At 42.4% G+C, this 45,576-nt stretch carries 45 protein-coding genes and 5 pseudogenes; 19 read left to right on the top strand and 31 right to left on the bottom strand.

Annotation, left to right across the window (positions count from 1 at the left end):
* Positions 1-99 precede the first annotated feature (99 nt).
* Entirely contained in the window at positions 100-477 is a 378-nt protein-coding gene (hypR, locus tag ACY3LV_RS20085) for a transcriptional regulator HypR (protein ID WP_333562329.1), read from the bottom strand.
* A 203-nt stretch (positions 478-680) separates the two neighbouring features.
* Between hypR and ACY3LV_RS20080 the strand changes: the two genes are divergently transcribed.
* Entirely contained in the window at positions 681-1,610 is a 930-nt protein-coding gene (locus tag ACY3LV_RS20080; RefSeq protein ID WP_202327759.1) for a manganese-dependent inorganic pyrophosphatase, read from the top strand.
* A gap of 33 nt (positions 1,611-1,643) precedes the next feature.
* On the opposite strand, the gene ACY3LV_RS20075 is transcribed toward ACY3LV_RS20080, so the two are convergent.
* Entirely contained in the window at positions 1,644-2,090 is a 447-nt protein-coding gene (locus tag ACY3LV_RS20075; RefSeq protein ID WP_464864395.1) for a DUF6376 family protein, read from the bottom strand.
* A 435-nt stretch (positions 2,091-2,525) separates the two neighbouring features.
* Between ACY3LV_RS20075 and ACY3LV_RS20070 the strand changes: the two genes are divergently transcribed.
* Positions 2,526-3,836: an MFS transporter gene (locus tag ACY3LV_RS20070; RefSeq protein ID WP_464864394.1), complete on the top strand. Its 1,311-nt coding sequence runs from the start codon at positions 2,526-2,528 to the stop codon at positions 3,834-3,836.
* A 205-nt stretch (positions 3,837-4,041) separates the two neighbouring features.
* Positions 4,042-4,780: pseudogene (locus tag ACY3LV_RS20065) on the top strand (MerR family transcriptional regulator).
* Between the two features lie 36 nt (positions 4,781-4,816).
* Here ACY3LV_RS20065 and ACY3LV_RS20060 read toward each other — a convergent pair.
* From ACY3LV_RS20060 to ACY3LV_RS20045, 4 genes and pseudogenes are all read right to left on the bottom strand, one after another.
* Positions 4,817-5,620, bottom strand: a complete 804-nt coding sequence (locus tag ACY3LV_RS20060) for a hypothetical protein (RefSeq protein ID WP_464864393.1) — start codon at positions 5,618-5,620, stop codon at positions 4,817-4,819.
* 73 nt (positions 5,621-5,693) lie between these two features.
* Positions 5,694-5,774, bottom strand: a pseudogene (locus ACY3LV_RS20055) (DUF4440 domain-containing protein); the annotation flags it as partial.
* Positions 5,775-5,776: 2 nt separating this feature from the next.
* A pseudogene (locus tag ACY3LV_RS20050) lies at positions 5,777-5,899 on the bottom strand (GNAT family N-acetyltransferase); the annotation flags it as partial.
* A 4-nt stretch (positions 5,900-5,903) separates the two neighbouring features.
* Positions 5,904-6,020: pseudogene (locus ACY3LV_RS20045) on the bottom strand (LysR family transcriptional regulator); the annotation flags it as partial.
* Here ACY3LV_RS20045 and ACY3LV_RS20040 point away from each other — a divergent pair.
* Positions 6,006-6,245, top strand: a complete 240-nt coding sequence (locus ACY3LV_RS20040) for a VOC family protein (RefSeq protein ID WP_464864392.1) — start codon at positions 6,006-6,008, stop codon at positions 6,243-6,245. The pseudogene ACY3LV_RS20045 and the gene ACY3LV_RS20040 sit on opposite strands and share 15 nt — an antisense overlap.
* Before the next feature lie 51 nt (positions 6,246-6,296).
* On the opposite strand, the gene ACY3LV_RS20035 is transcribed toward ACY3LV_RS20040, so the two are convergent.
* Positions 6,297-6,959: an MBL fold metallo-hydrolase gene (locus ACY3LV_RS20035; RefSeq protein ID WP_464864391.1), complete on the bottom strand. Its 663-nt coding sequence runs from the start codon at positions 6,957-6,959 to the stop codon at positions 6,297-6,299.
* Between the two features lie 341 nt (positions 6,960-7,300).
* Here ACY3LV_RS20035 and ACY3LV_RS20030 point away from each other — a divergent pair, with 341 nt between their 5' ends.
* The 4 genes from ACY3LV_RS20030 (at position 7,301) to ACY3LV_RS20015 (ending at position 9,028) form a co-directional block, all read left to right on the top strand.
* Positions 7,301-7,720, top strand: a complete 420-nt coding sequence (locus tag ACY3LV_RS20030; protein WP_464864390.1) for a MarR family winged helix-turn-helix transcriptional regulator — start codon at positions 7,301-7,303, stop codon at positions 7,718-7,720.
* A gap of 20 nt (positions 7,721-7,740) precedes the next feature.
* On the top strand, positions 7,741-8,133 hold the full coding sequence (locus ACY3LV_RS20025; RefSeq protein WP_148963165.1) for a rhodanese-like domain-containing protein: 393 nt from the start codon (positions 7,741-7,743) through the stop codon (positions 8,131-8,133).
* Between the two features lie 10 nt (positions 8,134-8,143).
* Positions 8,144-8,578, top strand: coding sequence for an EVE domain-containing protein (locus ACY3LV_RS20020; protein ID WP_464864396.1), 435 nt, complete (start codon positions 8,144-8,146; stop codon positions 8,576-8,578).
* Positions 8,579-8,695: 117 nt separating this feature from the next.
* On the top strand, positions 8,696-9,028 hold the full coding sequence (locus ACY3LV_RS20015) for an MmcQ/YjbR family DNA-binding protein (protein ID WP_148963164.1): 333 nt from the start codon (positions 8,696-8,698) through the stop codon (positions 9,026-9,028).
* A 67-nt stretch (positions 9,029-9,095) separates the two neighbouring features.
* On the opposite strand, the gene ACY3LV_RS20010 is transcribed toward ACY3LV_RS20015, so the two are convergent.
* A complete protein-coding gene (locus ACY3LV_RS20010; RefSeq protein ID WP_087993889.1) occupies positions 9,096-9,521 on the bottom strand; it encodes a MaoC family dehydratase in 426 nt (141 codons plus the stop codon).
* Between the two features lie 285 nt (positions 9,522-9,806).
* Positions 9,807-11,105 (bottom strand): hemolysin family protein, encoded by a 1,299-nt coding sequence (locus ACY3LV_RS20005; protein ID WP_464864389.1) that lies wholly within the window; start codon positions 11,103-11,105, stop codon positions 9,807-9,809.
* 274 nt (positions 11,106-11,379) lie between these two features.
* Between ACY3LV_RS20005 and ACY3LV_RS20000 the strand changes: the two genes are divergently transcribed.
* A complete protein-coding gene (locus ACY3LV_RS20000; RefSeq protein WP_464864388.1) occupies positions 11,380-13,449 on the top strand; it encodes a thioredoxin domain-containing protein in 2,070 nt (689 codons plus the stop codon).
* Here ACY3LV_RS20000 and ACY3LV_RS19995 read toward each other — a convergent pair.
* A complete protein-coding gene (locus ACY3LV_RS19995; RefSeq protein ID WP_464864387.1) occupies positions 13,446-14,345 on the bottom strand; it encodes a lysostaphin resistance A-like protein in 900 nt (299 codons plus the stop codon). The genes ACY3LV_RS20000 and ACY3LV_RS19995 overlap by 4 nt on opposite strands.
* Before the next feature lie 226 nt (positions 14,346-14,571).
* Here ACY3LV_RS19995 and ACY3LV_RS19990 point away from each other — a divergent pair, with 226 nt between their 5' ends.
* The gene (locus ACY3LV_RS19990) at positions 14,572-15,927 is read left to right on the top strand and encodes an MFS transporter (RefSeq protein WP_464864386.1); all 1,356 of its coding nucleotides are present in this window, start codon (positions 14,572-14,574) and stop codon (positions 15,925-15,927) included.
* 34 nt (positions 15,928-15,961) lie between these two features.
* Here the strand turns inward: ACY3LV_RS19990 and ACY3LV_RS19985 are convergent, their stop codons facing one another.
* The 11 genes from ACY3LV_RS19985 to ACY3LV_RS19935 form a co-directional block, all read right to left on the bottom strand.
* Complete coding sequence (locus ACY3LV_RS19985; protein WP_464864385.1) at positions 15,962-16,516, bottom strand: sugar O-acetyltransferase; 555 nt, start codon at positions 16,514-16,516, stop codon at positions 15,962-15,964.
* 15 nt (positions 16,517-16,531) lie between these two features.
* Positions 16,532-16,912 carry a VOC family protein gene (locus ACY3LV_RS19980; protein ID WP_202327745.1) on the bottom strand — a complete coding sequence of 127 codons (381 nt, stop codon included), beginning with the start codon at positions 16,910-16,912 and terminating at the stop codon, positions 16,532-16,534.
* Between the two features lie 55 nt (positions 16,913-16,967).
* A complete protein-coding gene (locus ACY3LV_RS19975; protein ID WP_464864384.1) occupies positions 16,968-17,903 on the bottom strand; it encodes a LacI family DNA-binding transcriptional regulator in 936 nt (311 codons plus the stop codon).
* Between the two features lie 59 nt (positions 17,904-17,962).
* The gene (gene xth, locus ACY3LV_RS19970; RefSeq protein WP_464864383.1) at positions 17,963-18,721 is read right to left on the bottom strand and encodes an exodeoxyribonuclease III; all 759 of its coding nucleotides are present in this window, start codon (positions 18,719-18,721) and stop codon (positions 17,963-17,965) included.
* A 63-nt stretch (positions 18,722-18,784) separates the two neighbouring features.
* Positions 18,785-19,024 carry a 30S ribosomal protein S18 gene (rpsR, locus tag ACY3LV_RS19965; RefSeq protein ID WP_010332656.1) on the bottom strand — a complete coding sequence of 80 codons (240 nt, stop codon included), beginning with the start codon at positions 19,022-19,024 and terminating at the stop codon, positions 18,785-18,787.
* Positions 19,025-19,067: 43 nt separating this feature from the next.
* Positions 19,068-19,589 (bottom strand): single-stranded DNA-binding protein SsbA, encoded by a 522-nt coding sequence (gene ssbA, locus ACY3LV_RS19960; RefSeq protein ID WP_039074877.1) that lies wholly within the window; start codon positions 19,587-19,589, stop codon positions 19,068-19,070.
* A 40-nt stretch (positions 19,590-19,629) separates the two neighbouring features.
* Positions 19,630-19,917 (bottom strand): 30S ribosomal protein S6, encoded by a 288-nt coding sequence (gene rpsF / locus ACY3LV_RS19955; RefSeq protein ID WP_014115888.1) that lies wholly within the window; start codon positions 19,915-19,917, stop codon positions 19,630-19,632.
* 110 nt (positions 19,918-20,027) lie between these two features.
* Positions 20,028-21,128 carry a redox-regulated ATPase YchF gene (ychF, locus tag ACY3LV_RS19950; protein WP_464864382.1) on the bottom strand — a complete coding sequence of 367 codons (1,101 nt, stop codon included), beginning with the start codon at positions 21,126-21,128 and terminating at the stop codon, positions 20,028-20,030.
* Positions 21,129-21,254: 126 nt separating this feature from the next.
* Positions 21,255-23,258, bottom strand: coding sequence for a molybdopterin-dependent oxidoreductase (locus ACY3LV_RS19945; protein WP_464864381.1), 2,004 nt, complete (start codon positions 23,256-23,258; stop codon positions 21,255-21,257).
* A 50-nt stretch (positions 23,259-23,308) separates the two neighbouring features.
* Complete coding sequence (locus tag ACY3LV_RS19940) at positions 23,309-23,515, bottom strand: DUF951 domain-containing protein (RefSeq protein WP_087993753.1); 207 nt, start codon at positions 23,513-23,515, stop codon at positions 23,309-23,311.
* Positions 23,516-23,608: 93 nt separating this feature from the next.
* Entirely contained in the window at positions 23,609-24,628 is a 1,020-nt protein-coding gene (locus tag ACY3LV_RS19935; RefSeq protein ID WP_464864380.1) for a YkvI family membrane protein, read from the bottom strand.
* A gap of 512 nt (positions 24,629-25,140) precedes the next feature.
* Between ACY3LV_RS19935 and yyaC the strand changes: the two genes are divergently transcribed.
* Positions 25,141-25,758 carry a spore protease YyaC gene (yyaC, locus tag ACY3LV_RS19930; RefSeq protein ID WP_148963137.1) on the top strand — a complete coding sequence of 206 codons (618 nt, stop codon included), beginning with the start codon at positions 25,141-25,143 and terminating at the stop codon, positions 25,756-25,758.
* Positions 25,759-25,800: 42 nt separating this feature from the next.
* Here the strand turns inward: yyaC and spo0J are convergent, their stop codons facing one another.
* Both spo0J and soj read right to left on the bottom strand, forming a co-directional pair.
* Positions 25,801-26,649 (bottom strand): stage 0 sporulation protein Spo0J, encoded by an 849-nt coding sequence (gene spo0J / locus ACY3LV_RS19925; protein WP_148963136.1) that lies wholly within the window; start codon positions 26,647-26,649, stop codon positions 25,801-25,803.
* Positions 26,642-27,403, bottom strand: coding sequence for a sporulation initiation inhibitor protein Soj (gene soj / locus ACY3LV_RS19920; RefSeq protein WP_003219244.1), 762 nt, complete (start codon positions 27,401-27,403; stop codon positions 26,642-26,644). The genes spo0J and soj overlap by 8 nt, the downstream gene beginning before the upstream one ends.
* 244 nt (positions 27,404-27,647) lie before the next feature.
* On the opposite strand from soj, the pseudogene ACY3LV_RS19915 reads away from it, so the two are divergent.
* A pseudogene (locus ACY3LV_RS19915) lies at positions 27,648-28,089 on the top strand (PH domain-containing protein).
* A gap of 49 nt (positions 28,090-28,138) precedes the next feature.
* On the opposite strand, the gene noc reads toward ACY3LV_RS19915, so the two are convergent.
* The 8 genes from noc to rpmH form a co-directional block, all read right to left on the bottom strand.
* Positions 28,139-28,990 carry a nucleoid occlusion protein gene (gene noc, locus ACY3LV_RS19910; protein ID WP_148963134.1) on the bottom strand — a complete coding sequence of 284 codons (852 nt, stop codon included), beginning with the start codon at positions 28,988-28,990 and terminating at the stop codon, positions 28,139-28,141.
* 121 nt (positions 28,991-29,111) lie between these two features.
* Entirely contained in the window at positions 29,112-29,831 is a 720-nt protein-coding gene (gene rsmG / locus ACY3LV_RS19905; protein WP_333562346.1) for a 16S rRNA (guanine(527)-N(7))-methyltransferase RsmG, read from the bottom strand.
* A 13-nt stretch (positions 29,832-29,844) separates the two neighbouring features.
* Positions 29,845-31,731, bottom strand: a complete 1,887-nt coding sequence (mnmG, locus tag ACY3LV_RS19900) for a tRNA uridine-5-carboxymethylaminomethyl(34) synthesis enzyme MnmG (RefSeq protein WP_464864379.1) — start codon at positions 31,729-31,731, stop codon at positions 29,845-29,847.
* Between the two features lie 19 nt (positions 31,732-31,750).
* Positions 31,751-33,130, bottom strand: coding sequence for a tRNA uridine-5-carboxymethylaminomethyl(34) synthesis GTPase MnmE (gene mnmE, locus ACY3LV_RS19895; protein ID WP_148963131.1), 1,380 nt, complete (start codon positions 33,128-33,130; stop codon positions 31,751-31,753).
* Positions 33,131-33,440: 310 nt separating this feature from the next.
* Positions 33,441-34,067 carry an RNA-binding cell elongation regulator Jag/EloR gene (gene jag, locus ACY3LV_RS19890; protein ID WP_148963130.1) on the bottom strand — a complete coding sequence of 209 codons (627 nt, stop codon included), beginning with the start codon at positions 34,065-34,067 and terminating at the stop codon, positions 33,441-33,443.
* A complete protein-coding gene (gene spoIIIJ / locus ACY3LV_RS19885; RefSeq protein ID WP_087993744.1) occupies positions 34,064-34,849 on the bottom strand; it encodes a YidC family membrane integrase SpoIIIJ in 786 nt (261 codons plus the stop codon). Before spoIIIJ ends, jag begins: the two co-directional genes overlap by 4 nt.
* Before the next feature lie 143 nt (positions 34,850-34,992).
* On the bottom strand, positions 34,993-35,343 hold the full coding sequence (gene rnpA, locus ACY3LV_RS19880; protein ID WP_003242628.1) for a ribonuclease P protein component: 351 nt from the start codon (positions 35,341-35,343) through the stop codon (positions 34,993-34,995).
* A gap of 152 nt (positions 35,344-35,495) precedes the next feature.
* Positions 35,496-35,630, bottom strand: a complete 135-nt coding sequence (rpmH, locus tag ACY3LV_RS19875; RefSeq protein ID WP_003178075.1) for a 50S ribosomal protein L34 — start codon at positions 35,628-35,630, stop codon at positions 35,496-35,498.
* Positions 35,631-36,251: 621 nt separating this feature from the next.
* On the opposite strand from rpmH, the gene dnaA reads away from it, so the two are divergent.
* The 7 genes from dnaA (at position 36,252) to gyrA (ending at position 45,302) form a co-directional block, all read left to right on the top strand.
* Positions 36,252-37,592, top strand: a complete 1,341-nt coding sequence (dnaA, locus tag ACY3LV_RS19870; RefSeq protein WP_039074864.1) for a chromosomal replication initiator protein DnaA — start codon at positions 36,252-36,254, stop codon at positions 37,590-37,592.
* A gap of 189 nt (positions 37,593-37,781) precedes the next feature.
* Positions 37,782-38,918 carry a DNA polymerase III subunit beta gene (gene dnaN / locus ACY3LV_RS19865; RefSeq protein ID WP_202327738.1) on the top strand — a complete coding sequence of 379 codons (1,137 nt, stop codon included), beginning with the start codon at positions 37,782-37,784 and terminating at the stop codon, positions 38,916-38,918.
* A gap of 130 nt (positions 38,919-39,048) precedes the next feature.
* Complete coding sequence (gene rlbA, locus ACY3LV_RS19860) at positions 39,049-39,264, top strand: ribosome maturation protein RlbA (RefSeq protein WP_003219264.1); 216 nt, start codon at positions 39,049-39,051, stop codon at positions 39,262-39,264.
* Between the two features lie 15 nt (positions 39,265-39,279).
* Positions 39,280-40,392, top strand: coding sequence for a DNA replication/repair protein RecF (gene recF, locus ACY3LV_RS19855; protein WP_148963128.1), 1,113 nt, complete (start codon positions 39,280-39,282; stop codon positions 40,390-40,392).
* A 17-nt stretch (positions 40,393-40,409) separates the two neighbouring features.
* On the top strand, positions 40,410-40,655 hold the full coding sequence (remB, locus tag ACY3LV_RS19850; protein ID WP_003219266.1) for an extracellular matrix regulator RemB: 246 nt from the start codon (positions 40,410-40,412) through the stop codon (positions 40,653-40,655).
* A gap of 54 nt (positions 40,656-40,709) precedes the next feature.
* Complete coding sequence (gyrB, locus tag ACY3LV_RS19845; protein ID WP_148963437.1) at positions 40,710-42,626, top strand: DNA topoisomerase (ATP-hydrolyzing) subunit B; 1,917 nt, start codon at positions 40,710-40,712, stop codon at positions 42,624-42,626.
* Positions 42,627-42,836: 210 nt separating this feature from the next.
* A complete protein-coding gene (gene gyrA / locus ACY3LV_RS19840) occupies positions 42,837-45,302 on the top strand; it encodes a DNA topoisomerase (ATP-hydrolyzing) subunit A (protein WP_464864378.1) in 2,466 nt (821 codons plus the stop codon).
* Positions 45,303-45,576: the final 274 nt, after the last annotated feature.

The following is a 45,576-nucleotide window of genomic DNA, read 5'->3' as shown; positions in this document are numbered from 1 at the left end:
TCTTTTATTTTATTACACGTGAATGGGTATTTTAAGGAAAAAATAAAGACTGTCGAGATTTTCTCGACAGTCTGAGCAGCAAAGGAGTTCCCTTTGCTGCTATTTCTGCTGATCCTTCAGCAAGCCGTTCGAACGATAAGCTTCCAGCACATCTCTGTTGGATTCTCCCCATTCCTTCATTTGCAAAACGATCGGTTCAAGCGTTCTCCCAAATTCCGTCAGAGAATATTCAACCTTGGGCGGCACCTGATGGTAAACCTCACGATGCACGATACCATCCGCTTCCAGCTCCCGCAGCTGGAGGGTGAGCATTCTTTGGGTGATACTCGGGCAGATTCGGCGAAACTCATTAAACCGTTTCTTGCCATCTATCATGTGATAAAAAAGAATTCCTTTCCACTTTCCGCCAATGACATCTAGCGTAAATTCAACTGGACAGCCTTCTTTGTTCGGGTATTTATTCTTTTTTTCACTCATACTTGACCTCCCATAGTACCTTTTTTGATACTACATCACATTTCGAAACTTAGCTACCCAGTATTTTACACGCCTTTTCTCTTCAGCTCAAAGAAAATGCTTCTTATTCACATCAATTTTTAAGGGTTTGTATGATTACACTCGCAACAAGACGTGTTAAACTATATAAAGATTACACTACTTAAAAAGGATAAGGAGCTATCATGGAAAAGATACTTATTTTCGGACACCAAAACCCAGACACAGATACGATTTGTTCTGCGATTGCTTATGCTGATTTGAAAAACAAACTCGGCTTCAATGCTGAGCCAGTCCGTCTTGGACAGGTCAACGGCGAAACACAATACGCGCTTGACTACTTCAAACAAGAAAGCCCTCGTCTTGTAGAAACAGCTGCAAACGAAGTGAACGGCGTTATCCTTGTTGACCACAACGAACGCCAGCAAAGCATCAAGGACATTGAAAACGTTCAGGTTCTCGAAGTCATCGACCACCACCGTATCGCAAACTTCGAAACAGCTGAGCCGCTTTACTATCGTGCTGAGCCTGTAGGCTGTACGGCTACAATCTTAAACAAAATGTACAAAGAAAATAACGTGAAGATCGAGAAAGAAATTGCCGGCCTTATGCTGTCTGCGATCATTTCTGACTCACTGTTATTCAAATCTCCAACTTGCACAGACCAAGACGTAGCGGCAGCAAAAGAACTTGCGGAAATCGCTGGCGTAGATGCTGAAGAATACGGCTTGAACATGCTGAAAGCCGGCGCTGATTTAAGCAAAAAAACAGTGGAAGAGCTGATTTCTCTTGATGCGAAAGAATTTACACTCGGCAGCAAAAAAGTCGAAATCGCACAAGTGAACACAGTCGACATTGAAGATGTGAAAAAACGCCAAGCTGAATTAGAAGCCGCGATTTCTAAGGTTGTGGCTGAGAAGAAGCTTGACCTATTCCTTCTTGTCATCACAGACATCTTAGAAAATGATTCACTTGCCCTTGCGATCGGTAACGAAGCAGCGAACGTGGAAAAAGCGTTCAACGTTACATTAGAAAACAACACAGCCCTCTTAAAAGGCGTTGTTTCCCGTAAAAAACAAGTCGTCCCTGTCTTAACAGACGCAATGGCTGAATAATGAAAAAGCATCCCGCGCAGGGATGCTTTTTTCTTATTCGCCCAGCTTTTCAATCTGCCCCATCACATCAGTGATTTGATTTGCGTTTTGGACAATGTCCGACTGCTCCAATGTTCCCAGCGATACCTTGCCTTCTTCCACTTGTTTTAATACATCTTCAGCGCTTTTCTGCAAGGTTTCGTTATGCTCCTGAATGGTTTGATGAATCTTCGCTGCGGCATCAGGCGGTGTTAATTCATTAAAATCAGCGGCAGCCTGCTGAACCGTTTCAAGCTGTGCTTCAAGTTTTTCTTTCGCCTCCGCGTCATTTACAGCTTGCTCAGCCAATTCAGGTGCCTCCTCTGCAAATGTCTTCACTTTCTCCACATAGCCTGCGGCTTCACTTGTATAATTCAATCCGTCATTCACCTGGTCCAACATGCCACATCCGCCTGCACTCAAAAGCCCCACACCGGCAAGAACAGTCAAAATGATTTTCATCGTTAGCCTCCTCATCGCTTCTTCTTCATTTTTTCCTTTAAGATCGGGATCAATTTCTCTTTTGCTAACGGCAGCCCTTTCCTCACCATTTCACGCTTCAGCCACTTTTTCAGCTTAGACATACCGACGCTCCTCTCCATTTTTGATAAAAATGAAAAAACTCCACCGATTTGGTGAAGTTCCGAAACAAAAAGACCTTCACCAAATCAGATTTGGCAAAGGTCTCGCTAACAATGAGATTGCCAGCAAAGCCGAGGACATCTTGTCCCGTAATGACGACTTTACTGTAAAAGCTACTCCCCTTTGGAGTGTTCATTTTTATTACTTTCATTCTAAAGCACCGGGCATTTTCAGTCAAACTCCTGCTGTCCGTTTACGCAAAAGCACGCTGTGGTATTTAAAATTTGAATGGTATTTTCATCAGGAGATCATGCTATGACAGAGGAGGTTTTCATGATGAGTCAAGAGCGCGTGAAACGGCCTGGGCATACCAGATGGTACATATCTTCGTTACTCAGCGGCATTATTATTCTTAATTATTTTGACCGAGTGGCCATCTCTGTAGCGGCCCCTGCCATACAAGATTCGTTTCACCTTACAGCAACAGAACTCGGTATCGTGTTTTCAATTTACACCTATTCCTATACACTGATGCAGCTGCCTGTCGGGAGTTTGCTGGACCGGTTTGGCGTGGCATGGGTAACAAGGATCGGAATGACAATATGGAGCTTTTTAACGATCCTTCTTGCTTTTTTGCAAGGAAAATTGCTGTTATATTTGTTCCGTTTTCTCATTGGGCTGACGAGCGCCTCTGCGTTCCCTGCCGCTTCCAAGGCAACCGCTCTATGGTTTCCTCCAAGCGAGCGGGGCTTGGCCAACTCACTGTTCGACTCGGCCGCCAAGTTTTCAAACGTAATCGGCGCGCCATTGGTCGCCTTTCTTGTCACCGCGTTTGACTGGCGTGTCGCTTTTTTAACGATTGGGTGCATCAATGTGCTGTTTACGATCTTTTTCTGGCATTATTATGAGCAGCCTGAACGGCACAAACGCATTTCCAAAAGCGAGCTAAACTATATTCAAAAACACAATTCAATGAAAACAGAGCAAATCCCTTACAAAACGGGTCCGCTTTTAAAAAAGCTTTTCTCCAACCGTAAAGTATGGGGCTTGATGATTGGATTTACTGGGTACGGCTATACATTCAACCTGCTGCTCACCTGGCTTCCGACTTTCTTTAAACATACATACGGAATGGATATCATGTCGTCCGGTTTATTTACAGCCGTGCCCTGGCTGATCTCAACCATTTCCGGAATTGTCGTCGGCGGCTGGCTCGTCGATTACTTCATTAAGAAAGGTTATCCTAACACCAAGGTGTACCGAACGGTAATCATTGTCGGAATGAGCTTTGGCTTTTTCTTTTTAGGCTCGATTCTAACGAACAATATCACCGTCGCGATTATCTGTATTTCAATCGGACTCGCCGGTATTTCCGCAACCGCTCCAGTCGGCTGGTCCATTTCAGCAGAACTGGCACCGATCGGTTCCGTGTCCATGCTGAGCTCCATGGTGAATCTGGCAAACAACTTGTTCGGAGGCATTATCGCTGCTTCACTGACCGGATATTTGGTTGATGTGACAGGATCCTTTACGCTCAGCTTTCTGGTAGCCGGTTTTGTACTGCTGCTCGGGCTGGTTTTTTATGTGTTTGTATTAGGGGATGTAAAACGAATTAATCTGGAATAAAGAGTGCTCGTTGAGAGCGCTCTTTTCTTTGATCATAAAAAGGAGCCATCAGTTTGTCGAACGGCTTTAAGGACCCATCACTTGTTTGGACTTCTCTCTCATTCACCGGCCATATTCTATTCTCTCCGGATGAAAATACCTTCATTTTATCCTTGACTCCAACCAAAGGTAAGGCCTCATAGTGAAAGAAGAAAGGAGGAATTGGATTGTGAAATTAACAGTAAAAGAACTATCTCTCATTGCGAACGTGACAATCAAAACGCTTTATCATTACCACAAAATCGGCTTACTGGCTCCAAAAGAAATAAGCGAAGCCGGATATCGGTACTATGGTGCTGACGAACTAAAAAAACTGCAGGAAATCCTTTTTTACAAAGAATTAGATATTCCTTTGTCAGAAATAAAAACATTATTAGATGAAGATGCTGAAAGAACTAGTACATTAGAAAAACAAAAAAAAGCTGTTTGAAAAGAAAATTGAAAAGTATCAGCGCCTCATTCAAACAGTCAACACGTCTTTAGAATACACAAGAAAAGGTGAGAATATGGATCATCAGGTCATGTTTAAAGGATTTGAAAGCGCTGAAGAATGGAAGCAATCTTTAGCAGAACAAAATGGCTATTTAAAAGATCATTACAATTTTGAATTAGATACCACTGCAATCAATGTAAATGAAATGAACAAAATGGCGATAGAGGCAAAACATTTTCTTGATGGAATGGCTGATTTTTTAAGAAGCGGCGTGACGTATCAAGCCCCTGCCGTACAAGAGCATGTCATGAATCATCTTAACTTCCTAAATCAGAACGGGCATCCGATAAGTAAAGAAGATTACGTAAAACAAACGCGATTTTTTATGCAAGATGATTTCCATAGAGGAATGTTGGAAGAGCAGCAAACCGGTTTATCTTATTATTTGACCGTCGTTGCAGAACACCTGTAGCGTGAGTCTTTGTCACTCTATATAGGGAGACAGCCTTCATGAAGATGAGACAGCACCGCCAACAATTGATACATTCTGCCGGTCAACGGCAAAACTCCGCCCGTTCCATTTCAATACAGTTTGAACATATCCTAATGAGTCGGCGTTATACCTTCCCGCTATCCGCTGATACGCCAGCAGTTCGTATACGCCGTCTCTGTTGAAATCAATTGGATACAGGCCGGACAAAGGATTGACCCAGCCTTCTATCGGCATTTTCAATACTCCCTGCTGGGTATAAATCTCATTCAAATATTCCCTGCCCTTGTAAGTAAGGTCGAGGATATATATTTCGTTTTGCTGATGACTGATAACGCTCGCTTTATATTGATTTTGATACCTCACACTGTACTTCAATTCAGCATCCAACACATCCGAATTGAAAATCTGTCTGAACTGCCGGTTTATATAGGCAAACACATATGAATAGATAGCACCGCCGCTTCCACCAGTATCTATCACCACTGCCACATCATCCATCTTGTCGCCTGTCATATCCCCGAGAAAAAGAGACGGATTATATCCCATATTGTTTTGGAGCTGGATTCGCTGTTCCTGATGGGTTCTGCCGTCACGGATCACCAATGCGATATTTCTCCATAAAGGGCTGCCAGGCATTTGGATGCCAGTGAGAAAGACCTCATCAATAACGCCGTCTCCCGTTACATCTCCGCGGGCTGATGTAATGATTGCGCTGGAGGATGCAATGGGTTGCCGAAATACGTATGGATATTGAACAAAACCTCTGTGCCTGCCTGCATAAAACCAATAAGGATTCATTCTGATGTCATACAGATTCAATGAAGTCACCTTCCCTCATCAGCTGAATGAATCATTATATGCGCAAATAGCACATCAAAGACATATCTGGACGCTAAACACCAATTAAATCCGTTCCATATGAATTATCGATGGCACAAAGCCACTCGCCTTGCGCATTCTTCTTAAACACATAGGGGCCTGTGTCTGGCCGTACAGTTTGAATGAGGAAATGTCTTGTTCTTTTACAATACGTTCTAACGCATCGACGATCTCTTTGCCCAGCCCGAAGTTGCGATAGGGTTTCAGAATGCAGATTCGAATCCGCCTCCACATCTTCTTTCACTGTGATATAAGGTAAAACAGCAAACCCAAGCCTAATCGCTTCAATACTCCACAGCTCCATTGTTTGAAAGTTGCGAGTGTCATGCTTCACAAGATAGCCGGTCATGAATTCGAGCCTAAAGCAAAGCACCATCTCTCAGGATCTGTCGATTTATGTTTGATCGCTAATGAACCTATCAATAAAGTACTGGAGCATCTCAAGAAAACAAACGTCAATATCGAGGAAGGCCCAATCAAAAGAACCGATGTACTCGGCCCGATTCTATCTGTTTATATAAGAGACCCCGATCAAAACCTTATTGGGATATCAGAGTATCTTTAAATTCTCTTTCTAAACATACCAAGTAATTGGGTATGTTTTTTCTAACTTTTCTTAGTTCCTATACCTTAACACGTAGCTTTTATACAACTCTTCGTTATAAACAATTTCTTCCCCATGTGAAGAGCAGATGAGCGTTGGTTTGATTTCGTCTATGATTGCGCCGCTATCGATGTTCTCATTCATATCAACACTGAATCTTCTGATAGGCGGGTGTAAATTTTTCTTACTTGTGATAAAAAGATCACCTGATAATAGAACATGATCGACTTCATGATGATACACAACATGCCCCGGGGAATGTCCGGGTGTTAGATAGGATTGCAGCGGCAAGTGGGCAAGCGTTTGTTCCGTCAGCGGCTGGACAATATGGGCTACCCCTGTGTTCTCCACCTCATTTTTGTTCGGATAAGGCGCTTCCCCATTGATATAGATTAGTTCTTTCTGATGGGCATAAATTGGAATATCAAATCTCTCTAACCATTTTGATGCACCTTGAATATGATCGCTGTGGCCATGGGTAAGCAAAACGGCTTTTGGATTGCCGATCGCTAACGCTGCCCTGATCTGAGCTTCTGCCAAACGTTCTATTCCCGTATCAATGATATAAACATCATCACCATCTTTAATAAACCAAATATGAACCGGAATCCGAATAGGCACATCAAGCTCAAATTCACATTGAAAGACATGTTCTGACAATTGTCTCAAATTCATGCCAACCACTCCCTTTGGAAATTTTTTGATATATTTACTGTAATACATCTTAGTTAATTATGTCATGACGCACATTTTTGTAACTTACATTGTGAGGTGACAAATATGGGAAACCGGTTAAATGGATTTGGCGCTTGCAGTGAAGAAGTAAAAATGGTTTGTCCCGTGGAAATGACGCTGCATATTATCGGCGGGAAATGGAGTAGCCCTTTTAAAAATACATACTGTTTGAATAGCACCAATCCCGTCAGGCACACTTGACGAACTTAAACCTTGTTTCTTGAAAAATAATCAGTTATGCTGATTATATGTTAAACTGATTATTGTTGGAGGTGAAAGAATTGGAAAAATGGAATCAATCCTATGGTTTTCTACTCGGAAAAGTTCTCCAGCGAATGGAAAATACATTTGCTGAAGGGCTTAGACCATATGAAATTAACGCAAGACAATATGGAGTTCTTTTATTTATCAAAGGAAACCCTTACTCATCACAAAAAGATATTTCTGAAAACCTGCAAATCGACCGGACTACGATGGTGAGTCATATCGATCATCTCGAGACTTTAGGATTTGTTGAGAGAACAAAAAATCCTAATGACAGAAGATCCTATAGCCTTAAGATTACTGAAAAAGGTAACGATGTATTGGATTCACGTTGGGAGTTTTTAGTTAATACGGAATTAGAGGTATTAGCTCCGTTAAATCAACAAGAAAGACAATTACTTAAAGATTTCCTTGTTAAAATTTGGAGATCACTTTAAAAAACAGGAGGTTTTACAATATGCAAGCTCTCGATTATTTTAATGCACGTCTCGAAGCAACGATAAGCCCTATGGATTTTTTGAAAGCTAAGCAAATGAATCCCGAGAAATACGTCTTAATCGATGTTCGAAACGGTCCAATTCATGTAAGGAATGTAACAATTAAAGATGCTCACATTATTCCTGAACAAGAACTGCAAGCTCGTTTAAACGAAATACCAAAAGAAAGAGAAATCATTGTTTATTGCTGGGATGTCTGGTGCAATACCGCTGCAAAAGTTGCAACATTTTTATTAGAACATGGATATAAAGTGAAAGAGCTGACCGGAGGGATTGCAGCATGGAAAGAAATGAACTTCCCTGTCACAAATACAAATCAAGACAATCACATATCTGATGATTGTGGATGCTGACTCTGTGCCTGTGCAACATAAAAGATACTGGGTGGGAGTTGCTTCCCGAGATCACGTAATGAAAGCAATTCAAGGCGGGTTTGCACAACTTTGTCATGGCAAAGAGGCACCCTTAAAAAAGATGAATAAAGGTGATTGGATCATTTATTATTCTCCAAAGGTCAATATTAAGGAAAGTACGCCATATCAAAAATTTACGGCTTTAGGCAAAGTAGTAGATCATCATATTTTTCAATTTGATATGGCAAATGATTTTCAGCCTTTTCGAAGACATAGACATTTCATTCATTGCACAGAAATACCCATTCGCCCATTAATCCCATACCTTTCTTTCATAAAAGACAAGAAGCGTTGGGGCTACTCATTTCGGTTTGGGCATTTTGAGATCAGTGAAAAGGATTTTAAGCTAATTGCACAAAAAATGGTTGATGGTAAAGGAGATTAGATGACTTTGATCTCCTTTAAGCTTTCTTTATATTCACAATATCACCTAACCATTCATTACATTGTGATATCATGACGATGAATCATTGGTAATTTCTAAAAATAGAGGTGGCGAGTTATGAATCACGAGGAAATGATCAATTACTTCCTGTCATATCCAGATACCTATAAAGACTATCCTTTTGGTGAAGGGCGGACGGTGATGCGTCACAACGGGAATAAAAAATTGTTTGCGCTTATCTTTCATCTTGATGGCCATTTATGCGTTAACCTTAAGTGCGAACCTGAGCGAGCCAATTTCCTGCGTAGTATTTTTAAAGAGGTAAAGCCCGGGTATCATATGAATAAAGACCATTGGAATACAGTGATCTTAGATGGCAACCTCTCACAAGAGGCTCTTGATGATATGGTGCAACATAGTTTCGAATTGACAAAGCCAAAGAAGTCTTAATGTTTATTCACCAATATGATCAGCAGGAACCTATAATAAGTTCCTGTTTGTATCTTATCAAAATCTTTTACCGTTTCATTAATACTGATAACTCACCTTCAAACACTTTTTCCTCTTTTTGATTATAGGTAGATAACAATACAGTAAGTATTCCCGTTTGACTTTTATTTGGTTTTTTATCAATAACCTTAACTATAGTGTTCAGCTTATCATTCGGGTATACGGGTGCTAGGAATTTTATATGATTCATTCCTGTTCCAGCAATAATATCGTCCTCATGACACCCTTCTTCTATCCAGAGCTTAAAAGTGATGGCTAACGTTTGTATTCCAGATGCAATGATTCCGTTAAATCTGCCCATTTTTGCTTTCTCTTCATTTACATGCATGTATTGCGGGTCATATTCTTCTGCAAAATTCATTACATTCTCTTTTGTTAATTCAAATGGTTTAGTTTGAAAAACCTGTCCAATAGAAAATTCATCTAACTTCATAGGGACACCTCCTTGTATCTAATCTTCATATAATAACCTACGCAGTATTTTAACACATTCAGTAATCTTACCGAGAGGAATACCCTCTGCATGTTAATCGACGAGAAGTCCTTGTACCTGTTTCACCACGCCCACAATCGTGCCTACTTAAAAGCGAAATGCTAAAACCAGCCGGTTCTGGTTATCCGGCTTGTCTTTTATTTCATATAAAAAGCCTGGATGAATTGCTAATTCATCACAGGCTGTAAGTGCCTCACTTACAAAAAATTCAGATCAACGTAATCATCATTTCGGTTTTACCTCTAAATAATGAATATGCCGGCCGTCTATTTTGTGCACTTTAAACACATATCCTTCGGCTTCTATTTCAGAGCCAAGTTTGGCATCAATATTTTCAGTCATAAACCAGCCGCCTATTGTATCGACATCCGCACTCGCTAACTCGGTTTCCAAAAGTTGATTTACATCCTCAATGAGCACTTTTGAATCTAAAATATAATGATCATCATTTATTTTTCTAATTTCAGGCACTTCATCTTCATCAAATTCATCTCTGATGTCGCCTACTATTTCTTCAAGAATGTCTTCAACAGTCACCAATCCTGAAGTACCGCCATATTCATCCACTAGAATAGCGATATGAGTTCGCTCTCTTTGCATTTTCACTAATAAGTCATGGATCGGAACCGATTCAATCACATGGATAACAGGGTTGATATGATTTTCTAACTTGAAATGATCCTTTGTTTTCTGATCTGTATCAATATAAACTGACAAGAACGCCTTGGCATTGATAAAACCAATAATCGTATCTTTATCCCCATTTAGAACCGGATACCTTGTATAGCTCTCTGTCTTAATAGTCCTAACAACAGTTTCGTATGATTCATCGATAGAAATCGCTAGTATTTCTCTTCTAGGAATCATGATTTCTTTGGCGATTCTTTCATCAAATTCAAAAATGTTATTGACATACTTTAACTCGTTCTTATTGATTTCACCGCTCCTATAGCTTTCAGACAGTAAAATGCGCAGTTCCTCTTCAGAGTGGGCAAGCTCATGTTCTGACGCAGGTTTTAACCCAAAGAGTCCAACGATAAACCGGGCTGAACCATTTAAAAACCATATAAAAGGATACAAGATGCGGTAAAACCAGATAATTGGCTTTGCTGTTAAAAGAGTGATGGCTTCAGCTTTTTGAATCGCGAGTGTCTTGGGAGCAAGCTCACCAACCACTACATGCAAAAAGGTCGCCATGACAAAAGCAACAATCAAAATTAATACATGTGAGACAGGTTCACTTACATGAAAATAAACAAATAAGGGGTGCAGAATCACTTCAAAAGTCGACTCTCCAACCCAGCCAATTCCTAACGCTGTCACAGTGATTCCCAGCTGACAAGCTGACAAATATTCGTCCAAATGAGTAACAACTTTTTTTGCTGATACAGCACCTTTTTTGCCCTCTAGTATGAGTTGGTCTATTTTCGAAGTTCTAATCTTGACAATCGCAAATTCAGTTGCAACAAAAAATGCAGTTAACACAATTAAAATGGCAAAGATAATAAGATTAAGGGTTGTCAATCGCTTGCCTTACCAAGTAAGGCGAACACCTCCTGTATAAAGATCTCCCTTACATATTCCTTAGTATTGATAATTTAAACATACAATAACCAAACAAAATATTTTATTTCCTTTGCTGTTAAGATATATCACTTTCATCATAATTATAAGTTCAGTTGAACTCAAAATCAATTAAAAATATTTAAAGTAACCTATATGAGAATTTTTTTATCTGGTTGTGATAAGTTAGTATCGAGGTTATTTATCAAATCAAACTAAGAAAGAAGGTGATCCCATGCCCACTAACAACAAACCCAATAGATTAATCAATGAGAAATCACCATACTTACTTCAACACACCCACAACCCCGTCGACTGGTATCCCTGGGGAGAAGAAGCCTTCGAAAAAGCAAAACGCGAAAACAAGCCGGTTCTAGTCAGTATCGGTTATTCGACTTGCCATTGGTGTCACGTCATGGCTCACGAAAGCTTCGAGGACGAGGAAATTGCGCGTCTCCTCAATGAACGGTTTGTGGCGATTAAAGTGGACCGGGAAGAGCGTCCGGATGTGGATTCTGTTTATATGAGAATCTGTCAGCTGATGACCGGGCAGGGCGGCTGGCCGTTGAATGTGTTTATCACGCCTGACCAGAAGCCGTTTTACGCGGGTACATATTTTCCAAAGACGAGCAAATTTAATCGTCCCGGTTTTGTTGATGTGCTTGAGCATCTGTCTGAGACATTTGCGAACGATCGCGAACATGTCGAGGATATTGCCGAGAACGCCGCTAAACATTTGCAGAACAAAACAGCTGCAAAATCAGGCGAAGCCCTTAGTGAGTCAGCGATTCACCGGACATTCCAGCAGCTTGCCAACGGGTTTGATACGATCTACGGGGGTTTCGGGCAGGCGCCGAAATTTCCGATGCCCCATATGCTGATGTATTTGCTTCGTTATCATCACAATACGGGGCAGGAAAATGCTTTATACAACGTGACAAAAACGCTGGACAGCATGGCGAATGGCGGCATTTACGATCATATCGGCTATGGATTTGCCCGCTACTCGACCGATGACGAATGGCTCGTTCCCCATTTTGAAAAAATGCTATATGATAATGCGTTGCTGCTGACGGCTTATACAGAAGCTTATCAAGTTACGCAAAACAGCCGATATCAAGAGATTTGCGAGCAAATCATCACCTTCATTCAGCGGGAAATGACTCATGAAGACGGAAGCTTTTTCTCCGCTTTAGACGCGGACACAGAAGGAGAAGAAGGAAAGTACTACGTGTGGTCAAAGGAAGAGATCCTGAAAACGCTCGGAGACGATCTCGGAACGCTGTATGGCCGAGTGTATGATATCACTGAAAAAGGGAATTTTGAAAGCAAAAATATTCCGAACCTCATTCACACAAAGCGGGAACAAATCAAGGTTGAATCCGGTTTAACTGAGGAAGAGCTCAGCCTCAAACTTGAGGACGCAAGACGACAGCTCTTGAAGACACGCGAAGAAAGAACCTATCCGCATGTCGATGATAAGGTGCTGACCTCTTGGAACGCGCTGATGATCGCGGGCCTTGCCAAAGCGGCAAAGGTATTCCAAGAACCAAAATATCTCAGATTAGCGGAAGACGCCATCACATTTATTGAAAACCAATTAATCATTGACGGGCGTGTGATGGTTCGGTATCGAGACGGCGAAGTGAAAAACAAAGGCTTTATAGACGATTACGCTTTTCTCCTATGGGCTTATCTGGATCTCTATGAAGCCTCGTTTGATCTTTCTTATTTAGAAAAAGCGAAGAAACTGACAGACGATATGATTCGCTTATTTTGGGATGAGGAGCATGGCGGGTTCTTTTTCACCGGACACGATGCAGAAGCTTTAATCGTCCGGGAAAAAGAAGTATACGACGGGGCGGTCCCTTCTGGAAACAGCGTGGCAGCCGTTCAGCTGCTGCGCCTCGGACAAGTTACAGGCGACTTATCATTGATTGAAAAAGCGGAGACGATGTTTTCTGTTTTCAAGCCGGATATCGACGCGTATCCGAGCGGCCATGCTTTCTTTATGCAAAGCGTGTTAAAGCATGTGACGCCTAAAAAAGAAATCGTTATTTTTGGCAGCGCAGACGATCCAGACAGAAAACAATTGATAACCGCGCTTCAAAAAGCCTTTAAGCCGAACGACTCCATTCTGGTGGCAGAACATCCTGATCAATGCAAAGACATAGCACCATTCGCAGCAGACTACCGCATCATAGACGGCAAAACAACCGTGTATATTTGCGAAAACTTCGCCTGCCAGCAGCCGACAACAAATATCGAAGAAGCCATCCAAACATTAATAAGCAGCAGGGATTAAGACCCTTGCTGCTTACTTTGTGATTTCTTATGGTACCATAATGCGATTCCCGCAAAAACAAGATTGACCGCTATCGTAAATAAAGCCTCCCACATCGGGTTCCCCCGCGTAACCGTAAATAACGAAGGAATTCCTCCATACACACTGTTTTTTTCTGTGATAAACATACACAAAAACATATTATTCGCGGCATGGGCGCCAAGTGATATTTCAATACTGCCTGTTTTAATCGTGTAATAGGTCCACACAAAACCAAATGTTAAATACTCAATTCCTGCCCAGACAGCGCCATTGTTCATTTCTGGATTCGCAAAATGCAGTGCGCCAAACAAGCCTCCGACAATCAATGTCAAGATAAGAGGATTTTTCGTCACTCTCCCGAAAGCTTGAAGCAAAAATCCTCTGAAAAACAGTTCCTCAGCTGACGTTTGAAACGGAACCAAAATGAGAGCCGCCGCCACCAGCCAGATAAACCGTGAAGGATCAACATCTTGCATTGAGTAGCTGTCAGGATGAATCGCAAAGTCAATCAATTGTACGGCGATCATCAGCAAGAAATAAGCAATAAAGCCAAAGGAAATTCTCCGCCAATTGATCTTAGCGTTTGGCGTAATGACCGATCGAAACGGCCGTTTCAGAATAAAGCGCACAGCCAGCCATACTCCCGGAATCGCAAATAAATAAATGACATGAGCCAAATAAAGATCTACCAGAGGATCACTCAGCACAGCTTCATCCAAATCAAACGTGATATCGGGATTCACAATAACCGTGAACAGTATAGCGAAAAGGTAAGCAATATTCCCGAATACATATAAACCTACCATCACCAAAAAGGCGAAAAAATATCTCCACAACGTATTGTTTCCTTCTAATGGACGGATAAATGAATTCATTCCTTCTATGTCTCTTCCTTTCAATGAGAATATTCCTATATATTTGCATAAATTGGTCTTCAAATCTACTGTTTTGGAAATCTTTTAAGCAAAATGAAAATAAAGAGTGCGAATTTAGTTCTTTCATCTAGTGATTTGAACTCTGTCGCCAATGAATCAAGATACTTATAATAATTCCAAGAGGGGAATTTTCAGTTTTTTCTTACTAATCAAAAGGGGGTTTTTTATGAATACGATCTTCAAACAGAAGAACACACATCCTTTCTCCAACGCAGCGAATCGTTTAGACCGCCTTCCGATTTCTCGCGTTCACTTCCAAGTATTAACCGCTCTCGGCATTGTTTATTTCTTTGACCTTGCAGATTTATTTACCCTGAGCAATGTAGCGCCGGCACTAATCGAACATTGGGGCATCCCGCTTTCAACCATTGCCAATATAACGGCGGCTTCATTTTTAGGCATGTTTTTAGGCGCATCGCTGGGAGGAAGGCTGTCAGATCGAATCGGCCGCAAAAAAGCCTTACATCTATTTGTGTTTGTTTTCTCAATCGCATCGCTATGCAATGCCGCGGCATGGGATATCCCGTCTTTAATGACATTCCGTTTTCTCACCGGATTTGGTGTCGCAGCCGCCATGGTGATTACCAATAGCTATTTGGCGGAATTTTTTCCTTCCAGTGTCCGCGGGAAACATATTTCTTTCTGCGCCATGATTGGATTGATCGGCGTTCCGATCACCAATATTGTGTCTGCCTTTGTCATTCCGCTCGGCTCATGGGGATGGAGGCTTGTATTTGTATGGGGTGCCGTCGGCCTTATTTATTTTTTCTTTATCCGCCGTCTGGAAGAGTCACCTCGCTGGCACGAAAATCGCGGTGAGTATGCGAAAGCCGATGCGATCCTCAACAGAATTGAGGCGCAGGTTGAACAAGAGAAAGGCCCGCTTCAGGAACCAGCTCAGCCTAAAGCAAACAGTGCCGTTCAGCAGCATGCCGGTTACGCAGGTTTATTGAAAGGAAGAAACCTCAAAATCACCATCGTTTTATCTGCTGTATGGATTTTTGAAACGTTTGGATTTTACGGATTTGCCTCATGGGTTCCAAGCCTCTTAAAAAGCAACGGCATCTCCATGGAAAATACATTGTGGTATAACGTACTGCACTCCGTCGGCGCTCCGCTTGGCGCATTGCTTGGTTCGATGATTTCTGAAACATTTCAGAGAAAATGGATTTTAGCCGCCAGCGCGTTTCTGACAGCCATCGCCGGTCTCTTATATGGCATGACTTTTATTCCGATCATGATTATTGTGTTTGGTTTTATCGTGAATATCACGGAACGGGTTTTCACCTCGAACTTATACGCTTATACGTCAGAACCTTATCCGACTGAATACCGCTCATCTGGCAGCGGTTTAGCCTATGGCCTCGGCCGCTTTTCAAACATTTTCGGCTCATTGCTCGTCGGATTTATCGCCGTTCAGCTCGGCTATGTCAGCGTCTTTTTATTTATCGGCGGCTGCTGGCTCGCATGCTCCTTACTGTTAATCTGCTTCGGCCCTAAAACGAATGCGAAACAGATTTGAAAAAAGTCAGTGCGGACCTGCCGCACTGATCTCATTACAATTCCTTCAACATCCTCGCGGGGTTTCCGCCTACAACAGTATTAGCAGGTACATCCTTAGTCACAACAGACCCCGATGCGATCACCGCGTTATCACCAATCGTCACTCCCGGGTTAATCACCGCCCGGCCTCCGATCCAAACATGATCTCCAATGGTCACAGGCTTACCGAACTCCTGGCCGGACTTTCTTTCAATCGGATCAAGCGGATGACCGGCCGTATAGATATGTACCCCTGGCGCAATCAAACATTGACGTCCGATACGCACCTCACACACATCTAAAATAACACAGTCAAAATTAACAAATGTATGATCCCCAATATGAATGTGATAGCCATAATCACAGCGAAATGACGGTAAAATCGTGACTTGATCACCAAGCGAGCCGAGCAGCTCCTTCAAAAGCTCCGTTCGCACTGCATCATCTTCTGGTGTTTCGTTATATTGTCTACTCAGCTGTCTCGCATGTTTGCGTTCAAGTAGTAGTTGTTGATCTTCCGGATTATATAGTTCTCCGTCTGCCATTTTTTCTTTTTCTGTCCTCAACATTCAAGTCACTCCATGTCAGATTGTAATCTCAATCAAATTTCCTTCATCATCTTCAATCACACTTTCATAGTAGCCGTCTCCTGTTGTCCTCGGGCCGTTTACTACGGCAAAACCATCCTTCTTCAATTGATCGGTCAGTTCATCAACCTTCTTCCGGCTTCCAACGGAAAAAGCAATGTGCGCCCAGCCTGTCATTGTTTGTGAAGGCGGATCAGTCACATTTCCTTTTTTCATGATTTCCAGCCTTGCTCCGGAATCAAATGTCATAAAATAAGACTTAAAATCCTTTTTCTCATTATGATACAAATCATTCGCTTTGCCATTAAAATACGTTTCATAAAAGGATTTCATTCGCTCTAAATCATTGACCCAGATCGCTGTATGTTCAATCCGCATTTCTTCCTCCTCCTTCACCTTCAATGAAGTTATAAAGTATGAAATGCATTTCAGTTCAAGCTTTTTTCTCGAATTGATGCTGAATTTTGATATCAACCGGTTCATCCTGCAAGAATAGAGAGAATGCTGCGATGCCGAGCTGCTCAAGATTCAAATCTAGCGACGGAAAGCCAAGAACTCGGCTGATAGAAGAATTCCCCTCGCCAATGATTTCAACATCCCATTTATTCTTTTGGGCAAATACATGGATTCCAGCTGCCACTTCATCACTATTTGCGTAAATAGCAGTTGGAACCTGCCCGCTCATATAAAAGTGCTGTGCAGCCCGCTCACCGTCATTCATATCGTTGCATCCTGACAGTATATGACGGTCTTCCAGCCTCCCGCAGACAGCTTTATAGGCCGCAGCTTTATCAGCCGTGCTCGGGCTCCTGCCGGCATCTCTGACGCACGTAAAAGCGATATTCTCATGTCCCCGGCTCTTTAGATAGCGGAAGCTCTCTGCATACGCAGCTTTTCTGTCATTGTACGCACATGGGACATCAATCTCTCCGGTATCCTCACATGCAATGATCGGCCCATACTCCTGATAAGCGATAATGCTGTCCCAGTCATTGGCGCGGGATGTCATGATGAGACCATCTATTTTCTTCGTTCTTAACAATTCTAGATATTTGATTTCAAAAGCGGAGTTGTAATTGGTGGGGAGGAGGGTTGTTGCATACTCATGCTGAAAGGCCGCCTTGGTGATCCCGTTTACGATTTTATCAAAGCAGGGATGATCGCTATAAGGCAGAATCACACCAATAATACGGGTTTTCCCGCGAATGAGGTCGATTGCGGTTCGATTTGGTATGTAATCTAATTCCTTTATGACTTGATGAACAAGTTTCCTCTTTTCTTCAGACACATACGGATAATGATTCAATACACGTGAAACAGTCGAAACAGATACATTTGCCAGTCTTGCAATCTCTTTTATGTTTGCCATCTCTTTCTCCTTTTTTCATATAAAAAAGCAGTAAGTGTAAATTCCTTACTGCCATCTCATCATATATTGATCATAAGTTCAACAGGACAATGGTCGGAACCCATGACGTTTGCTGATATGCAGGCATCCCCAATCTGTCCCTTCAGCCTTTCGGAAACAACAAAATAATCCAGACGCCATCCGATATTTCTTTCCCGGGCGCCGGCGCGATACGACCACCAGGAATAAGCGCCTTCAAGATTAGGATAGACATGACGGAATGAGTCAATAAATCCAGCTTCTAAGAAACGAGTGAATGCCCCTCTTTCTTGATCAGAAAATCCAGCGTTATTCCGATTCGCTTTTGGATTTTTCAAATCGATCTCCTGATGAGCTACATTCAAATCGCCGCATAAAATGACCGGTTTTTTCTTATCCAATTCAAGAATATAAGATAATAAAGCCTCTTCCCATTGCATTCGGTAATCGATCCGTTCCAAACCCCTTTTAGAATTGGGCGTGTAAACGGTCATCACAAACATGTTTTCAAATTCCAGCGTAATCACTCTGCCTTCTTGATCATGCTCTTCCTTTCCGATACCGTACATAACCCGCAGCGGCTCTTGTTTTGAAAAAACAGCCGTGCCGGAATATCCTTTTTTCACTGCGTAATTCCAGTACACATGATAGCCTTCAGGCTGAAGATCGACCTGGCCGTCCTGTATCTTTGTTTCCTGAAGACATATAATATCTGCATCCTCTTCTTTCAGATAAGAGAGGAAATCCATCTTTCTCATAACAGCCCGCAGGCCGTTTACATTCCAAGAAATCAGCTTCATGTTTCATCCCCCCCCTATAAAAAAGAGCAAGAACCCGAAGGTCCTTGCTCTTTACGTATCAGCTTACTCACCAGTTACGTATGGAAGTAAAGCCATTTGACGAGCGCGTTTGATCGCTGCAGTCAATTTACGTTGGTATTTAGCGTTTGTTCCAGTTACACGACGTGGTAAAATTTTACCGCGCTCAGAAACAAACTTTCTAAGAAGATCTACATCTTTGTAGTCGATGTGCGTGATGCCGTTAGAAGTGAAATAACACACTTTACGGCGTTTCGCACGACCGCCTCTGCGTCCTCCTGCCATTGTCATTTCCCTCCTTTCTGTTTTAGATTAAGCGATATTCTCATTAGAATGGAAGATCATCATCCGAGATGTCAATCGGTTTGCCGTCGTTGGCAAACGGGTCATCATTAAAGCTGTTTCCCTGATTGCGTCTCTGGTTGTTGTTCTGATTTCCCCCGAATGGATTATCATTTTGGCCTCCGCCAAAGTACTGGCCTCCGCCGCTGTTTCCTTCGTTGTATCCACCTGAACCAGAACCGCCGCCGCTTTTAGGCTCTAGAAACTGAACACTTTCAGCTTGAACTTCGGTCACGAAGACACGCTGTCCTTGCTGGTTTTCATAGTTTCTCGTTTGTAAACGGCCATCTACGCCTGCAAGGCTTCCTTTTTTCAGGAAGTTTGCAACGTTTTCAGCTTGTCTTCTCCAAGTGACACAATTAATGAAATCGGCTTCACGTTCTCCGGACTGGTTCGTAAACGTACGATTCACAGCAAGAGTAAACGTGGCAACAGCCGCACCGTTTGGCGTATAACGAAGCTCTGGGTCTTTTGTCAGTCTTCCGACTAATACAACTCGGTTAAGCATAAGAAAGACCACCTTTTACCATTATATATTTCAAAATTGCTTATTCTTCTTCTTTAACAACAATGTGGCGAATGATATCGTCACTGATCTTAGCTAGACGGTCAAATTCTTGAACTGCCGCAGCGTCAGCTTGAACGTTTAAGATTTGGTAGAAACCGTCGCGGAAATCGTTGATTTCGTAAGCAAGACGACGTTTACCCCAATCCTTTGTTCCAGTGATCTCCGCACCGTTAGAAGTCAGAACGTTGTTGAAACGCTCGATAACTGCTTTTTTAGACTCATCGTCAATGTTTGGGCGGATAATGTACATAACTTCGTACTTTCTCATCTGTTTGCACCTCCTTTTGGACTAAGCGGCCCATAATGGGCAAGGAGCAATAATTCTATTACTCACAATTTTATATTATACCAAAGCTCTTGTCCCTTTACAACTGCATCCTATACATTAAATCGGAAATGAATAACATCCCCGTCTTGGACCACATATTCTTTCCCTTCGAGACGGACTTTTCCTGCTTCTTTGGCTCCTGTCATGCCGCCGCCCGCAAGAAGATCCTCATAAGCAACAGTTTCAGCACGAATGAATCCTCGCTCAAAATCACTATGAATAACTCCTGCACACTCAGGGGCTTTCATGCCTTTTTTGAATGTCCAAGCTCTGACTTCCTGTTCTCCTGCTGTGAAATATGTTGCAAGGCCAAGCAGGGAGTATGACGCCTTAATCAGCTGATCCAGACCTGATTCTTCAATGCCCAACTCTTCAAGGAACATTTGCTTTTCTTCGCCTTCAAGCTCGGCGATTTCGGATTCAATCTTCGCACAAACGACAATGACTTCGGCGTTTTCGCCGGCAGCATATTCACGAATCTTCGCTACATTTTCATTGCCAGACGGGTCAGCCACTTCCTCTTCACTTACGTTCGCCACATATAAGATAGGCTTCGAAGTCAGTAAATGAAGCTGCTTTACAAGCTTTTGCTGCTCTTCAGTAAACTCAACAGAACGAGCAGGCTTTTCATTCTCAAACGCTTCTTTCAGTTTAGACAGAATCTCAAACTCAAATACAGCGTCTTTATCTTTTTGCTTTGCAAGTTTGCTGACGCGTGTAATCCGCTTTTCAACCGTTTCCATATCAGCAAGGATCAGCTCAAGGTTGATTGTTTCAATATCATCAATCGGATCAACTTTTCCGGAAACGTGTGTAATGTTGTCATCAGAAAAAGCACGGACAACGTGGCAAATCGCGTCAACCTGCCGAATATGAGAAAGAAACTTGTTACCGAGTCCTTCTCCTTTAGACGCGCCTTTTACGATCCCTGCAATATCAGTGAATTCAAAAGCAGTCGGCACAGTCTTCTTCGGTTTGACCAGCTCAGTCAGCTTTTGCAGACGATCATCCGGCACTTCTACAATTCCCACATTCGGATCAATCGTACAGAACGGGTAGTTGGCTGATTCGGCACCGGCCTGTGTAATTGCGTTAAATAATGTTGATTTCCCAACGTTCGGCAAACCGACAATTCCAGCTGTTAAAGCCATTCTTTCATCTCCTCTATATAAAACCGTCATTGTATAAACGTATTTTGAACCTAGAGCAATTATAAGGAGGTTCACTGGAAAAGACAAGCTGACAAAAAAGCATTTTCAGCCTGTTAATCCCTTTGATTATGCTTTTTTCAAACCTACTAAACAGTCAAAAAGCGTACTTCCCATTCCATTATCGGAATTTGTATCGTTTGTCAGTGTATTGACTGAGCCTCCAAAAGCCGCCCACATGCCCTCATCTATATTAACCGTCTTCGGATGAGCCTGCTTCATCACCTTCACCTTGCCCTTCAAGCGCCCGCGGTCATTAAAGATACTGACCTCGTCTCCGTCCTGAAGATTCTGCTCCACCGCTATATCTGGAGAAATATCAACTTGAATATGCTGAAGCTTTTCAATAAACGGCACATGCTGAGAGTGATTAGAGCGTTGCGGATGAATAGACAAAAGCGTGTAGGGATACTTTTCGGCTAACTCTTCATTATGGAAAACAGATTCTTCGGGTACGTTTAATTGAAGCAAACCGCTAAATCCTTTTTCCTGAGCTAACGACGAAGTAAATTCAAATTTTCCGCTCGGCGTCAAAAACTGATAATCCTCCCACGGAACCTGCTTGACCGGAAGAGGGAGGTGGCCTTTTTCTTTCAATCGCTTAAGCGTCACATTCTCTGCTTCCAATGAAGAAAGCCCCATCTCTAAAAATTCTTGAGTGCTGTAGTCAAACAGCTCGCCAAATCCAAGGCGTTTTGCAAGCTCTGACCAAATCCACCTGTCCGACTTTGCTTCTCCCTGCGGTTCCACAAGCTTCTTCCCGTACTGAACGTAATGATGATACATGCTGGAGTAGTAGATATCCTCTTCTTCAAAAACAGTGGCAGTCGGCAGCACATAGTCACACAGCTTTGCCGTATCCGTCATGATCGAATCAATCGCCACCGTCATCGGCACGTTTTCAAATGCTTGTCTTACTTTATTGGTATTTGGCACCTGAGTCAGCGGATTTCCGCACGTCACAATGATCATCTCAATAGCTGGATCAGCAGCAGTCAACACCTCTTCAGCCTGCGTCATCATGGAAAACGAACGTGATGCTGTTTTTAATTCCGGCAGGGTCAGCTTCGTTTTTGCAAAGCTCTCACCGATCTGAACGTTCCCGAAATTCGCGCCGCCGCCTTTAATTCCGACATTTCCGCTTGCCGCAACGAGTGCATCAATCCAGCGAATCGTTTCACCGCCGTTTTTATATCGCTGCATGCCGAGCCCCATAAAGGTAGACACCGGGCCATCAGCATACAAACCGGCCAGATCATTCAGCTCCTCCATAGAAGTTTCTGTTTTCACAATAAACTCTTCTAAAGAAACGGTGTTCAAAAGCTCTTTCACATCATCAAAGCCGGCAGAATGATCAGAGATAAACGTCTCGTCCGTTCTTCCTGTCTCAATCAGAACCTTCAAAATGCCTGCCGCAAGCCAGCCGTCCATTCCCGGTTTGACAGAGATATACCGGTCTGCAAGCTTGGCAGTCGGGTTGAAGATCGGGTCAATCACCGTAATCGTGGCACCCTTTTTCTTCACCTGCTGCAAGTGATGGTATAAGTGCATATTTGTTCTGGATACATTTCTCCCCCACACAACAACATGTTTGCTGTTGTAAATATCAAGCGGGCCGTGCCCATACGAACGGCCGAAATCCCAGCTTTGCGCCTCGATACCTGAGCCCCAACATATGCTGCCGATGATTTCAGTCACGCCGCCATATCCATTAAAAAAACGCTGATCTAGCGCTTTTAACAAACCGTTATTCGCATAATCATGGCTGTGCAAAACAGCAGTTGTCTCCGACGTTTCCTTGATCTCCCGGAGTTTATCGGCAATTTCATCAAGCGCCTGCTCCCAAGAAATGCGCACAAACTCGCCATTTTGTTTTTTCATCGGATAGCGAAGCCGATCAGGCGAATTTGTTTTTGTCTCAAGCATTCTGCCGCGGCCGCAGATTTTGCCTTCCGTAATCGGATGATTCGAATCTCCGTCCACTTTTGTTACCTTTCCCTCATCAACAGTCACCAAAAAGCCGCAGCTGTCCCAGCAATTCAGCGGACAAGCTGACTGATGCACTTTGCTCATCGCCGTCTTCTCCTTACCTTCTATATGAAAAAGCATGAGTGCAGGCCTTTTTATGAAGTAGGCTCCTCATGCTTGACTAGTACTTTTTTTAGTTTTCTTTCAAATTCTCTTCTAGGAATCATTACACTGTGAGAGCAACCCTCACACTTAATTCGAATATCCATTCCCATGCGTATAATTTTCCAGCTGTTCACTCCGCATGGATGCGGTTTTTTCATTTCTACGACATCATTCAGGCCAAAGTCTTTATCCGCCAAGACCCTTCACCTCTTTTCATAAACTGCTGTATCTATTGTACAAAAAAATTGATCATAAGAGCAATCAAGATATCCGAAAAGAAATACATCCTTTTATTTCCATTTACTCAAAATAGGATATAACAGCAGACAAACTAACAAGTACAAATTCAGCAACCCGTATATCGGATACAAGAACGCGATCAAATCAGAAAATCCGAAAGAAGTAAAAGGCACCATCAACGCTAACAGAATCAACACAAGCACCCATCTCGGCATATGAACAAACGCCATCAGCCGGCTGGACAGCCCCAGCAAACCAGCTACCGTCGTCGTATAAATCGCCAGACACAGAACCGCCGTCATACATAAAAAAAGGAGATAAGGCGCACCCTCCAAAACGGCAAACAACGGTATTTCAAACTGAGAAAGGGAGCCCGCCAGCTCCACTAACGTTTCATTATAAATAAATGAGATCACACCAAAAATAAGACCGCTTGCCACACTGGCGATTTTCGCTTCTCCGAGTCCTTTCATTTCTTTCCCGACGGAAGATAAAATCGCAACCACTGAAAGGATGTTCAAAGAGGTAAACGTAATGCTCGCAGGCCAGTTATACTGCCGGGTCAAATCAATCGTCCACGTGTGGTGGTGAGTGTTCTGAAAGGAGATCAGCGCATACAGCAGACCCGCAACTAAAACAGGTATTAAAACACCATTTACTGATAATATCCCTTTCACATCCCAGAAAAACAAACACACAGTCACGATACAAATCAGCGCAATTCCCCACCAGAAAGGAAGCTTGTACATTTGCAGGGTCACACCGCCTCCGGCAATCATCACCATAGTCGTCGAAAACAAATAAAAAACAATGAGGACATCATAAATTTTCGCCAGCCATGGTCCCATCAGATGCTCCAGAACCGGCAGAAAATGAGTGGATTGAACCTTAAAACTAATTTTCATCACAATATAAGACGAGAACATGAACATGATTGTAAACAGCACAATAGCAAGTCCGCTTTCCGCCCCAAAAAACTGCCAAATCTCCTGACCGCTCGCATATCCGGCCCCGATCAGGCTCCCTAATATGAGCAGCATCCACTTCATCCCGGCTCTCCACAACCTCATCACCTCATAGCACAGAGTTCAGCTTGTTCCCGCTATTGTTACTATATAAATCACAGAGAGCAAACATGCCATATTTTCATAGACATTGGTCGCAAGGTGAAATTATCATACGAAATACACATAAAAACTATCAGTGCAGACAGTCCGAGATGTTTAAGAAATGACCTCATTCTTCACTTTTTCTAACTATGCCGCCGATTGAAGAACGGATGAAAATCACTTCTGATACCGGAACCTTTGACTTCGCCGGCATTAAAACACAATCAATATAGACATCTATTCTCAATTGTTTTGTAAGCAGACCCTAGCTTGATCATGATCGAAGCATTGGGGCACAACACTTGTAATCAACCTACTAACCACTCATATTGCGCCCTCTATTGATAAAAAATATCCGGCTCCATACACGAAGCATAAAAGACCCTGCTGCTGGATATACTGTAAACAACCTTACATATCTAAACACACACCACAGCTATTTTGCTACCTACTATAACAAGGAAGTGAAACCTATGAATCGAAAAGGCGGGCTTTTTTCCTCTCAGGAACGAGTAAAGCATTATGTTTCACATACGGATGCAGCTGCAGCAAAACAAATCCAAACCATCCTTTCTTCATCCTTACGTAAAGCTGCCGGCAGACCGATTATCGTGGTTTGTATCGGAACAGACCGTTCAACCGGTGATTCATTAGGCCCGCTCGTAGGAATGAAACTCAAACAGATGCAGCTCACTAGATTTCATGTCTATGGCACTTTATCTGACCCCGTTCATGCTGTAAATATGAAGGATAAAATCAATGACATTCAAAAAATACATAAAAACCCGTTTATTATAGCGGTCGATGCATGCTTAGGACGCGTTAAAAGTGTGGGATCGTTTCAAATCGGAGACGGGCCATTAAAGCCGGGAGCTGGTGTGCAAAAAGACCTTCCTGAAGTGGGAGATCTTCATATTAACGGAATTGTGAATGTGAGTGGTTTTATGGAATACTTTGTTTTACAAAATACAAGGCTGCACTTGGTCATGAATATGGCAAGTGTTCTTGCTGAAGGATTGAGTTTAACAGATCGGACAGAGTGGAGGCAGGAACGCCTTAGCCCGCTTCAAAGGATCACTGGGCGAATATAAAACAAAAAACCATCTTCGTTTGAAAGATGGTTTCTGTAATATTTATGAATCTCGTTCAGACAAAAGCTCTAAAATCCGGTCAAGATCTTCATTAGAGAAAAATTCGATTTCGATTTTGCCTTTTTTCTTTTGTCGTTTAATATTAACCGTTGTTCCAAAATAATTTTGGAGGTAGGATTCTCGTTCTTTTAGAACCGCGTCTTTCACAGGTTCTTTTTTCTTTGTTTCACGTGAAACATTCTGATTTAACTGCTGAATCAGCTGTTCAAGCTGGCGAACATTGAGGTGTTCCGCAATCACTTTTTGTACAAGCGGTTCAAGCTTATTTTTGTTTTTCAGGCCAAGAAGCGTGCGTCCATGTCCCATTGAAAGCGTACCTTCGGCAATAAGCTGCTGAATGTTTTCTGGCAGGGTCAGCAATCTTAAATGATTCGCAATATGCGGTCTGCTTTTCCCAAGACGTTTGGCAAGCTGTTCTTGTGTGAGGTCTAAGTGTTTCAGCAAAGAGTCATAGGCCTGAGCCTCTTCAAGCGGCGATAAATCTTCACGCTGAAGGTTTTCCAATAAAGCAATTTCTCTCATTAATGCCTCTGATAATTCACGGACAATCGCCGGAACCGTGTCTAAACCCGCCAGCTTTGCCGCTCGAAAACGCCGTTCGCCCGCAACAATATCATAGCCTTTTAAAGATTTTCTGACGATAAGCGGCTGTAGAATGCCATGCTGCAGCACAGATTCTTTTAGTTCAGCTAATGCCTCGTCATCAAAGTGTTTTCTTGGCTGATAAGGATTAGGGCGTAAATCAGCAACTTTAATTTCTTCAACTGTCTCATCAGACAAATCGACCTGATTAAACAACGCATTAATCCCTTTTCCAAGGCCTTTAGCCATTCGCAGCCACTTCCTTTGCTAAATCTAAATATACTTCTGCGCCTCTTGACCGCGGATCGTATAAAATGATGGGTTTTCCGTGACTCGGTGCCTCACTCAGACGGACATTACGCGGAATAACCGTCTTATATACTTTATCTCTAAAATACTTTTTAACTTCTTCAATCACTTGAATGCCGAGATTTGTCCGGGCATCAAGCATTGTCAGCAATACACCTTCAATCATTAAATCGGTATTCAAATGCTTTTGCACAAGACGTACAGTATTTAATAACTGGCTGAGCCCCTCCAAAGCGTAATATTCGCACTGTACAGGAATCACAACGGAATCTGAGGCAGTAAGCGCGTTAATCGTCAGCAGCCCCAATGACGGCGGACAATCAATAATAATATAATCATAATTCTGCTTTACTGCTTCAAGCGCCCTCTTCAGTCTCACTTCTCTTGAAATCGTCGGAACCAGCTCTATTTCAGCTCCTGCAAGCTGAATCGTCGCAGGAATCACGTCCAAGTTCTCTACTGTCGTTGCTTTAATTATATCTATTACATCTGCATCATCTACTAAAATATCGTACACACACTGCTCTACATCGGCTTTTTCAATCCCTAATCCGCTTGTCGCATTTCCCTGCGGATCAATATCTACCAGCAGAACCCTTTTCCCTATGTAAGCTAAGCATGCCCCAAGGTTGACAGACGTCGTTGTTTTGCCGACTCCGCCTTTTTGGTTCGTAATTGCTATGATTTTTCCCACGATGTCACCTACTTTCACATGAACATGTACTATCTTATTTCTATTCTATCAAAAAAAGATTAAAGCGTTTCATTTTTTTCATCATTTTGTTCCGATTCAGAAGGGAAATAATTGAAAATTTAAAGAACAGCTAATACTTTCTCTTATAAATTCTGCGATTTCTATGTTTTTTTGACTTAAAAAAGGGATTTCTCAAAGAAAAAAAGAAGAAGTTACCGTGCAGAATGTACAGGACGGTGAGAATATGGTTTACAAAACAAAGAGAGATGTACCCGTTACGCTGATGATTGCTTTTCTTATATTACTGATACAAGCAGATGCCATTGTTCCTTTTGTGCTGGGAAATATGAGGGTTTCAGGCTGGATCATTTTTACTCTGCTGACGCTTTTAAATGTGCTCATCATTTGGAGCTTTATTGATCTGAAATATGTATTAAGGGAGCATCATTTGATCATTAAAGCCGGACTGATTAAACATCAAATTCCTTACGAAAAAATCGACAAAGTGGTTGAGAAAAAGAAGCTGTGGTCAGGTTTTCGTCTAATCGGCTCTCGTCATACCATCACGATATATTATCTGGGCGGCTGGGGGCACGCAGTGATTTCTCCGCAAGATACTGAAGAATTTATCCTCATGCTCAAAGAAAAAAAAATCTAATATAACAATATTGACTAAAAGTAATTAATTCCCTTTTACGATAAAAATAAAAGCTCTCCTGCTTTTCAGGAGAGCTTTTATTTTGGTATGCGAATCGTTAATTGAATATATTCTTCAAATTCTTCTTCTTCTGTATTCAATTTTACACCGCTGTCTTCAACCATTGTTAGTGACTGGCGAATCGTGTTCATTGCAATTCTTGTATCTCTACTGAACGCTTTGCGTCTCGGCTTCGGTTTTCTCTGGCCTTGCTCCAGCATTTTCACCACGCGGTCTTCCGTCTGCTTTACATTTAAACTTTTCTCAATAATCTCTGTGAGCAGTGTGACTTGGAGCTCAGGCTGTTTCAGCGGAATCAGCGCTCTGGCATGCCGCTCAGTGATTTTCTTCTCCATAATCGCGTCTTGGACCGGCTGAGGCAGCTTTAATAACCGCAGCTTATTCGCAATTGTTGACTGCCCTTTTCCTAAACGCTGCGCGAGAGCTTCCTGTGTTAAATCATGAAGCTCAAGAAGCCTAGCATAGGCGTGCGCTTCCTCAATAGAAGACAGTTCCTCCCGCTGCAAGTTTTCAATTAACGCTACAGAAGCGGTTTCCGTATCCGAAAAATCCTTAATAATAGCCGGAATCTTTTCCCACTCGAGCGATTGAACCGCTCTCCAGCGTCTTTCACCTGCAATGAGTTCGTATTGGCCTTCTTCTTCTGTATGCCTGACAACAATCGGCTGAATAATGCCGTGTGTATGAATGGTCATTGCTAACTCTTTGATTTTTTCATCTGAGAAAATGGTGCGTGGCTGAAAACGGTTGGGAACGATAGCATTTACCGGTATTTCCAGAATCTCTTCTTTGTTTGTCTCTTGTTCAGCAATCTCCGGTTCCTGTTCCTTCTCACCAAGCCCGAAGAAACGAGAGAATGAATGCTTCATGTACCTACACCACCTTTAAAAACTGCCATTTTTATAATTCTATTTTCTCATGGTTTTTCCTGCTGTACATCCATCAATTTTGATGAAAATATGATGGTATTGTCACATCAGGCTGTCTAAATTACCCTTCAATTGGCGATTTATTAGGAGTTCCCGGTTTTCTTGGATACTTCTTAGGTGTATTTTTTGTCTTTCGTATCACCATAATATTACGATCGCTTTCTTCAATAGGCAGCTTAAAGGAATGGGTATTCTCAAGTTCTCCTCCAAGCGTCGTGATCGCTTTTTTGCCAGCATTCAGTTCTTCTTCAGCTGATGCGGCTTTTAAAGCAACAAATAAACCGTTTTTCTTCACCAGAGGCAGGCAAAGTTCGCTCAAAACAGATAGTCTTGCAACTGCTCGCGCCGTCACAATATCATAGCTTTCCCGTACGTCTTTCCGCTGTCCGAATGTTTCAGCTCTGTCATGGCAGAATGTCGTATTCTCCAATTGCAAAGCTTCAGACAACTTTTCTAAAAACGTAATCCGTTTGTTTAGTGAATCCACGATTGTGACATGGAGGTGCGGAAAGCATATTTTAATCGGCAGACTCGGGAAACCCGCTCCCGCTCCAACATCACATATCGTGTTCATCTTATTGAAGTCGACATAAAAAGCGGCTGTAATGGAATCATAAAAATGCTTAAGATACACTTCTTTTTTCTCTGTAATTGAAGTCAGATTGATTTTTTCGTTCCATTCAACCAGCATATCGTAATACAGCTCAAATTGCTCTAGCTGACGGGGAGAAAGGGAAATCCCTTTTTCCGCCAAACTAGAAGTGAATTCTTCAATATTCATGCCGTCATCCTTTCTATTCGGCTATCTTCGCAATGCGTCCCTGCTCTAAATACACCAATAGAATTGAAATGTCCGCCGGGTTTACACCGGAAATGCGGGAAGCTTGGGCAACAGACAAAGGGCGCACATTTTTCAGTTTTTGACGCGCCTCAGTCGCGATCCCTTTGATTGCGTCATAATCAATTCGATCCGGGATTTTTTTGTTTTCCATCTTCTTCAGTTTTTCCACTTGCTGAAGGGATTTTTCAATATATCCTTCATATTTCACTTGGATTTCTACTTGTTCTGCCACGTCTTGCGGAACCGGCACTTCTGACGGCGCCAGTTTTGTGACTGTTTCATAGTTCATTTCAGGGCGTTTCATCAAGTCTGTGCCGCGAACTCCATCTTTCAATTCGCTTCCGCCTAGAGAGCGGATATATTCTTGATTTTCCGGAGACGGCTTGATAATCACAGAGTGCAGACGTTTTTTCTCCGCTTCGATCGCCGCTTTTTTCTTCTCAAAAGCTGCATAACGCTCATCAGAAATCAATCCAATGCGGTGGCCGATTTCTGTCAGACGCAAATCAGCATTGTCATGGCGAAGAAGCAATCTGTATTCAGCACGTGATGTTAGAAGACGGTATGGTTCATTGGTTCCTTTTGTGATAAGGTCATCAATCAGAACACCAATGTAGGCGTCAGAACGGCTCAGAATCACTTCTTCTTCTCCAAGCGCTTTTCGTCCCGCATTAATTCCCGCCATAATTCCTTGTCCCGCAGCTTCTTCATAACCAGATGTTCCGTTAATTTGGCCTGCTGTGTAAAGGTTTGTGATTTTTTTCGTTTCAAGTGTCGGCCATAGCTGTGTCGGTACGATCGCATCGTACTCAATCGCATAGCCGGCTCTCATCATTTGCACGTTTTCAAGGCCCGGAATCGTTGCAAGCATTTTTTGCTGTACATCTTCCGGAAGACTTGTAGATAAACCTTGGACATAAACTTCTTGCGTATTTCTGCCTTCCGGCTCAAGGAAGATTTGGTGACGCGGTTTATCATTAAAACGGACAACTTTATCTTCAATGGACGGGCAGTATCTAGGACCAGTCCCTTTGATCATACCGGAATACATCGGTGAACGGTGCAGGTTGCCGTCAATAATCTCATGTGTCTCAGGGCTTGTATATGTCAGCCAGCAAGGAAGCTGATCTGTAATATATTCCACTGTTTCATATGAGAAAGCGCGAGGCACATCGTCACCAGGCTGAATTTCCGTTTTGCTGTAATCAATCGTGTCGCTTTTGACGCGAGGCGGCGTACCTGTTTTAAAACGAACAAGGTCAAAGCCCAGTTCCTCCAAATGCTCAGAAAGCTTGATAGAAGGCTGCTGGTTATTCGGACCGCTTGAGTAGGACAGATCTCCAAGAATGATTCGTCCTCTTAAATATGTCCCTGTCGTCATGACAACTGCTTTCGCACGATAATGCGCGCCTGTTTGTGTAATGACACCGCGGCATTCGCCGTCTTCAACGATCAGCCGCTCCACAATTCCTTGCAGCATTGTTAAGTTTGGTTCTTTTTCAAGTGTATTTTTCATTTCGTGCTGATATTGGAATTTGTCTGCTTGCGCACGCAGTGCACGGACCGCAGGACCTTTTCCTGTATTCAGCATTCTCATTTGAATATGCGTTTTATCGATGTTTCTGCCCATTTCTCCGCCGAGCGCGTCAATTTCGCGGACGACAATCCCTTTTGCGGGGCCGCCGACAGACGGATTACATGGCATAAATGCAACCATATCTAGGTTGATGGTCAAGACAAGTGTTTTGGCGCCTTGGCGTGCTGATGCGAGGGCAGCCTCAACACCGGCATGCCCGGCGCCAATCACAATCACATCGTATTGGCCTGCTTCATACCCCATGATTCGGTTCCTCCTTTTATTATTTTCCTAAACAGAACTGTGAAAAGAGCTGATCAATCAAGCTTTCGTGGACAGCATCTCCGATGATTTCGCCCAACAGCTCCCAGCATCTTGTAAGGTCAATTTGCACCATGTCGATCGGGACATCCTGTTCGATGCCGCTAAGCGCATCTTCAATGGCACGTTTTGCTTGCTGTAAAATGGAGATATGGCGTGTATTGCTGACATACGTCAGATCTCCGCTTTCAATGGCACCCGTGTAGAAAAGCGATTGAATCGCTTCTTCTAAATCATTGATGCCTTCCTCTTTTAATAGAGATGTCGTAACAACAGGACGTCCTTTGGCAAGCTCACGGACACGCTCAATGTCAATCTTCGCCTCAAGGTCAGTCTTATTCATAATCACGATAACATCCATGCCCTCAACCGCTTCAAAAAGCTTTACGTCTTCTTCAGAAAGCTCTTCACTATAATTAAGCACAAGTAAAATCAGGTCCGCTTCCTTTAGAACCTGGCGAGAACGTTCAACACCGATTCGTTCAACAATATCCTCTGTTTCACGAATACCTGCAGTATCAACCAGACGAAGCGGAACGCCCCTTACATTAACGTATTCCTCAATCACATCCCGAGTCGTTCCGGGAATATCGGTTACAATGGCTTTCGCCTCATGAACGAGGCTGTTCAGAAGAGATGATTTCCCTACATTCGGCCGTCCGATAATGACAGTAGAGAGACCTTCACGCAAGATTTTTCCCTGCTCAGAAGTCCTCAGCAGCGCCTCAATTTCTTTTTTCACGGCGGTTGCCTTTTCAACTAAAAGCTGATGTGTCATTTCCTCAACATCATCATACTCCGGATAATCGATATTCACCTCAACATGAGCCAGTGTTTCTAAAATCTCACTGCGCAAACGGCGCACCAAAGCAGAAAGACGCCCTTCCATTTGATTCATAGCGACATTCATTGCCCGATCCGTTTTCGCTCTGATTAAGTCCATAACCGCTTCAGCCTGTGAAAGATCGATTCGGCCGTTTAAAAACGCGCGTTTCGTAAATTCACCCGGCTCTGCCAGTCTCGCTCCCTCTCTCAATGCGAGCTGAAGCACTTGGTTTACAGTCACAATTCCCCCGTGACAGTTAATTTCGATGACGTCTTCACGTGTAAAAGTTCTCGGCGCTTTTAACACTGATACCATTACTTCCTCAACGACACGATCCGAAGGTCTGTCTACGATATGACCATAATGAATCGTATGTGATTCAACCGAGCTGAGTGTTTTCCCCTTCGGCCCTTTATACATTTTATCAGCGATTTGAATTGCTTCTGGTCCGCTCAACCGTACAATCGCAATCGCGCCTTCTCCCATCGGAGTGGAAATTGCCGCAATTGTATCCATGCTGTTCACCTCTCTTTACTTATACTTTCATCTATATAAAAAAATTTTATTATGCCAAAACTAAAAGATAACATAGTTTGGTTCGAAGTGGAAGATGTGTTATCCACAGAATTAGGTATTCACCCTCTATTACTTTAACTTATCCACATGTGAATAACAATTAATTTTATTTCCTGAACTTCCTTTTTATCAACAGGATACACCTAAAAAGAAAAAACTTAAACGGCAAAAGCTTGATATTACTAGGAAAAATAGCTTTTTTCCATATAAAAAAACCGAAATCCGCTTTTTACCGGACTTCGGTTTTATGCTATTTTTTATGGGAAATAACGAGATGGCGATTTTCGCCTTCACCCATTGAATGCGTTTTGATCTGGTGATTTGCATATCCAGAAAGAGTATCATGGATGATTTTTCTTTCACTGGACGGCATAGGTTCAAGATGAACTGCTTTTTTCGTTTTCAACACCTGATCTGCAAGCCTGTTGGCCAGCTGACTCAGAGTTTCTTTTCTTTTCAAGCGATAGTTTTCAGCATCCACCGTCACATGTTTAAATGGGCCTGAATAACGATTAATAACAAGCTGTGTCAAAGTTTCAAGGGCATTTAAGGTTTGTCCTCTTTTCCCAATCAACAGTGCCGCTTTTTCACCTGTTATATGGAAACTCACTGTCTTTTTGTTTTCTTGAACAGTCACATCAGACTTCCCGGCAATGGCTTCGGCAATTGTTTGTAGATAAGACTTCGCTTGCTGAATCGGGTCAATCTTTTCAACAAGCTTTACGACCGCCGGCTTTTTACCGAAAATACCGAGAAACCCTTTGTTTCCCTCATCAATAACAGTAATTTCCACCTTATCCATTGGTAATTCCAGCTCTTGCAACCCAGACTGTACTGCTTCATCGACATTTCGCCCTGCAGCAGTCACATTCCTCACTTTTTCTTTCCTCCGGCTTTTTGCGGTTCAGGATCTTTTTTAATATCAGGTCCTTTGATAAGGAAAGTTTGCGCAATCATAAACAAGTTACCGACTACCCAATAAAGAGAAAGAGCCGCCGGGAAATTGATTGCAAATACGATAATCATGATCGGCATAATCCAAAGCATCATCGCCATTTGCGGATTTTGCTGCGCATTCCCCGCCATCATAAGCTTTTGCTGAACAAATGTAGCGACCCCGGCAACGATAGGAAGAATATAGTAAGGATCTTTTTCTCCTAAGTCAAACCATAGGAAACTATGCTCTGATATCGCCTGTGTTCTCATGATCGCATGATAGAATCCAATTAAAATCGGCATCTGGATTAAAATCGGGAAACATCCCGCCAACGGATTGACACCGTTCTTTTGGAATAAAGCCATTGTTTCCTGCTGAAGCTTTTGCTGCGTTTTTTGATCCTTTGAACTGTATTTTTCTTTAAGCTTTTGCATTTCCGGCTGTAAAGCCTGCATCGCTTTCGAACTTCTCAGCTGCTTAATCATCAGCGGCAAAATTAATAAACGAATCAAAATGGTAACAAGAATAATTGAAAGCCCATAGTTATCTCCCGTCACTTTCGCTACATACGTAATGAGCTCAGACAATGGATATACTACGTACTTGTCCCAAAAATGCGGACTATCTGCAGTGATCGGCTCTTGCACACTCGAGCATCCAGCCAAAAGCATGAATACGCCAACCATACTTAATAGCAACCCTATTCTCCTTTTCAAGAACATTTCCTCCTATAATCAATCTTTACGCTCTTTTATTGCAAAGCATACTTGTATGTATTTTAGCATCTTTCAGTTTTAAATGGTGTCTTTTTCTGATAACCAGAAAGGAAGCGCTTTTAAAAGTTGTAAGAAAGCAGCGGCAATGCCTACTTTGACGAAGATTTCTTATATAAAGAAGACTTCCTGAATAGATGCTGCAGACTTTTTTTTGTTTCCTCATATGTCAGCTGGCTCGCCGGTTTTCTGGCAATAATGATGTAATCCTTTTCCTTCAGTCTCTCTTTCTCTTCAAGAAAGGCCTGCCGAATCAAACGTTTGATCCGATTTCGCATCACAGCGTTGCCAATTTTTTTGCTGACGGAAAGCCCGACACGCAGCTCATCGTTTTCAGGCTGATCAAGCGTATATAAGACAAATTGGCGGTTCGCTACTGATGTCCCATGCTTAAACACTTTTTGAAAATCTTCATTTTTCTTTAAACGATTTCGCTTCTTCAAATGACTCACTCCGATACTGGCTGGCAGAAACTTTTAAAATTTATGATGAAAAATGAGATGCATCAGAACCAGGAAGCAAGCCCCGGTTCATTCCGCATCACATCTATCTTTTCCCATAACGTGAAAAAAGACCACTGACATTATTCAGTGGCCTAAGCTGATAATACTTTTCTGCCTTTACGGCGACGGCGTGCTAAAACTAGACGACCGTTTTTTGAACTCATACGGCTTCTGAAGCCATGAACTTTACTGCGTTTACGGTTATTCGGTTGGAATGTTCTTTTCATTTATGACACCTCCCTCGAGGAATAGCTGTTAAAGACAGTCTTACTTATTATATTTGCGTTACCTGTTCATTGTCAACTTCACTAGTGCTTTTGTTTCTCGCAACCATAATAGGATAACATACCTTTTCAACTTTCGAAACCTTATTTTTAAGATTCCTTAAATTAACGAAAAAAGACAACCTAACAATTTGCCCTAAAATCACGAGTGTGGATATCTTTTACGCCTTTTTTAATATCCACAGAGGTTATCGACAACATTTTCACATTACCAACGTCTGTGGACAAAATTTTTTCAACAGGCTGTCCGCTTTGTGGATAAGATTGTGAGACCCATTGCAAGCTCTCGTTTATTTTGGTATTATATTTGTGTTTTAACTCTTAATTACTAATCTCACCTTCTCTTCTTATCCACAAAGTGTGGATAAGTTGTGGATTGATTTCACACAGCTTGTGTAGAACCTTGTCCACAAGTTGTGAAATTTGTCGAAAAGCTATTTATCTACTATATTATATGTTTTCAACATTTAATGTGTACGAATGGAAAGCGCCATTTGCTCTTTTTTTGTGTTCTATAACAGAGGAAGACGCTATTTTCTATGAAAAGGAGGGACGTGCCGGAAGATGGAAAATATATTAGATCTGTGGAATCAAGCCCTTGCTCAAATCGAAAAAAAGTTGAGCAAACCGAGCTTTGAAACTTGGATGAAATCAACCAAAGCCCACTCACTGCAGGGAGATACATTGACAATCACCGCTCCTAATGAATTTGCCAGAGACTGGCTCGAGTCCAGATACTTGCATCTTATTGCAGATACTATATATGAATTAACCGGGGAAGAATTGAGCATTAAGTTTGTCATTCCTCAAAATCAAGATGTTGAAGATTTTATGCCGAAACCGCAAGTCAAAAAAGCGGTCAAAGAAGAAACATCTGATTTTCCCCAAAATATGCTCAATCCAAAATATACTTTTGATACTTTTGTCATCGGATCTGGAAACCGATTTGCACACGCTGCTTCTCTCGCAGTAGCGGAAGCACCCGCGAAAGCATACAACCCTTTATTTATCTATGGGGGCGTCGGCTTAGGGAAAACACACTTAATGCATGCGATCGGCCATTATGTAATAGATCATAATCCTTCTGCCAAAGTGGTTTATCTGTCTTCTGAGAAATTTACAAACGAATTCATCAACTCTATCCGAGATAATAAAGCCGTCGATTTCCGCAATCGCTATCGAAATGTCGATGTGCTTTTGATAGATGATATTCAATTTTTAGCGGGAAAAGAACAGACCCAGGAAGAATTTTTCCATACATTTAACACATTGCACGAAGAAAGCAAACAAATCGTCATTTCAAGTGACAGACCGCCAAAAGAAATTCCGACACTTGAAGACAGATTACGTTCTCGTTTTGAATGGGGCCTGATTACGGATATCACGCCGCCTGATTTGGAGACGAGAATTGCGATTTTAAGAAAAAAAGCCAAAGCAGAAGGCCTCGATATTCCGAATGAGGTTATGCTTTACATCGCAAATCAAATCGACAGCAATATTCGGGAACTTGAAGGAGCATTAATCAGAGTTGTTGCTTACTCATCTTTAATTAATAAAGATATTAATGCTGATCTGGCCGCTGAGGCGCTGAAAGATATTATTCCTTCTTCAAAACCGAAAGTCATTACGATAAAAGAAATTCAGAGGGTAGTAGGCCAGCAATTTAATATTAAACTCGAGGATTTCAAAGCAAAAAAACGGACAAAATCAGTTGCTTTCCCGCGCCAAATTGCCATGTACTTATCAAGGGAAATGACTGATTCCTCTCTTCCTAAAATCGGGGAAGAATTTGGAGGCCGTGACCATACGACCGTTATTCATGCTCATGAAAAAATTTCAAAACTGCTGACAGATGATGAACAGCTTCAGCAGCATGTAAAAGAAATTAAAGAACAGCTTAAATAGCAGGACCGGGGATTAATCGGGGAAAGTGTGAATAACTTTTCAGTAGTCATGCACAGTCTGTCCACATGTGGATAGGCTGTGTTTCCTGTCTTTTTCACAACTTATCCACAAATCCACAAGCCCTACTATTACTGCTACTATTTTTAAAAAAATATATATATAAATACATTATCCGTTAGGAGGATAAAAATGAAATTCACGATTCAAAAAGATCGTCTTGTTGAAAGTGTCCAAGATGTATTAAAAGCCGTTTCATCCAGAACTACAATTCCCATCTTGACTGGTATTAAAATCGTTGCATCAGATGATGGAGTATCCTTTACGGGAAGCGATTCAGATATTTCTATCGAATCCTTTATTCCAAAAGAAGAAGGAGATAAAGAAATTGTCACGATAGAACAGCCTGGAAGCATCGTCTTACAAGCCCGCTTCTTTAGTGAAATTGTCAAAAAACTGCCGATGGCAATGGTGGAAATCGAAGTACAAAATCAGTATTTGACAATTATCCGTTCTGGCAAAGCAGAATTTAATCTAAACGGGCTTGACGCTGATGAATATCCGCACTTGCCGCAGATCGAAGAGCATCATGCGATTCAGATCCCAACTGATTTGTTAAAAAATCTGATCAGACAAACAGTGTTCGCGGTGTCCACCTCAGAAACACGCCCTATCTTGACAGGTGTAAACTGGAATGTGGAAAAAAGTGAATTATTATGCACTGCGACGGATAGCCACCGTCTGGCATTAAGAAAAGCGAAACTTGATATTCCAGAAGACAGATCTTATAACGTCGTTATCCCGGGAAAAAGCTTAACCGAACTCAGTAAGATTTTGGATGACAATCAGGAACTTGTAGATATCGTGATCACAGAAACTCAAGTTCTGTTTAAAGCGAAAAACGTCTTGTTCTTCTCGCGGCTTCTGGACGGAAATTACCCGGACACAACCAGTCTGATTCCGCAGGAAAGCAAAACAGAAATCATTGTGAACACGAAAGAATTCCTTCAGGCGATTGATCGTGCATCCCTTCTAGCCAGAGAGGGGCGCAACAACGTAGTGAAACTTTCTGCAAAACCTGCTGAATCCATTGAGATTTCTTCTAACTCACCTGAAATCGGTAAAGTTGTGGAAGCGATTCTTGCAGATCAAATTGATGGTGAGGAATTAAATATCTCATTTAGTCCAAAATATATGTTGGATGCACTAAAGGTGCTTGAAGGAGCAGAGATACGCGTAAGCTTTACAGGTGCAATGAGGCCTTTCCTAATTCGCACGCCGAATGATGAAACGATTGTACAGCTTATCCTTCCTGTCAGAACCTATTAATCCGATACACGCTGCCGACCCGTTCGGCAGCTTTTCTATTCGGTATCTGCTCCGACAAGTTTTCCCTTTCCCTAATTCGTTTTTTTTTAGTACAATTAGATATTAGTGATATTTGAAAGAGGTCGATATAATGGCAAATCCGATTTCAATTGATACAGAGATGATTACACTTGGACAATTCTTGAAATTAGCCGATGTCATTCAGTCAGGCGGTATGGCGAAGTGGTTTTTGAGCGAGCATGAAGTGCTGGTGAACAACGAACCGGACAACCGCCGAGGCAGAAAGCTGTATGTTGGAGATGTGGTAGAGATTGAAGGATTTGGTTCTTTTCAAGTCGTCAATTAAAGCGGGTGATACTGATTGTATATCCAGAACTTAGAACTGACATCTTACCGCAACTACGACCATGCTGAACTCCAATTTGAAAACAAAGTAAATGTCATCATCGGAGAAAACGCCCAGGGGAAAACAAACCTCATGGAGGCGATCTATGTCTTGTCCATGGCGAAATCGCACCGGACATCAAATGATAAAGAACTTATACGGTGGGACAAAGACTATGCTAAAATAGAGGGAAGAGTGATGAAGCAAAACGGAGCGATCCCGATGCAGCTCGTCATCTCCAAAAAGGGTAAAAAGGGCAAGGTCAACCATATTGAACAGCAAAAGCTCAGCCAGTATGTCGGGGCCCTCAACACCATCATGTTCGCGCCGGAAGATTTAAATCTGGTAAAGGGGAGCCCTCAAGTGAGAAGGCGGTTTCTTGACATGGAAATTGGACAGGTTTCTCCTGTCTACCTGCATGATCTTTCTCTTTACCAGAAAATCCTTTCCCAGCGAAATCATTTTTTGAAGCAGCTGCAAACAAGAAAACAAACTGACAGAACGATGCTCGATGTTTTGACCGATCAGCTTGTAGAAGTCGCGTCAAAAGTCGTTGTAAAACGCCTGCAGTTTACAGCGCAGCTTGAAAAATGGGCGCAGCCTATTCATACGGGCATCTCCAGAGGGCTTGAGGAGCTGACCCTGAAGTACCATACGGCTCTTGAGGTATCAGATCCTAAAGACTTGTCGAAAATAGGAGATAGCTATCAAGAAGCGTTTTCTAAATTAAGAGAAAAAGAAATTGAGCGCGGTGTTACGCTGTCAGGTCCTCATCGTGACGATGTTCTTTTCTATGTGAACGGACGCGATGTGCAGACGTATGGTTCTCAAGGACAGCAGCGAACGACGGCATTGTCCCTTAAACTGGCGGAGATTGACCTGATCCATGAGGAAATCGGAGAATATCCCATTTTACTATTGGATGATGTATTGAGTGAGCTGGATGATTATCGCCAGTCACACTTGCTTCATACGATCCAAGGCCGTGTACAAACGTTTGTCACAACGACAAGCGTTGATGGCATTGATCACGAAACCTTACGTCAAGCAGGAATGTTCCGTGTGCAGAACGGTGCGTTAGTGAAGTGAAGAAATGAGGTGGGCAATTGTATATTCATTTAGGTGATGACTTTGTGGTTTCAACACGAGATATTGTCGGCATTTTTGATTTTAAAGCCAACATGTCGCCTATTGTTGAAGAATTTCTGAAAAAACAGAAACACAAGGTGGTGCCTTCCGTAAACGGCACGCCAAAATCTATCGTAGTCACGGTTCAGAATATATATTACTCTCCCTTATCTTCCAGCACATTAAAAAAACGTGCGCAATTTATGTTTGAAATAGATTCTTAGAAGTTTTTTATCACGAATATATCGTTTAGAAAAGTGTAGGTGAATGACGTGGCTATGGAACAGCAGCAAAACAGTTATGATGAAAATCAGATACAGGTTCTGGAGGGATTGGAAGCTGTTCGTAAAAGACCGGGGATGTATATCGGTTCAACAAACAGCAAAGGCCTTCACCATCTGGTATGGGAAATTGTCGACAATAGTATTGACGAAGCCCTCGCCGGTTATTGTACGGATATCAATATCCAAATCGAAAAAGACAACAGCATCACGGTGGTAGATAATGGCCGCGGTATTCCAGTCGGTATTCATGAAAAAATGGGCCGGCCTGCGGTAGAGGTCATTATGACGGTGCTTCATGCCGGAGGGAAATTTGACGGAAGCGGTTATAAAGTATCCGGAGGATTGCACGGTGTAGGTGCGTCAGTCGTAAACGCGCTTTCAACCGAGCTTGTTGTGACGGTACACCGTGACGGAAAAATCCACCGTCAAACCTATAAACGCGGAGTTCCGGTTTCAGACCTTGAAATCATTGGCGAAACAGATCATTCAGGAACGACGACACATTTTGTCCCGGATCCTGAGATTTTCACAGAAACAACTGTGTATGATTATGATTTGCTTGCTAACCGTGTGCGCGAATTAGCCTTTTTGACAAAAGGCGTAAACATCACGATTGAAGATAAACGTGAAGGACAAGAGCGCAAAAATGAGTACCATTACGAAGGCGGAATTAAAAGTTATGTAGAGTATTTAAACCGTTCTAAAGAAGTTGTCCATGAAGAGCCGATTTACATTGAAGGCGAAAAGGACGGCATTACGGTTGAAGTGGCTTTGCAATATAATGACAGCTACACAAGCAACATTTATTCGTTTACAAATAACATTAACACGTACGAAGGCGGGACCCACGAAGCAGGCTTCAAAACGGGCCTGACTCGTGTAATCAATGATTACGCCAGAAAAAAAGGGCTCATTAAAGAAAATGATCCGAACTTAAGCGGTGACGACGTAAGAGAAGGGCTAACCGCGATTATTTCCATCAAACACCCTGATCCGCAATTTGAAGGCCAAACGAAAACAAAACTAGGCAACTCGGAAGCGCGGACGATCACCGATACGTTATTTTCTGCGGCATTGGAAACATTTATGCTGGAAAATCCAGATGCGGCCAAAAAAATTGTCGACAAAGGTTTAATGGCGGCAAGAGCAAGAATGGCTGCGAAAAAAGCGCGTGAATTAACACGCCGCAAGAGCGCTTTGGAAATTTCAAACCTTCCCGGTAAGCTAGCGGACTGCTCATCAAAAGATCCGAGCATTTCCGAGTTATATATCGTAGAGGGTGACTCTGCCGGAGGATCAGCTAAACAAGGCCGCGACAGACATTTCCAAGCCATTTTGCCGCTTAGAGGTAAAATCTTAAACGTTGAAAAAGCAAGATTGGACAAAATCCTTTCCAACAACGAAGTTCGTTCTATGATCACAGCTCTCGGAACAGGTATAGGGGAAGATTTCAACTTGGGGAAAGCCCGTTACCACAAAGTTGTCATTATGACTGATGCCGACGTTGATGGCGCGCACATCAGAACACTGCTGTTAACGTTCTTTTACAGATATATGCGCCAAATTATTGAAAATGGCTACGTGTATATTGCGCAGCCGCCGCTCTACAAGGTTCAACAGGGAAAACGTGTTGAATATGCATATAATGACAAAGAACTTGATGATCTGTTGAAAACTCTTCCTCAAACGCCTAAGCCTGGATTGCAGCGTTATAAAGGTCTTGGAGAAATGAATGCGACCCAGCTATGGGAGACAACCATGGATCCGAGCTCCAGAACACTTCTTCAGGTAACTCTTGAAGATGCAATGGATGCCGATGAGACATTTGAAATGCTAATGGGCGACAAAGTAGAACCGCGCCGAAACTTCATAGAAGCGAATGCGAGATACGTTAAAAATCTTGACATCTAATCATAAAAAGCCTTATTTCCAATAAGAAATAAGGCTTTTTTCTGAACGAGATCAGATGCAGTAATGCTTGCAATACCTATATATTCTAGCAATTTAATGTGTATAATCATAAGTTTATTGATATAATGGAGAATAGTGAAATCGTATTGAAGATCATAATGGACAATCTACTCCCACATATTTCATGTGATACTTCAGGGAGGTTTTTTAATGAGTGAACAAAACACACCACAAGTTCGTGAAATAAATATCAGTCAGGAAATGCGTACGTCCTTCTTGGATTATGCAATGAGCGTCATCGTGTCCCGTGCTCTTCCAGATGTCCGTGACGGTTTAAAACCGGTTCACAGACGGATTTTGTATGCAATGAACGATCTGGGCATGACAAGTGACAAGGCTTATAAAAAATCCGCGCGTATCGTCGGAGAAGTTATCGGGAAATACCACCCGCATGGTGATTCAGCGGTATATGAATCCATGGTCAGAATGGCGCAGGATTTCAACTATCGTTATATGCTCGTTGACGGTCACGGAAACTTCGGTTCTGTTGACGGGGACTCAGCGGCTGCCATGCGTTATACGGAAGCAAGAATGTCTAAAATCTCGATGGAAATTCTTCGAGACATCACAAAAGACACAATCGATTATCAGGACAACTATGACGGGTCAGAAAGAGAACCTGTCGTTATGCCTTCAAGGTTCCCGAATCTGCTTGTAAACGGCGCTGCCGGAATTGCGGTAGGTATGGCAACAAACATTCCTCCGCACCAGTTAGGAGAAGTCATTGACGGTGTGCTTGCTGTCAGTGAAAATCCTGAAATCGCAGTACAGGAGCTTATGGAGATTATTCCTGGTCCTGACTTCCCGACTGCGGGGCAAATTTTGGGCCGAAGCGGTATTCGGAAAGCATACGAATCAGGACGAGGCTCGATTACGATCCGGGCAAAAGCGGAGATCGAACAAACATCGTCAGGAAAAGAAAGAATTGTCGTAACAGAACTTCCATACCAAGTAAATAAAGCAAAACTAATCGAAAAAATCGCTGATCTTGTTAGAGATAAGAAGATAGAAGGTATTACCGATCTACGTGATGAATCTGATCGCACAGGTATGAGAATCGTCATCGAAATCAGAAGAGATGCCAACGCGCATGTCATTCTAAATAATCTATATAAGCAAACAGCTTTGCAAACTTCTTTTGGTATCAATCTGCTTGCGCTTGTTGACGGACAGCCAAAAGTTTTAAATTTAAAGCAATGCTTGGAGTATTACCTAGATCACCAAAAAGTCGTAATCAGACGCCGTACTGCTTATGAATTGCGTAAAGCGGAGGCAAGAGCACATATCTTGGAAGGATTGAGAATTGCTCTTGATCATCTTGATGCAGTTATTTCCCTTATCCGTAAATCTCAAACGGCTGAAATTGCGAGAACAGGATTAATTGAACAATTCTCGCTGACTGAAAAACAAGCCCAAGCTATTCTTGATATGAGACTGCAGCGTTTAACAGGATTGGAACGTGAAAAGATTGAAGAGGAGTACCGATCCCTTGTTAAATTAATTGCAGAGCTGAAAGAAATCTTGGCCAATGAAGAAAAAGTGCTTGAGATCATTCGGGAAGAACTCATAGAAATTAAAGAGCGTTTTAACGATGAAAGACGCACTGAGATCGTCACTGCCGGTCTTGAAACAATTGAAGATGAAGATCTCATCGAAAGAGAAAACATCGTTGTCACCCTGACACACAACGGATATATCAAACGTCTGCCTGCCTCAACCTACCGCAGTCAAAAGCGCGGCGGAAAAGGCGTTCAGGGCATGGGGACAAACGAAGATGATTTCGTTGAACATCTGATCTCTACATCAACGCATGACACGATTCTCTTCTTCTCGAACAAGGGGAAAGTGTATCGTGCAAAAGGATACGAAATCCCTGAATACGGCAGAACAGCAAAAGGAATCCCGATTATTAACCTGTTGGAAGTAGAAAAGGGTGAATGGATTAACGCGATTATTCCAGTCTCTGAATTCAACGCGGAACTTTACCTTTTCTTCACAACAAAGCACGGGGTTTCAAAACGAACTTCGCTTTCTCAGTTCGCTAATATCCGAAACAATGGCTTAATCGCTCTGAGTCTTCGTGAGGATGATGAATTGATGGGTGTACGTCTAACTGACGGCACAAAACAAATGGTCATCGGAACGAAAAATGGATTGCTGATTCGTTTCCCTGAAACGGATGTTCGGGAAATGGGGAGAACTGCGGCAGGCGTAAAAGGCATCACCTTGACCGATGACGACGTTGTTGTCGGCATGGAGATATTAGAGGAAGAATCACATGTCCTTATCGTAACTGAAAAAGGTTACGGAAAACGAACTCCGGCTGAAGAGTACAGAACCCAAAGCCGTGGCGGAAAAGGACTCAAAACAGCGAAAATCACCGAGAACAACGGCCAATTAGTAACAGTAAAAGCTACTAAAGGTGAAGAGGATCTAATGATTATTACAGCCAGCGGCGTACTCATTAGAATGGACATCGATGACATCTCAACCACCGGACGTGTCACTCAAGGTGTGCGCCTCATCAGAATGGCGGAAGAAGAGCATGTTGCTACAGTAGCATTGGTGGAGAAAAATGAAGAAGATGATCAAGAAGAAACACAAGAAGAAGTGTGAGAAAAAGCGCAGCTGAAAAAGCTGTGCTTTTTTTGTGCCATAACCCTTTACAGTTATAAGATTTATGGTATAATCATTTCTGTTGTCTTTTAAAAGACATAAACATGACTAGCAAAAACTTTTCTTTAAAAAAGTATTGACCTAGTTAACTAAAAATGTTACTATTAAATAGTCGCTTCGAGAGAAGTGCACAAAGTTCTTTGAAAACTAAACAAGACAAAACGTACCTGTTAATTCATTTTTTATAAATCGCACAGCGATGTGCGTAGTCAGT

This window comes from Bacillus sp. 11C, from assembly GCF_055486375.1.
Note: the sequence above shows the minus strand (reverse complement) of the source record. Positions and strands in the feature narration are given on the sequence as shown.

Bases quoted from the DNA above. Each gene is read 5' to 3' on its own strand.
- ACY3LV_RS19935 (WP_464864380.1), bottom strand. From the start codon at position 24,628: ATGAGGTTGTGGAGAGCCGGGATGAAGTGGATGCTGCTCATATTAGGG.
- gyrB (WP_148963437.1), top strand. From the start codon at position 40,710: ATGGAACAGCAGCAAAACAGTTATGATGAAAATCAGATACAGGTTCTG.
- ACY3LV_RS20015 (WP_148963164.1), top strand. From the start codon at position 8,696: ATGAATCACGAGGAAATGATCAATTACTTCCTGTCATATCCAGATACC.
- yyaC (WP_148963137.1), top strand. From the start codon at position 25,141: ATGAATCGAAAAGGCGGGCTTTTTTCCTCTCAGGAACGAGTAAAGCAT.
- spoIIIJ (WP_087993744.1), bottom strand. From the start codon at position 34,849: ATGTTCTTGAAAAGGAGAATAGGGTTGCTATTAAGTATGGTTGGCGTA.
- ACY3LV_RS19975 (WP_464864384.1), bottom strand. From the start codon at position 17,903: ATGGCAAACATAAAAGAGATTGCAAGACTGGCAAATGTATCTGTTTCG.
- ACY3LV_RS20070 (WP_464864394.1), top strand. From the start codon at position 2,526: ATGACAGAGGAGGTTTTCATGATGAGTCAAGAGCGCGTGAAACGGCCT.
- mnmE (WP_148963131.1), bottom strand. From the start codon at position 33,130: ATGGATACAATTGCGGCAATTTCCACTCCGATGGGAGAAGGCGCGATT.
- rsmG (WP_333562346.1), bottom strand. From the start codon at position 29,831: ATGAATATTGAAGAATTCACTTCTAGTTTGGCGGAAAAAGGGATTTCC.
- ACY3LV_RS19995 (WP_464864387.1), bottom strand. From the start codon at position 14,345: ATGAATTCATTTATCCGTCCATTAGAAGGAAACAATACGTTGTGGAGA.
- ACY3LV_RS19990 (WP_464864386.1), top strand. From the start codon at position 14,572: ATGAATACGATCTTCAAACAGAAGAACACACATCCTTTCTCCAACGCA.
- ACY3LV_RS20025 (WP_148963165.1), top strand. From the start codon at position 7,741: ATGCAAGCTCTCGATTATTTTAATGCACGTCTCGAAGCAACGATAAGC.
- hypR (WP_333562329.1), bottom strand. From the start codon at position 477: ATGAGTGAAAAAAAGAATAAATACCCGAACAAAGAAGGCTGTCCAGTT.
- spo0J (WP_148963136.1), bottom strand. From the start codon at position 26,649: ATGGCTAAAGGCCTTGGAAAAGGGATTAATGCGTTGTTTAATCAGGTC.
- rpsR (WP_010332656.1), bottom strand. From the start codon at position 19,024: ATGGCAGGAGGACGCAGAGGCGGTCGTGCGAAACGCCGTAAAGTGTGT.
- noc (WP_148963134.1), bottom strand. From the start codon at position 28,990: ATGAAGCATTCATTCTCTCGTTTCTTCGGGCTTGGTGAGAAGGAACAG.
- rlbA (WP_003219264.1), top strand. From the start codon at position 39,049: ATGGCAAATCCGATTTCAATTGATACAGAGATGATTACACTTGGACAA.
- rpsF (WP_014115888.1), bottom strand. From the start codon at position 19,917: ATGAGAAAGTACGAAGTTATGTACATTATCCGCCCAAACATTGACGAT.
- dnaN (WP_202327738.1), top strand. From the start codon at position 37,782: ATGAAATTCACGATTCAAAAAGATCGTCTTGTTGAAAGTGTCCAAGAT.
- ACY3LV_RS20010 (WP_087993889.1), bottom strand. From the start codon at position 9,521: ATGAAGTTAGATGAATTTTCTATTGGACAGGTTTTTCAAACTAAACCA.
- ACY3LV_RS20040 (WP_464864392.1), top strand. From the start codon at position 6,006: ATGCTTCACAAGATAGCCGGTCATGAATTCGAGCCTAAAGCAAAGCAC.
- ACY3LV_RS20080 (WP_202327759.1), top strand. From the start codon at position 681: ATGGAAAAGATACTTATTTTCGGACACCAAAACCCAGACACAGATACG.
- xth (WP_464864383.1), bottom strand. From the start codon at position 18,721: ATGAAGCTGATTTCTTGGAATGTAAACGGCCTGCGGGCTGTTATGAGA.
- gyrA (WP_464864378.1), top strand. From the start codon at position 42,837: ATGAGTGAACAAAACACACCACAAGTTCGTGAAATAAATATCAGTCAG.
- ACY3LV_RS19945 (WP_464864381.1), bottom strand. From the start codon at position 23,258: ATGAGCAAAGTGCATCAGTCAGCTTGTCCGCTGAATTGCTGGGACAGC.
- mnmG (WP_464864379.1), bottom strand. From the start codon at position 31,731: ATGGGGTATGAAGCAGGCCAATACGATGTGATTGTGATTGGCGCCGGG.
- ACY3LV_RS19985 (WP_464864385.1), bottom strand. From the start codon at position 16,516: ATGTTGAGGACAGAAAAAGAAAAAATGGCAGACGGAGAACTATATAAT.
- ychF (WP_464864382.1), bottom strand. From the start codon at position 21,128: ATGGCTTTAACAGCTGGAATTGTCGGTTTGCCGAACGTTGGGAAATCA.
- rpmH (WP_003178075.1), bottom strand. From the start codon at position 35,630: ATGAAAAGAACATTCCAACCGAATAACCGTAAACGCAGTAAAGTTCAT.
- ACY3LV_RS20075 (WP_464864395.1), bottom strand. From the start codon at position 2,090: ATGAAAATCATTTTGACTGTTCTTGCCGGTGTGGGGCTTTTGAGTGCA.
- ssbA (WP_039074877.1), bottom strand. From the start codon at position 19,589: ATGCTTAACCGAGTTGTATTAGTCGGAAGACTGACAAAAGACCCAGAG.
- ACY3LV_RS20035 (WP_464864391.1), bottom strand. From the start codon at position 6,959: ATGAATTTGAGACAATTGTCAGAACATGTCTTTCAATGTGAATTTGAG.
- ACY3LV_RS20000 (WP_464864388.1), top strand. From the start codon at position 11,380: ATGCCCACTAACAACAAACCCAATAGATTAATCAATGAGAAATCACCA.
- dnaA (WP_039074864.1), top strand. From the start codon at position 36,252: ATGGAAAATATATTAGATCTGTGGAATCAAGCCCTTGCTCAAATCGAA.
- ACY3LV_RS19980 (WP_202327745.1), bottom strand. From the start codon at position 16,912: ATGCGGATTGAACATACAGCGATCTGGGTCAATGATTTAGAGCGAATG.